Origin of the sequence: Nocardioides sp. Leaf285 (assembly GCF_001422955.1) — a bacterium.
Lineage (GTDB): Bacteria > Actinomycetota > Actinomycetes > Propionibacteriales > Nocardioidaceae > Nocardioides > Nocardioides kribbensis.
Genome location: NZ_LMNH01000001.1, coordinates 454618 through 510972, shown reverse-complemented (window position 1 = coordinate 510972; position 56355 = coordinate 454618). Strand labels below are relative to the sequence as shown.

The 56355-nt window shown below is 74.0% G+C and carries 55 protein-coding genes and 1 pseudogene (2 of these 56 cut by a window edge); 12 read left to right on the top strand and 44 right to left on the bottom strand.

The genetic code is table 11. The features are described 5' to 3' along the window. The 6 genes from ASF47_RS02435 to ASF47_RS02410 form a co-directional block, all read left to right on the top strand. A protein-coding gene (locus tag ASF47_RS02435; protein ID WP_056862396.1) for a hypothetical protein crosses the window boundary here: on the top strand, positions 1–1173 show its 3' portion. The gene continues 843 nt to the left of window position 1, outside the view; only the last 1173 of its 2016 coding nucleotides appear in the window; its start codon lies off the left edge, out of view; it ends in the stop codon at positions 1171–1173. 20 nt (positions 1174–1193) lie between these two features. Beyond that, positions 1194–2477, top strand: coding sequence for a hypothetical protein (locus ASF47_RS02430; protein ID WP_056862395.1), 1284 nt, complete (start codon positions 1194–1196; stop codon positions 2475–2477). Between the two features lie 80 nt (positions 2478–2557). Continuing rightward, entirely contained in the window at positions 2558–3811 is a 1254-nt protein-coding gene (locus ASF47_RS02425; protein WP_056862394.1) for a YeeE/YedE family protein, read from the top strand. Positions 3812–4026: 215 nt separating this feature from the next. After that, positions 4027–4971 (top strand): serine protein kinase RIO, encoded by a 945-nt coding sequence (locus ASF47_RS02420; RefSeq protein WP_082499916.1) that lies wholly within the window; start codon positions 4027–4029, stop codon positions 4969–4971. Positions 4972–5045: 74 nt separating this feature from the next. Then, on the top strand, positions 5046–5726 hold the full coding sequence (gene bluB / locus ASF47_RS02415; RefSeq protein WP_056862393.1) for a 5,6-dimethylbenzimidazole synthase: 681 nt from the start codon (positions 5046–5048) through the stop codon (positions 5724–5726). After that, positions 5723–6817: a hypothetical protein gene (locus tag ASF47_RS02410; protein WP_056862392.1), complete on the top strand. Its 1095-nt coding sequence runs from the start codon at positions 5723–5725 to the stop codon at positions 6815–6817. Before bluB ends, ASF47_RS02410 begins: the two co-directional genes overlap by 4 nt. Here the strand turns inward: ASF47_RS02410 and ASF47_RS02405 are convergent. The 5 genes from ASF47_RS02405 to glpK (ASF47_RS02385) form a co-directional block, all read right to left on the bottom strand. Then, the gene (locus ASF47_RS02405; RefSeq protein ID WP_235558587.1) at positions 6792–7934 is read right to left on the bottom strand and encodes a glycosyltransferase family 4 protein; all 1143 of its coding nucleotides are present in this window, start codon (positions 7932–7934) and stop codon (positions 6792–6794) included. The genes ASF47_RS02410 and ASF47_RS02405 overlap by 26 nt on opposite strands. 250 nt (positions 7935–8184) lie before the next feature. Beyond that, positions 8185–9042: a hypothetical protein gene (locus ASF47_RS02400; RefSeq protein WP_056862391.1), complete on the bottom strand. Its 858-nt coding sequence runs from the start codon at positions 9040–9042 to the stop codon at positions 8185–8187. Between the two features lie 22 nt (positions 9043–9064). Continuing rightward, complete coding sequence (gene rlmN, locus ASF47_RS02395) at positions 9065–10291, bottom strand: 23S rRNA (adenine(2503)-C(2))-methyltransferase RlmN (RefSeq protein WP_235558586.1); 1227 nt, start codon at positions 10289–10291, stop codon at positions 9065–9067. Positions 10292–10359: 68 nt separating this feature from the next. Then, entirely contained in the window at positions 10360–12078 is a 1719-nt protein-coding gene (locus tag ASF47_RS02390; RefSeq protein ID WP_056862390.1) for a glycerol-3-phosphate dehydrogenase/oxidase, read from the bottom strand. A 133-nt stretch (positions 12079–12211) separates the two neighbouring features. Then, positions 12212–13729 (bottom strand): glycerol kinase GlpK, encoded by a 1518-nt coding sequence (gene glpK / locus ASF47_RS02385; protein ID WP_056862905.1) that lies wholly within the window; start codon positions 13727–13729, stop codon positions 12212–12214. Here glpK (ASF47_RS02385) and ASF47_RS20930 point away from each other — a divergent pair. Beyond that, on the top strand, positions 13728–13871 hold the full coding sequence (locus ASF47_RS20930; RefSeq protein WP_156697689.1) for a hypothetical protein: 144 nt from the start codon (positions 13728–13730) through the stop codon (positions 13869–13871). The two genes, glpK (ASF47_RS02385) and ASF47_RS20930, sit on opposite strands and share 2 nt — an antisense overlap. On the opposite strand, the gene ASF47_RS02380 is transcribed toward ASF47_RS20930, so the two are convergent. Then, complete coding sequence (locus tag ASF47_RS02380) at positions 13846–14676, bottom strand: MIP/aquaporin family protein (RefSeq protein WP_227489291.1); 831 nt, start codon at positions 14674–14676, stop codon at positions 13846–13848. The genes ASF47_RS20930 and ASF47_RS02380 overlap by 26 nt on opposite strands. A gap of 148 nt (positions 14677–14824) precedes the next feature. Here ASF47_RS02380 and ASF47_RS02375 point away from each other — a divergent pair, with 148 nt between their 5' ends. Continuing rightward, the gene (locus ASF47_RS02375; RefSeq protein ID WP_056862903.1) at positions 14825–15577 is read left to right on the top strand and encodes an IclR family transcriptional regulator; all 753 of its coding nucleotides are present in this window, start codon (positions 14825–14827) and stop codon (positions 15575–15577) included. Beyond that, positions 15574–17103, top strand: coding sequence for a glycerol kinase GlpK (gene glpK / locus ASF47_RS02370; protein ID WP_056862389.1), 1530 nt, complete (start codon positions 15574–15576; stop codon positions 17101–17103). Before ASF47_RS02375 ends, glpK (ASF47_RS02370) begins: the two co-directional genes overlap by 4 nt. Before the next feature lie 22 nt (positions 17104–17125). On the opposite strand, the gene ASF47_RS21625 is transcribed toward glpK (ASF47_RS02370), so the two are convergent. The 7 genes from ASF47_RS21625 to rpsB form a co-directional block, all read right to left on the bottom strand. Continuing rightward, entirely contained in the window at positions 17126–17596 is a 471-nt protein-coding gene (locus tag ASF47_RS21625; protein WP_200918920.1) for a hypothetical protein, read from the bottom strand. 38 nt (positions 17597–17634) lie between these two features. Further along, positions 17635–18174, bottom strand: coding sequence for a histidine phosphatase family protein (locus ASF47_RS02360; RefSeq protein ID WP_056862388.1), 540 nt, complete (start codon positions 18172–18174; stop codon positions 17635–17637). Positions 18175–18187: 13 nt separating this feature from the next. After that, complete coding sequence (locus ASF47_RS02355) at positions 18188–19075, bottom strand: phosphatidate cytidylyltransferase (RefSeq protein WP_056862387.1); 888 nt, start codon at positions 19073–19075, stop codon at positions 18188–18190. A 20-nt stretch (positions 19076–19095) separates the two neighbouring features. After that, positions 19096–19650, bottom strand: a complete 555-nt coding sequence (gene frr, locus ASF47_RS02350) for a ribosome recycling factor (protein ID WP_200918953.1) — start codon at positions 19648–19650, stop codon at positions 19096–19098. Positions 19651–19702: 52 nt separating this feature from the next. Beyond that, positions 19703–20416, bottom strand: a complete 714-nt coding sequence (pyrH, locus tag ASF47_RS02345) for a UMP kinase (protein ID WP_056862385.1) — start codon at positions 20414–20416, stop codon at positions 19703–19705. 143 nt (positions 20417–20559) lie between these two features. Continuing rightward, a complete protein-coding gene (gene tsf / locus ASF47_RS02340; RefSeq protein ID WP_056862384.1) occupies positions 20560–21372 on the bottom strand; it encodes a translation elongation factor Ts in 813 nt (270 codons plus the stop codon). Between the two features lie 96 nt (positions 21373–21468). Next, positions 21469–22425, bottom strand: coding sequence for a 30S ribosomal protein S2 (rpsB, locus tag ASF47_RS02335; protein WP_056862383.1), 957 nt, complete (start codon positions 22423–22425; stop codon positions 21469–21471). A gap of 599 nt (positions 22426–23024) precedes the next feature. Between rpsB and ASF47_RS20500 the strand changes: the two genes are divergently transcribed. Continuing rightward, complete coding sequence (locus ASF47_RS20500; RefSeq protein ID WP_235558585.1) at positions 23025–23594, top strand: M23 family metallopeptidase; 570 nt, start codon at positions 23025–23027, stop codon at positions 23592–23594. A gap of 107 nt (positions 23595–23701) precedes the next feature. Here the strand turns inward: ASF47_RS20500 and ASF47_RS02325 are convergent, their stop codons facing one another. The 9 genes from ASF47_RS02325 to ASF47_RS02285 form a co-directional block, all read right to left on the bottom strand. Next, the gene (locus tag ASF47_RS02325; RefSeq protein ID WP_056862902.1) at positions 23702–24601 is read right to left on the bottom strand and encodes a tyrosine recombinase XerC; all 900 of its coding nucleotides are present in this window, start codon (positions 24599–24601) and stop codon (positions 23702–23704) included. A 151-nt stretch (positions 24602–24752) separates the two neighbouring features. Continuing rightward, complete coding sequence (gene dprA / locus ASF47_RS02320; protein ID WP_056862382.1) at positions 24753–25916, bottom strand: DNA-processing protein DprA; 1164 nt, start codon at positions 25914–25916, stop codon at positions 24753–24755. Further along, positions 25913–27505, bottom strand: coding sequence for a YifB family Mg chelatase-like AAA ATPase (locus ASF47_RS02315; RefSeq protein WP_056862381.1), 1593 nt, complete (start codon positions 27503–27505; stop codon positions 25913–25915). Before ASF47_RS02315 ends, dprA begins: the two co-directional genes overlap by 4 nt. Then, positions 27505–27873 (bottom strand): YraN family protein, encoded by a 369-nt coding sequence (locus ASF47_RS02310; protein WP_056862380.1) that lies wholly within the window; start codon positions 27871–27873, stop codon positions 27505–27507. The genes ASF47_RS02315 and ASF47_RS02310 overlap by 1 nt, the downstream gene beginning before the upstream one ends. A 134-nt stretch (positions 27874–28007) precedes the next feature. Next, entirely contained in the window at positions 28008–29975 is a 1968-nt protein-coding gene (locus ASF47_RS21620; protein ID WP_056862379.1) for a hypothetical protein, read from the bottom strand. A gap of 74 nt (positions 29976–30049) precedes the next feature. Next, positions 30050–30502, bottom strand: coding sequence for a TadE/TadG family type IV pilus assembly protein (locus tag ASF47_RS02300; RefSeq protein WP_056862378.1), 453 nt, complete (start codon positions 30500–30502; stop codon positions 30050–30052). Positions 30503–30678: 176 nt separating this feature from the next. Next, positions 30679–32403 (bottom strand): pilus assembly protein TadG-related protein, encoded by a 1725-nt coding sequence (locus ASF47_RS02295; protein WP_056862377.1) that lies wholly within the window; start codon positions 32401–32403, stop codon positions 30679–30681. Beyond that, positions 32403–32837: a TadE/TadG family type IV pilus assembly protein gene (locus ASF47_RS02290; protein WP_056862376.1), complete on the bottom strand. Its 435-nt coding sequence runs from the start codon at positions 32835–32837 to the stop codon at positions 32403–32405. Before ASF47_RS02290 ends, ASF47_RS02295 begins: the two co-directional genes overlap by 1 nt. 100 nt (positions 32838–32937) lie before the next feature. Then, positions 32938–33246 (bottom strand): DUF2469 domain-containing protein, encoded by a 309-nt coding sequence (locus ASF47_RS02285; RefSeq protein ID WP_056862375.1) that lies wholly within the window; start codon positions 33244–33246, stop codon positions 32938–32940. Between the two features lie 74 nt (positions 33247–33320). On the opposite strand from ASF47_RS02285, the gene ASF47_RS02280 reads away from it, so the two are divergent. Then, positions 33321–34100, top strand: coding sequence for a YqjF family protein (locus ASF47_RS02280; RefSeq protein ID WP_235557657.1), 780 nt, complete (start codon positions 33321–33323; stop codon positions 34098–34100). Here ASF47_RS02280 and ASF47_RS02275 read toward each other — a convergent pair. The 10 genes and pseudogenes from ASF47_RS02275 to ASF47_RS02235 all read right to left on the bottom strand — a co-directional run bounded on the left by ASF47_RS02275 (position 34032) and on the right by ASF47_RS02235 (position 41043). After that, positions 34032–34766 (bottom strand): ribonuclease HII, encoded by a 735-nt coding sequence (locus ASF47_RS02275; protein WP_056862373.1) that lies wholly within the window; start codon positions 34764–34766, stop codon positions 34032–34034. The two genes, ASF47_RS02280 and ASF47_RS02275, sit on opposite strands and share 69 nt — an antisense overlap. After that, the gene (lepB, locus tag ASF47_RS02270) at positions 34763–35611 is read right to left on the bottom strand and encodes a signal peptidase I (protein WP_082499912.1); all 849 of its coding nucleotides are present in this window, start codon (positions 35609–35611) and stop codon (positions 34763–34765) included. The genes ASF47_RS02275 and lepB overlap by 4 nt, the downstream gene beginning before the upstream one ends. Positions 35612–35657: 46 nt before the next feature. Further along, positions 35658–36008, bottom strand: a complete 351-nt coding sequence (rplS, locus tag ASF47_RS02265) for a 50S ribosomal protein L19 (RefSeq protein ID WP_056862372.1) — start codon at positions 36006–36008, stop codon at positions 35658–35660. A gap of 245 nt (positions 36009–36253) precedes the next feature. Then, positions 36254–36631 carry a GNAT family N-acetyltransferase gene (locus ASF47_RS21800; protein ID WP_235558635.1) on the bottom strand — a complete coding sequence of 126 codons (378 nt, stop codon included), beginning with the start codon at positions 36629–36631 and terminating at the stop codon, positions 36254–36256. An 87-nt stretch (positions 36632–36718) separates the two neighbouring features. Continuing rightward, positions 36719–37426 (bottom strand): annotated as a pseudogene (gene trmD / locus ASF47_RS21795) (tRNA (guanosine(37)-N1)-methyltransferase TrmD); the annotation flags it as partial. Between the two features lie 7 nt (positions 37427–37433). Then, a complete protein-coding gene (rimM, locus tag ASF47_RS02255) occupies positions 37434–38024 on the bottom strand; it encodes a ribosome maturation factor RimM (RefSeq protein ID WP_235558583.1) in 591 nt (196 codons plus the stop codon). Positions 38025–38133: 109 nt separating this feature from the next. Beyond that, positions 38134–38376: an RNA-binding protein gene (locus ASF47_RS02250; protein ID WP_056862370.1), complete on the bottom strand. Its 243-nt coding sequence runs from the start codon at positions 38374–38376 to the stop codon at positions 38134–38136. Positions 38377–38381: 5 nt separating this feature from the next. Next, positions 38382–38900 (bottom strand): 30S ribosomal protein S16, encoded by a 519-nt coding sequence (rpsP, locus tag ASF47_RS02245; protein WP_056862369.1) that lies wholly within the window; start codon positions 38898–38900, stop codon positions 38382–38384. A 195-nt stretch (positions 38901–39095) separates the two neighbouring features. Next, the gene (locus ASF47_RS02240) at positions 39096–40487 is read right to left on the bottom strand and encodes a GntP family permease (RefSeq protein ID WP_056862368.1); all 1392 of its coding nucleotides are present in this window, start codon (positions 40485–40487) and stop codon (positions 39096–39098) included. A gap of 4 nt (positions 40488–40491) precedes the next feature. Continuing rightward, positions 40492–41043 carry a gluconokinase gene (locus ASF47_RS02235; protein ID WP_235558582.1) on the bottom strand — a complete coding sequence of 184 codons (552 nt, stop codon included), beginning with the start codon at positions 41041–41043 and terminating at the stop codon, positions 40492–40494. A 202-nt stretch (positions 41044–41245) separates the two neighbouring features. Between ASF47_RS02235 and ASF47_RS02230 the strand changes: the two genes are divergently transcribed. After that, positions 41246–42010, top strand: coding sequence for a FadR/GntR family transcriptional regulator (locus ASF47_RS02230; RefSeq protein WP_056862367.1), 765 nt, complete (start codon positions 41246–41248; stop codon positions 42008–42010). A 23-nt stretch (positions 42011–42033) separates the two neighbouring features. Here the strand turns inward: ASF47_RS02230 and ASF47_RS02225 are convergent, their stop codons facing one another. The 12 genes from ASF47_RS02225 to ASF47_RS02170 all read right to left on the bottom strand — a co-directional run. Further along, the gene (locus ASF47_RS02225; RefSeq protein WP_056862366.1) at positions 42034–43155 is read right to left on the bottom strand and encodes an amidohydrolase family protein; all 1122 of its coding nucleotides are present in this window, start codon (positions 43153–43155) and stop codon (positions 42034–42036) included. A gap of 255 nt (positions 43156–43410) precedes the next feature. Further along, entirely contained in the window at positions 43411–43785 is a 375-nt protein-coding gene (locus ASF47_RS02220) for a hypothetical protein (RefSeq protein ID WP_056862365.1), read from the bottom strand. Between the two features lie 55 nt (positions 43786–43840). Further along, the gene (gene ffh / locus ASF47_RS02215; RefSeq protein WP_056862364.1) at positions 43841–45406 is read right to left on the bottom strand and encodes a signal recognition particle protein; all 1566 of its coding nucleotides are present in this window, start codon (positions 45404–45406) and stop codon (positions 43841–43843) included. A gap of 45 nt (positions 45407–45451) precedes the next feature. Further along, the gene (locus ASF47_RS02210; protein ID WP_056862363.1) at positions 45452–47671 is read right to left on the bottom strand and encodes a [protein-PII] uridylyltransferase; all 2220 of its coding nucleotides are present in this window, start codon (positions 47669–47671) and stop codon (positions 45452–45454) included. Positions 47672–47744: 73 nt separating this feature from the next. After that, positions 47745–48083: a P-II family nitrogen regulator gene (locus tag ASF47_RS02205; RefSeq protein ID WP_056862362.1), complete on the bottom strand. Its 339-nt coding sequence runs from the start codon at positions 48081–48083 to the stop codon at positions 47745–47747. Positions 48084–48248: 165 nt separating this feature from the next. Beyond that, a complete protein-coding gene (locus ASF47_RS02200) occupies positions 48249–48587 on the bottom strand; it encodes a P-II family nitrogen regulator (RefSeq protein ID WP_056862361.1) in 339 nt (112 codons plus the stop codon). 3 nt (positions 48588–48590) lie between these two features. Continuing rightward, on the bottom strand, positions 48591–49871 hold the full coding sequence (locus tag ASF47_RS02195) for an ammonium transporter (RefSeq protein ID WP_056862899.1): 1281 nt from the start codon (positions 49869–49871) through the stop codon (positions 48591–48593). 258 nt (positions 49872–50129) lie between these two features. Beyond that, positions 50130–51305 carry a signal recognition particle-docking protein FtsY gene (gene ftsY / locus ASF47_RS02190; RefSeq protein WP_056862360.1) on the bottom strand — a complete coding sequence of 392 codons (1176 nt, stop codon included), beginning with the start codon at positions 51303–51305 and terminating at the stop codon, positions 50130–50132. 120 nt (positions 51306–51425) lie between these two features. Then, the gene (locus ASF47_RS02185) at positions 51426–51629 is read right to left on the bottom strand and encodes a hypothetical protein (RefSeq protein WP_056862359.1); all 204 of its coding nucleotides are present in this window, start codon (positions 51627–51629) and stop codon (positions 51426–51428) included. Between the two features lie 71 nt (positions 51630–51700). Continuing rightward, the gene (locus ASF47_RS02180; protein ID WP_228941880.1) at positions 51701–52156 is read right to left on the bottom strand and encodes an acyl-CoA thioesterase; all 456 of its coding nucleotides are present in this window, start codon (positions 52154–52156) and stop codon (positions 51701–51703) included. A 118-nt stretch (positions 52157–52274) separates the two neighbouring features. Next, the gene (gene smc, locus ASF47_RS02175; RefSeq protein WP_056862357.1) at positions 52275–55847 is read right to left on the bottom strand and encodes a chromosome segregation protein SMC; all 3573 of its coding nucleotides are present in this window, start codon (positions 55845–55847) and stop codon (positions 52275–52277) included. Positions 55848–55955: 108 nt separating this feature from the next. Beyond that, positions 55956–56355: the final stretch of an MFS transporter gene (locus ASF47_RS02170; RefSeq protein WP_056862356.1), read on the bottom strand. Its footprint extends 860 nt past the window's final position; the window shows 400 of its 1260 coding nt (coding positions 861–1260); the start codon falls outside the window, past its right edge; it ends in the stop codon at positions 55956–55958.

Here is a 56355-nt window from a genome sequence, read left to right as displayed (position 1 = left end):
TACATGGGTGGCCCGGACGTGCCCGGTCCCTGCACCTACAGCGACGGCACGACACGCATCGGCAACGGCTTCGCCGGCTCGCCCGGCGAGCTGGTCCGGCTGAACGAGAACGGCGAGACCGTCTACGAGGCGCCGGCGACCCCGCTCACCGCGGAGACGAAGGAGCGCTGCGACAACATCCCGCAGCTGCCCGCCGCCACCTGCGCCAACCCGCACGGCATCCAGGTGCGCGAGGACCTCGACACGCTGATCACCAGCGACTACAACGAGCCCCGCAACATCATCCTCAACCCGGTGGCCGCGCCCTCGTCGTACCTGCGCCGGCCCACCGTGCGCACCTGGGACATCTCCGACCCCGACGCGCCGACGCTCAAGGCGGTCTCCTTCCTGCCCGACGGGCCCCGCGTGGGCAAGGTCGCCCACCACGAGGAGAACCGCGCGGTCATGGAGACCACGGTGACCAACCAGCCGGGCAACAAGGGCGCCTTCGCCTCCACCATGCAGGGCGGTGCGATCTTCTACAGCCCCGACATCACGGCGGCCCAGCCCGAGTGGCGCGAGGTCTTCGACCTCTCGACCGCCAACAAGCAGATCGCCCCCGACCAGAACCCCTACGGCGGTGGCGTGAACAGCGCCTGGATCCAGACCAGCCTCGACGACAAGTACCTGTACAACGCCGTCGCGGGACGCTCGGCCAGCGGCACCGACCAGGGCAGCAAGCCCTTCATCCTCAAGCTGGACATCCAGCAGCTGGTGGCCTCCGGGGGCGACCCCGAGTGCAGCATCGACACCATCGAGGAGACCGTCGACGGCGGCGCCGAGAGCGACTGCCCCGCGGTCGTGGACATCCTCGAGGCGCCCGGCGGCCCCCACTGGGGCACCCTGGACAACCTCGAGCTCGGTGAGGACGGCTACTACCACGAGACCACCGACGTGAAGCGGATCGCCTACTCGAACTACTTCGTGGCCCGCACGGGCCTCGACGGCGACCACCGCGTCTGCATGGTCGACATCGCCGAGGACGCCACCATGGCGATCGACGAGGAGTTCGCCGACGAGAACACCGGCGAGTCGTGCCTCGACTTCGACCGCGAGGAGTGGCCGCACGGCGTGTGGGGCCCGGCCAAGCCGCACTCGATGCTCTTCGTCACCGCCGACGACGACATCCGCTGAGACGCGACGAGGACTCGACGATGACGTCGTACGACGACACCACCCCGGGGCGGGACCGGTCCGACCGGTCCCGCCTCCGGGCGGTCCTGACCCTCGGCGCGGCCGGAGCCGTGGCGGCCCTCGTGGTCGCCGGCGCCGTCAGCGCCGGGGCGGGACCCACGGGCTCCGACCCCCGCGAGGGCAGCGCCCTCGTGACGGACTGGACCGCCCGCACCGACGGCCAGCAGGTCCTCGGCGGCGAGCGGGAGCCCGGCGTCCCCACGATCCAGCGGATCCGGCACGACGACGTGCAGTTCACCGTGACCGTCGCACCGGCCCGCCCGGGTCCCAACCTGGTGCGCATCGACGCGCTCCACGTGAAGCGCCCCGCCGCGGGACGCCCCGGCGCCGCCGGTCACGCCACCAAGCCGGCCTGGGTCGGCACCAGCGAGGAGTCCCTGGTCAAGGCGGTGCCGCGACCCGGCACCGACGGCCTGTGGGCCACCGTCGACCTTCCCGAGGGCAGTGGCACCGTGCTGGTGACCCACGGTCGCTGGCACCGCGTGCCCTTCGCCGTCGAGACGGGCACCGACACCCCCGACACCGCCCTGTGGACCGGCGACGACGGCCCCGAGTGCGTCGCGGCCGCGACCGCCGAGGTGCTCACCGGGGCGCTGCCCTCGGCGTGCCCCGCCGCCGGGCTGAAGCAGCCCGACGAGGAGGCGCTGCTCGCGGTGGTCGACACCCTGGCGGCCCGCGGCGTGGAGGAGCTGGCCGTCGAGCACGACCCGTCGGCCCGCAGCCAGCAGGCCCTCGCGGCCGTGACCACCCGCGCCGAGGACCTCGGCGTCGAGGTGGTCGACCCCGCGACCGCCCCCGGCGAGCGCAACGCGCTGCTCGTCGTGAGCGGGTGGGCCGACGCCGCCCGGTCGCTGGCGCAGGTCAGCGCCACCCCCCTGCGCCGCCAGCCGATCCGCTCCGACGGCACCTGGCTGGCGCCCTGGCTGCTCTCCCCGGGGGTCGTCGACTCGACCGCCGGCGCCATGGTGCCGCTGGACTTCGACATCCGCACCCCGGAGGCCCGCGACTTCAGCGCCACGCTGGCGACCTACCTGCCGGGCCAGTCGCCGACGTCCAGCGGCTACGCGGCCTGGCGCAGCCAGCACGCCCAGGACCCGCTCCCCCTGGCGCTCTACGCCGCGTCGCGCGCGGCGTACATGCCCAGCCAGCCCGGTCACGAGGGCCACGAGACGCAGGTCGCGTGGTTCCCCGGCGGCACCGTCACCCCGGTCGGGCTCCCGCTCGAGCCGCCGGTCGCGCGCTGAGCCCTCCACCCTCCCGCACCACCCCGCCCCGACCCGGCCCCGGCACTCCGCCGGGGCCGGGACCTAGATTGGACACCACCATGTCGATCCTCCAACGCCCCCAGGCGGGCCGCTCCGCACCGCCGGGACCTCCCGCCCAGGACGCCCCCGCACCCCAAGCCGGCATCGTGCTCGGCGGCCTCGTGGCCGCCGGGGTGCTCGGCGCCGTCATCTTCGCCCGCTCCGGGCAGACCCCCGCCGTCCTCTTCGGCCTGGGGCTGTCCCTCGGCTTCGTGCTCTTCCACTCCCGCTTCGGCTTCACCTCGGCCTGGCGCCAGCTGGTCGCGGTCAGGCAGGGCAAGGCGCTGCGCGCCCACATGCTGATGCTCGCGGTGGCCTGCACGCTCTTCGCCCCGATCCTCGCCACCGGGGTCTCCTTCGGTGACGCGGTGCCCGCGCCCACGCTGGCCCCCATCGGCTTCGGGCTCTTCGTCGGCTCCTTCCTCTTCGGGGTCGGCATGCAGCTGGGCGGCTCCTGCGCCTCCGGCACCCTCTTCGCGATCGGGTCGGGCCAGAGCGCCATCGTGCTCACCCTGGTCGGCTTCATCGTCGGCTCGGTCCTCGCCGCCCGCACCTTCTCCTTCTGGACCGGCCTGCCCAGCTTCGAGCCGGTCTCCCTGGCCGACACCGGCGCGGGCTACCTGGGCGCCTGGGCCATCTCCCTGGCGGTGATGGCCGCGATCGTCGGGCTCACCTTCGTCCTCGGCCGGGGCCGCGTCGTGCCCCCGGTCGAGCCGCCGCCGGTGGCCCACGGCGCCGCCCGCGCCGTGCGCGGCTCGTGGCCGTTGTGGGTCGGGGCCCTGCTGCTGGCCGGTCTCAACGCGCTCACTCTGCTGGTCTCCGGCGGCGCCTGGGGCATCACCTTCGCCTTCGGCCTGTGGGGCTCCAAGATCCTCGACGCCCTCGGCGTCGACGTGCTCAGCTGGCCCTTCTGGGCCGACCCCGCCAACCTCGCGAAGTACCAGGCCGGCGTGCTGGCCGAGAAGACCTCGGTCATGGACCTCGGCATCATCGTCGGAGCCCTCATCGCCTCGGCCGCGGCCGGGTCGTGGGTGCTGCACCGCCGCATCCCCGGCAAGCTCGCCCTCGGCGCCGTGCTCGGCGGCGTCATCATGGGCTACGGCGCCCGGATCGCCTTCGGCTGCAACATCGGCGCCTACTTCGGCGGGATCGCCTCCTTCAGCCTGCACGGCTGGCTGTGGGGGGTCATGGCCGTGGTCGGCACCGTCGCCGGGCTCGCCCTGCGCCCGCTCTTCGGGCTGACGAACCCCCGGCCCACCGACTCCGTCTGCTGACCCGGCTGCCAGCCCGTCTGCTAGCCCGGCCGCCCGTCCGGCTGCCAGCCCGGGGATAACCCGTTGCCGACGCCCGGGTCCGACCACCACCATGGTCGGACCCGGGCGTCGCGCGTCGAGCGCCGCCCACCGTCGAGAGGAGCGTGACATGTCGATGACTGTCGCCGGCCTGCCCGCAGACCAGATCCCTCCTCACGACGGAGCACCCACCACCCATGCCCCACCAGCCCGACGCCTCCTCCCCCGCCTCCTCTGCCTCCTCTGACGCGCCGCTCGCCGCGTCCCACGACGCGCCTGACCACCGGCCGTCCGATGCCGCCCCCGACCCGGCGTTCACGTTCGCCTTCCGCGCCTACGACGAGCCCGACCCCGACGACCCCGGCCGGCGCTGGTCGACCTGGTCGAGCGTCGAGCCGCTCTCGCGGGGCCCCGAGCCCCGCCCGCCCTGGGTCGTGACCTCCCAGGGCGCGGTCGACACCGACCTGGGCATCGTGAAGACCGGCAAGGAGGCCGACGTCTTCCTGCTCGACCGCACCGACCCCGCCTTCCCCGACGACGGGGTGGTGATGGCCGCGAAGCGCTACCGCGGCAGCGAGCACCGCACCTTCCACCGCGCGGCGACCTACACCGAGGGCCGCAGCACCAGGCGCTCGCGCGACCAGCGGGCGCTCAAGCGCAAGAGCACCTGGGGCCGCCAGGTCGCCGCAGCCGAGTGGGCGGTCTCGGAGTGGAGCGCCCTCGTGCGCTGCTGGCGCCTCGGCCTGCCGGTGCCCTACCCCGTGCAGGTCGACGGCACCGAGCTGCTCATGGAGTGGATCACCGTCGAGGGGCCCGACGGGCCGGAGACCGCGCCCCGGCTGGCCGCCACCCGTCCCGCGCCCGGCCTGCTGGCGGCCTACTTCGAGCAGCTGCGCGAGGCGATGGCCACGATGGTCCAGGACGGCCTGGTGCACGGCGACCTGTCGCCCTACAACGTCCTGGCCGCCGGCGAGCGTCTCGTCGTGATCGACCTGCCGCAGGTCGTCGACCTCGTCGGCAACGCCCAGGGCTTCGACTTCCTGCTGCGCGACTGCACGAACATGTGCACGTGGTTCCGGGCGCGCGGTCTCGACGTCGACGCCCAGGACCTCTTCGGCGACCTCGTGGCCCACGCCTTCTGAGCCGGCAGTAGCGTGGCCGGGCCCCTCCCCCTCCGTCCCACCTCCGCCCCCTCACCGCACCGAGGAGCCCGGCCTTGCTGCTCTACGACGCCGTCCGGCGCCGCCGCGACACCCGACGCGAGTTCACCGGCGAGCCGGTGGATCCCGAGGTGCTGGAGCGGGTGCTCTCGGCGGCGCACTGCGCCCCCAGCGTGGGGATGTCGCAGCCGTGGGACTTCGTGCTCGTGCGGGAGCAGGCGACGCTGGCGACCTTCCGCGACCACGTCCGCGCCGAGCGGGCGCGGTTCGCGGCCACGCTCGAGGGCGAGCGGGCCGAGACGTTCGCCGCGATCACGGTCGAGGGCGTCGTGGAGTCGGGGCTGGGCGTCGTCGTCGGCTACGACCCGCGCCGCGCGGGGCCCTCGGTGCTGGGCCGCCACACCATCGCCGACACCGGGCTCTACTCGGTGTGCCTGGCCATCGAGAACCTCTGGCTGGCCGCCACCGCGGAGGGGCTCGGCGTCGGCTGGGTGAGCTTCTACCGCGAGGAGGTCCTGGGCGAGCTGGTCGGCTTCCCCGCCCACGTCAGGCCGGTGGCCTGGCTCTGCGTGGGTCGGGTCGAGGACCTACCCGACGTGCCCGACCTCGAGCGCCACGGCTGGCGCCACCGCTCCCCCCTCGCCTCGGTGCTCCACGACGAGCGCTGGACCCCACGACCGGACGCCGCGGGTCCGGGCACCCCCGGACCGGGCACCGCAGGGTCGGGCACCGCGTGAGGCGCCACCGCGGGCGGGTCGTCGACCTCGGCAGCCTCGACGAGCTCGACGCGCGCCTGGCCGCCGGCACCACCTCGCTGTCGGGCTGGCGCGTGCGCGGCATCGACCTGAGCGAGCGCGGGGAGGCCGTGCTGGGCTGCCGCGTCGCCGGCGCGCTCTTCCTGGGGTGCACCTTCGCCCCCGGCGACGCCGAGCGCCTCGGCGCGGCGGGCGCGCTGGTGCTGCCCGCGCTGGCCGACGTGCCGCTCGACGTCTACCGCGCCGGGCTCTACACCGCCGCCGACCTCTACGACGCCCCGCGCTACGCCGACAGCCTCGACGCCCGCGCCTACGCGTGGTCGCAGCAGCGCGGCGGGCCCGACGACTCGCTGGCCAAGGCCCTGCACGACCACGCGATCGACGAGGCCCTCACCTCGTGGGTCGCCGGCCGGCGCCTCGTCGGGGTCATGGGCGGCCACGCGCTGCAGCGCGGCCAGGCCGGGTACGCCGACGCCGCGCGGCTGGGTCGGCTGCTCGGCGCGGGAGGCCTGACCGTGGCCACCGGGGGCGGGCCGGGCGCGATGGAGGCGGCCAACCTCGGCGCGCGGCTGTCGGGGCGCCCGGAGGCCGAGCTCGACGCGGCGCTCGCGCGGCTGGCCGGCGTGGCGTCGTACCGGCCCTCGGTGCAGGCGTGGGCCGAGGCCGCCCTCGAGGTCGCGGCCGGCCCCGACCCGGTGGAGACCCTCGGCATCCCGACCTGGCACTACGGCCACGAGCCGCCCAACGTGCTGGCCACCGCAATCGCGAAGTACGTGCGCAACGCCACCCGCGAGGCGGTGCTGCTGGAGGTCTGCGACGGGGGCATCGTCTTCCTGCCCGGCGCCGCGGGCACGGTGCAGGAGGTCTTCCAGGACGCCTGCGAGAACTACTACGCCGACGAGTCGTCGGTGGCCCCCATGGTGCTCGTGGGTCGGCACCACTGGACCGAGGAGCTGCCCGCGTGGCCGCTGCTGGAGTCGCTGGCCCGGGGCCGCACGATGCCGGTGGCGCTGGTCGATAGCGTCGAGGAGGCCGCAGCCGTGGTGCTCAGCCGGCCATCCGGTCGCCGCTGAGCCCGACCTGCCGGGGAGCCGCCGGCGCGGCCCCGGAGCGGTGGGCCACCACCTCGCGGTAGTGGGTCAGCAGCGACTCGTTGACGGCGCGCCACGACCGGCCGGCGACGCTCTCGCGCGCGGCGCGGGCCATCTGCTGGCGCAGGGCGGCGTCGGTGAGGCGCTCGACGTAGGCGGCCAGGTCGTCGGCGTCGCCCGGCACGTAGAGGAACCCCGAGACCACGTCGGTGACCACGTCGACGGGTCCCCCCGAGCGGGGCGCGACCACGGGCACCCCGGCGGCGAGGGCCTCCTGCGCCGACTGGCAGTAGGTCTCGTGACGCCCGGTGTGCACGAAGACGTCGAGCGAGGCGTAGAGACGGCTGAGGTCGTCGCCGTGCAGCACGCCGAGGAAGTGCGCGCCGGGCAGCAGCTCGCGCAGGCGGCCCTCCTCGGGCCCCCCGCCGACGACCACGAGGGCGTAGCGCGGGTCGTCGGCCAGGCGGGCGAGCAGGTGCAGCTCCTTCTCCGGGGCCAGCCGGCCGACGTAGCCGACCACGAGCCGCCCGTCGGGGCTGAGCCCCCGCCGCAGGTCGGCCGAGCGCCACCGCGGGTGGAAGGCGTCGAGGTCGACACCGCGCGGCCACAGGGCGGTGCGGGGCACGGCGAGGGCCTCGAGCTGCGCCAGGCTGGCCCGCGACGGCGCCAGGGTCCGGTCGGCCCGGGTGTGGATGCGGCGGGTCAGGCGGGCCATCGCGCGCGTGCCGCCGGCGATGCCGTAGCGCTCGGCGAAGCCGACCATGTCGGTCTGGTAGATCGCCACCGTCGGCACGCCCAGCTCGTCGGCGGCCCGCACGGCCTGGTGGCCCAGGGTCGCGGGCGAGGCGACGTGGACGACGTCGGGCCGGAAGCGCAGCATCACCGCACGCAGCCGGCGCCGGGTCTCGAGGCCGATCCGGAAGTCGCGGTAGAAAGGCAGGGTCGCGCCCCGTGCCAGCGTCACCGGGAAGCCGGCGTAGGACGACGGGCCGGTCGGGGCGACCAGCTCGGCCTCGTGGCCCTCCGCCGCGAGGTGCTCCAGCACCCGCCGCACGGAGTTGGTGACGCCGTTGACCTGCGGCAGGAACGACTCCGCCACCACGAGCACCCGCAGAGGGCGGTCGGTGGCACCGCCGGGTGGCAGGGACCCGGGTCGCAGGGACCCGGGTCGCAGGGACCCGGGTCGCAGGGGGACGGCCGCGTGGTCGCGACCACCCTGGGCGGTCCGGGAGGTCGGGGCGGGTCGCAGCTGCAGGAGCCTCGTCACGCCTCGGACGCTAGGGAGCGCCGGGCAACGGCCCGGGCCGACGGGGTGACCGGCACGTGAACCGTGCGTGCCCGTCGGTCTCCTACGCGCGCGCTCCCGGCGCACCCGCGTCGCCCGGCGGCCCCGGCGGTGCCGGCGGTGCCGTCAGGGGCACGGCGTAGGAGCGCTCCTGGCCGTGGGGCACGAAGCCGACGCGCCGCAGGATCGGGCCGGAGGTCTCGACGCGTCCCTTGACCAGGGCCATGCGGGCGTCGTGGGCCAGCGCGTAGACGAGCCGCTCGGCGAGGAGGGTGCGGTAGAGCCCACGGCCGCGCTCGGAGGCGACGACCGCGCCGCCCCGGAGGCGGGCCACGCCGTCGACGACGGTGAGGCCGGCGCTGGCGACCGGTCGGTCGCCGAGGTAGGCGACGACGGCGCCGCCGGCACCGGCGGCCAGGTCGTCGCCCGCGCGCGCGACGTAGGCCTCGACCTCGGGGAGCGAGGGGGTGCTGCCGCCGAACACCTCGGCGCCGACGGCGAAGGAGTCCTGGGCGGTGGCGACGTCGACGGTCCAGCGGAGCTCGACCTCCGCCGACGGGGGCTGACCCAGGTCGGGAGGCGGACCGGCGAGGTCGAGGGCCATGACGTCGAGGGTCTCGTCGAGCACGCCGCCGCGTGCGAGCAGCGCGTCGGCCACGGCGTCGGCCGCGCCGAGCCTGGCCCAGCAGACCACCTGCTCGACGACACCGGGCACCGCCTCGGCCCGCGCCGCGACGAGCGCGTCGTCGACGAGCGCCGCGACGTCCCGGTCCTGGTCCAGCGACACCAGCTCCAGGGGGTGCTCGAACCAGTCGGGGAAGCGCACGAGCTGCCATCCCTCGCCCCGGATGCGCCGGGCGTTGTCGGGCACCCACACCCACGCCGCCGCCGCCGCGGCCACGTCCTCGTGCGTCAGCGTCATGCTGCTCCCGGCCCTCGGGGGGTCACTCGGCGGCGGCCAGCTGACCGCAGGCGCCGTCGATCTCGCGGCCGCGGGTGTCGCGCACCGTGGTCGGGATGCCCTTGGCCTCGAGGCGACGCACGAACTCCCGCTCGTCGGCGGGGTCGGACGCGGTCCACTTCGATCCCGGCGTGGGGTTGAGCGGGATGAGGTTGACGTGCACCCAGCCCCAGTCGCCGTAGGAGCCGAGCACGTCGCCGAGCAGGTCGGCGCGCCAGGCCTGGTCGTTGATGCCGCGCATCATGGCGTACTCGATGGAGACGCGGCGCTTGGTCTGGCGGGCGTAGTCCCACGCCGCCTCGACGGTCTCGGCGACCGAGTAGCGGGTGTTGATCGGCACCAGCTCGTTGCGCAGCTCGTCGTCGGGGGCGTGCAGGCTCAGCGCGAGGGTCACCGGGATGCCCTCGGTGGTGAGCTGACGGATGCGGGGCACGAGGCCGACGGTGGAGACCGTCACGCCGCGCGCCGACATGCCGAGGCCGTCGGGCGCGGGGTCGGTGAGGCGCCGCACGGCGCCGATGACGGCCTTGTAGTTGGCCAGCGGCTCGCCCATGCCCATGAAGACCACGTTGGAGACGCGGCCGGGGCCGCCGGGCACCTCGCCGCGGGCCATCGAGCGCGCTCCGGCGACGACCTGCTCGACGATCTCGGCGGTGCTCATGTTGCGCTGCAGGCCGCCCTGCCCGGTGGCGCAGAAGGGGCAGGCCATGCCGCAGCCGGCCTGGCTCGAGACGCACACCGTGGCGCGGTCGGGGTAGCGCATGAGCACCGACTCGACCAGGGCGCCGTCGAAGAGCTTCCACAGCGTCTTGCGCGTGGTGCCCTTGTCGGCCTCCATCGTGCGCAGCGGCGTCATGAGGCTCGGCAGCAGCGTGGAGACGAGCTCGGCGCGCTGGGCGGCCGGCAGGTCGGTCATCTGCTCGGGGTCGTCGGCCAGGCGCGCGAAGTAGTGCGTCGAGAGCTGCTTGGCCCGGAAGCCGGGCAGCCCGTTGTCCTCCAGCAGCGTCTTGCGCTCCGCGGAGGTCAGGTCGGCGAGGTGGCGCGGCGGCTTCTTGCGCCCCCGCGGCTCCTCGAAGACCAGCGGCAGGGTGAGTGCACCCTCGGGGGCGCCGGCCGCGACGGCGTCGGCGGAGGCACCGGGGGCCTCAGGGGTCCCGGTGGTGCCGGCGGACGGTGCGGTGGCGGGGGTCGGGTCAGGGTTCTGGGACATCAGGGCTCCGATTCTCCCACCCCGGCCCCGCCCGCGGCGAGTCCGCGGACGGCGGCCGGGCCGGCAGGTCAGCTCAGCGGCACCACGTCGGGCGCGCCGAGGCGGGCGGCGTCGGCGGTGGCGTCGTCGGGCATCTGCTGGCTCTCGCGCTCGGCCTCGACCCGCTTGCGGTAGTGCTCGATCTCCAGGGAGCGCTGCTCCTCGCTCCACCCGAGCACGCCGCCGACCAGCTCGGCGACCTCCTCGGCCGCCCCGACGCCGCGGTCGAAGGTCTCGATCGAGAGCCGGATGCGACGGGTGAGCACGTCGTCGAGGTGGCGGGCGCCCTCATGGCTGGCGGCGTAGACCGCCTCCACGCGCAGGTAGTCGGGCGCCGCGGCCAGCGGCTCGCCGAGGCCCGGGTCGGCCGCGACCAGGTCGAGCAGCTCGTGGACCAGCGAGCCGTAGCGCTTGAGCAGGTGCTCGATCCAGACCTCGTGCAGGCCCGAGCGCTGGGCCAGCACGTGGCGGGAGTTGAGCAGCGCGTGGTAGCCCTCCGCGCCCAGCAGCGGGATCTTGTCGGTGACCGACGTGCCGACCACGCGGTCGAACTGCGAGGACAGCCCGAAGACGGCCTCGTCGACGGCGTCCTGGGCCATGATCCGGTACGTCGTGTACTTGCCGCCCGCGACCACGACCAGGCCGGGGGCCGGGTGGCCGACGGCGTGCTCGCGGGAGAGCTTGGAGGTGGCCTCCGACTCCCCCTCCAGCAGCGGGCGCAGCCCGGCGTAGACGCCCTCGACGTCGGAGCGGGTCAGCGGGGTCTCGAGCACGGCGTTGACGTGCTCGAGCAGGTAGTCGATGTCGGCCTCGCTGGCCGCGGGGTGGGCCTTGTCGAGGGCCCAGTCGGTGTCGGTGGTGCCGATGATCCAGTGGCGGCCCCACGGGATGACGAAGAGCACCGATTTCTCGGTGCGCAGGATCATCCCGACCTCGGAGCGGATGCGGTCCTTGGGCACGACGAGGTGGATGCCCTTGCTGGCGCGCACGTGGAACTGGCCGCGCTGGCCGCCCAGCGACTGGGTCTCGTCGGTCCACACGCCGGTGGCGTTGACGACCTGCTTGGCGCGGATCGTGACGGTGCGGTCGTTCTCGAGGTCGCGCACCACGGCGCCGGTGACCCGCTCCCCCTCGCGCAGCAGCTCCACGACGCGGGCGCGGGAGGCCACGTGGGCGCCGTAGGCCGCCGCGGTGCGGGCGATGAACATGGTGTGGCGGGCGTCGTCGACCTGGGCGTCGTAGTACTTCAGCGCGCCGACCAGGGCGTCCTTGCGCAGCGACGGCACCAGCTTGCGGGCGCCGCGTCGGGTGAGGTGCTGGTGCAGCGGCACGCCCGCCCGCCCGGAGATGCGGCTCATGGCGTCGTAGAGCGCGACGCCGGAGCCGGCGTAGAGCCGCTCCCAGCCGCGGTGCTGGAGCGGGTAGAGGAAGGCCACGGGGTGCACGAGGTGCGGGGCGAGCTCCTGCAGCAGCAGGCCGCGCTCCTTGAGCGCCTCGGCGACGAGGCGGAAGTCGAGCATCTCCAGGTAGCGCAGGCCACCGTGGACCAGCTTGCTGGAGCGGCTCGAGGTGCCGGAGGCGAAGTCGCGGGCCTCGACCAGCCCCACCTTCAGCCCGCGGGTGGCGGCGTCGAGCGCGCTGCCCGCGCCGACCACCCCACCGCCGATGACCAGGATGTCCAGCTCCTCGGAGGCCATGGCCTCCAGGGACTGCTCGCGCAGCTCGGGTGACAGGGCGACGGACCTCATCAGGGTGTCCTCTCGACGGTGGGGCGGGTGCGGTACGACGGGTGGTGCCGGTGGTTCCTGGGCTGCGTGGTGCCGGGGTGGAGCGGGCTCGGGCCGGCCGGTCAGGCGGCGACCGGCCGGGCCGGGGTCGACGTCACTCCACGTCGACCCAGTCCAGCGTGCGCTCGACCGCCTTCTTCCACTGGGTGTAACCCGCCTGGCGACGCTCCTCATCCCACTGTGGCGACCATCTCCTCGCCTCGTTCCAGTTCTCGCGCAGCTCGTCGGTGTTGTTCCAGAACCCGACGGCCAGACCGGCGGCGTAGGCGGCACCGAGCGCCGTGGTCTCGGCCACGACCGGTCGGCTGACCTCGACGCCGAGCACGTCGGCCTGGATCTGCATGCACAGCTCGTTGGCGGTCACCCCGCCGTCGACCTTGAGCACCTCCAGGGTGACGCCGGAGTCCTTCTCCATGGCCTCCGCGACGTCGCGCGACTGGTAGCAGATCGACTCCAGCGTGGCGCGCGCCAGGTGGGCGTTGGTGTTGAAGCGCGAGAGCCCCACGATGGCGCCGCGCGCGTCGGAGCGCCAGTAGGGCGCGAAGAGGCCCGAGAAGGCCGGCACGAAGTAGACCCCGCCGTTGTCGTCGACCTGGCGGGCCAGCGACTCGCTCTGGGCGGCGCCGGAGATGATCCCGAGCTGGTCGCGCAGCCACTGCACCGCCGAGCCGGTCACCGCGATGGAGCCCTCGAGGGCGTAGACGGTGTCCTGGTCGCCGAACTTGTAGCAGACCGTGGTGAGCAGGCCCGACTTCGACCGCACCAGCTCGGTGCCGGTGTTGAGGAGCATGAAGTTGCCGGTGCCGTAGGTGTTCTTGGCCTCGCCGGGGGCGAAGCAGACCTGGCCCACCGTGGCGGCCTGCTGGTCGCCGAGGATGCCGGTGAGGGGCACCTCGCCGCGCAGCGGGCCGTTGGCCCGGGTGGTGCCGTAGCCGCCGGGCTCGGAGGAGGAGCGGATCTCGGGCAGCATCTGGCGCGGGATGTCGAACAGGGCCAGCAGCTCGTCGTCCCACTGCAGGGTCTCGAGGTCCATCAGCATGGTGCGGCTGGCGTTGGTCGGCTCGGTGACGTGCACGCCGCCGTCGGTGCCGCCGGTGAGGTTCCAGATCAGCCAGGAGTCGGTGTTGCCGAAGATCGCGTCGCCGGCCTCCGCGGCCTCGCGGACCCCGTCGACGTTCTCCAGGATCCACTGGATCTTGCCGCCGGAGAAGTACGTCGCGGGCGGCAGGCCCGCCCGCTCGCGGATCAGGTCGCCGTGGCCGTCGCGCTCGAGCTTGCTGGCGATCCGGTCGGTGCGGGTGTCCTGCCACACGATGGCGTTGTAGTAGGGCCGCCCGGTCGTGCGGTTCCACACCACGGTGGTCTCGCGCTGGTTGGTGATGCCGAGCGCGCAGAGGTCCTCGGCGGTGAGCTTGGCCTTGCCGAGCCCGGTCTCGATGACCGAGCGGGTGCGCTCCCAGATCTCCACCGGGTCGTGCTCCACCCAGCCGGCCTGCGGCAGGATCTGCTCGTGCTCGAGCTGGTGGCGGGCCACCTCGTTGCCGCCGTGGTCGAAGATCATGAAGCGGGTGCTGGTGGTGCCCTGGTCGACGGCTCCGACGTACTCGGCCATGCGTGCCTCCTGGTGTGGGTGGGTGCTGCTGGTGCTGGGGGTGGTGCTGGGGGTGGTGCTGGGGGTGGTGCTGGGGCTGGTGACGGGGCTGGTGACGGGGCTGGTGACGGGCCCGGTCACTGGTTGGGCCGGGGCTCGCTGACCGCCTCGTCCTGGGCGCCGTCGGCGGGGTCCTCGGTGAGGTGGTTCTCGATGAGCAGCTTGAAGAGCGCGCCGCCGATGAGGCCGCCGATGATCGGGGCGATGATCGGCAACCAGAAGTAGAGGTCGCCGTTCTGGTCGTTGAGCGCCCCGCCGTAGCCGGTCATGAGCGAGGCCAGGCGCGGCCCGAGGTCGCGGGCGGGGTTGATGGCGTAGCCGGCGTTGGCGCCGAAGGCCATGCCGATGGCGACCACGAGCAGGCCGACCACGACCGGTCCGAGGTTGGCCAGGGGCGGGTTGTTCCACGCCGTGGTGAGGGCGAAGATCACGAAGACGAGGATCGCGGTGCCGACGACCTGGTCGAGGAAGGCCGTGGGGATGCTGACGCCCGCGCCGCCGTTGCCGGGCAGCGTGGAGAAGATGCCCTGGGTCTTGATGGTGTGGTCGGGGTCGACGGTCGCGATGAGGTCGGCGTAGGTGGCGCGCACGATGAGTGCCGCGACGAAGGCGCCGAGGAGCTGGGCGAGGGAGTAGGGCAGCACCTTGCGCCAGGAGAAGCCCTTGAAGGCCGCGAGCGCGATGGTGACCGCGGGGTTGAGGTGGGCGCCCGACAGGCGGGCGGCGACGTAGACGCCCAGCGTGACGCCGAGGCCCCAGGCCCAGGCGATCGAGTCGTGGTCGCCGAGGCTGCCGTCGGCGCTGGTCGACACCTGGGCGACCACGCCCGTGCCGAACAGGATCAGGATCATCGTGCCGGCGAACTCTGCACAGAGCTCGCCGACCAGGGGGTTCTTCGTGGACCGCAACTGTCTCTCCTCCCGGACGCGCCGTGCTCCTCCGGGACTCGGGGGTGGCGCCGGTCACAGCCAACACGAGACGCGCGTCACAGGCGAGGCCCGTCGTTCGACATCGTCGAACGTGCGTTCGTCGATGTCGAACGCCTACGATCACCCGATGGCCACCATCCAGTCCATCGAGCGGGCCGCGGCCGTGCTCCACGTGCTCGGCGCGGTGCACGAGCCGGTGGCGCTCGGGGAGCTCTCCCGGCTGCTCGACCTGCCCAAGCCCACGGTGCACGGGATCGTGCGCACCCTGTGCGAGGTCGGCTTCGTGACCCAGGAGCCCGACACCGGCCGCTACGCCCTGGGCTCGGGCCTGGCCACCCTGGGCGAGGGGCTCGATCCCCACCTGCTGCGCTCGCGCGCCGTCAACTGGGCCGACGGGCTCGCGGCCCGCACCGGCATGGAGGTCGAGCTGGGCGTGCTGACCGGGCGCACCGTCGAGCTCGTGCACCACGTCTTCCGCCCCGACGGCTCGCCCCAGCGCCTGCGCGTCGGTGAGCTGCAGCCGCTGGCCACCAGCGCCCTCGGACTCGTGCTGCTCGCCTTCTCCCCCGCGGTGAGCGCGTCCGCGGCCCGCGAGGCCGGCGACCCGACCCCCCGGGTCTCGCTCGCCCGCGCGATGCAGCTGGCCCGCCGCCAGGGATGGGCCTGCGTCGACAGCACGCTGCGCCCTGGTGTCGCCACCCTCGCGGCTCCCCTGCGCCGCCACCTGGGGCACAGGCTCGGGGTGGGGGTGGGCGCGCTCGGCGTCAGCGGACCGCGCGACCGCGTCCTCGGGCCGTCCGGCGAGCCCCGCGACGACCTGGTCACGCAGGTCGTCGCCGCCGCCCACGCCGTCTCCTCGACCCTGCAGGAGCGGCTGTGAGCGCGTCGTACGTCGCCTCGATCGACCAGGGCACCACCTCCACGCGGTGCCTGCTCTTCGACCACGCGGGGCGGATGGTCTCGGTCGCGCAGCACGAGCACCACCAGCACTACCCCCGGCCCGGCTGGGCCGAGCACGACGCGGCCGAGATCTGGGCCAACACGCTGCGGGTGCTGCCCGAGGCCCTGGCGCTCGCAGGGCTCCAGCCCTCCGACGTGGCCGCGGTGGGCATCGCCAACCAGCGCGAGACCACGGTGGTCTGGGACCGCGCCACCGGTCGACCGGTCGCACCCGCCATCACCTGGCAGGACACCCGCACCGCCGACCTGGTCGCCGAGCTCGGCCGCAGCGCCGCCGCGCCGCTCTTCGAGGAGGTCTGCGGGCTGACACCGGCCGGCTACTTCGCCGCACCCCGGCTGCGGTGGCTGCTCGACCACGTGCCGGGCCTGCAGCGCCGGGCCCGGCTCGGCGAGGTCGCCTTCGGCACCATGGAGTCCTGGCTGATCTGGAACCTCACCGGCGGCCCCGACGGGGGCGTCCACGTCACCGACGTCACCAACGCCAGCCGCACCATGCTGATGGACATCCACACCCTGCAGTGGGACCAGCGCCTGCTCGACGCCCTCGACGTGCCGGCGGCGATGCTGCCCGAGATCCGCCCCAACGCCCAGGTCTACGGCACCTGCACGGTCGGGCTGCCGGGTGTCGTCATCGGCGGCGCCTTCGGCGACCAGCAGGCCGCGCTCTTCGGGCAGACCTGCTTCGACGAGGGCGAGGCCAAGTGCACCTACGGCACCGGCGCCTTCCTGCTGATGAACACCGGCGCCAGCGTCACGCCCTCCACGCACGGCCTGCTCTCGACGGTCGCCTACGCCCTCGAGGGCGAGAGGCCCGTCTACGCCACCGAGGGGTCGATCGCCGTGGCCGGGGCGCTCGTGCAGTGGTTCCGCGACTCGCTGGAGATGATCTCCTCGGCCCCCGAGATCGAGACCCTCGCACGTCGCGTGGAGGACAACGGCGGGTGCTACATCGTGCCGGCCTTCGCCGGCCTCTTCGCCCCCCGCTGGCAGGCCGACGCGCGCGGCGTCGTCGTGGGCCTCACGTCCTACGTCACCCGCGGGCACCTCGCCCGGGCCGTGCTCGAGGCCACCGCCTGGCAGACCTGCGAGGTGGTGGAGGCCGTCGACCTCGACACCTCGCTGACCCTGTCGCGGCTGCGGGTCGACGGCGGCATGACCGCCAACCACCTGCTGATGCAGACGGTCGCCGACGTGCTCGACGTGCCGGTCGAGCGGCCGTTGGTGGCCGAGTCGGTCTCGCTCGGGGCGGCCTACGCCGCCGGCCTGGCCGTCGGCTTCTGGCCCGACCTCGACGTCCTGCGCGGCACGTGGCGCCGCGCGGCGCTGTGGGAGCCGTCGATGAGCCCCGTCGTGCGCCGCCGGGAGCGGGCCGCCTGGGACCGCGCGGTGCAGCGCACCCTGCACTGGGTGGTCGACGAGGACCCCGACGCCGCACCACCCGGCTGAGCCGGTCGCACGGCCAGCCCGCTCAGCCGCGGGCCACCAGGATCCAGAGCACGAGGCCGCCGACGCCCAGCACGACCACGGCCGTCGAGACCAGGCCGAGCGCCATGTAGCGGCCGAACCGCCGGGTGCGCGGCACGACGAGCAGCACCGCGGGCACGAGCAGCGCCACGAGCACGTAGGGGAAGAGCCGCTCCGCGGTGTCGTAGGCGACCATCGCGTTGAGCACCGCGCCGTAGACGCCCGGCACCAGGATGAGGAAGAGCAGCCCGGTGAAGAAGCCGGACAGCGCGGTGAAGGTCGGGTGGTCACGGTGCCACCAGCTCGGGCCCCCGCCGGCGCCCTCGTCCTCCTGGGCGGCCTCGTCGGCCCTGCTGCTCCCGCCCGGCTCGGGCGGGTCGACCTCCGAGGTCCGGGCGCGGCTGGCCTCCGCGGTCGCGGGCTCGTGCGACGGGTCCGGCGTCGTGGCGACGGGCCGGTCGGGGGTCGTGTCCATGGGAGGCAATATCTCACCTGCCGGCCCGCGCGGGCCGCTCACCGCGCCCGCGGGCCCCGGCGCGGGTCGTCGACACGGATCACGTCGGGCATGCCCAGCCGCTCCCACCGGTCGAGGTCGGGCGCCTCGCCGCGCAGGTGCGCCGCGACCAGGGTCCACGCCGTGCCGTGGCCCACGAGCACGACCTCGTCCCCGTCGTGGTCGGCGAGCACGGCGTCGACGGCCCGCACGACCCGCTCCCGGCAGGCCGCGAGCGGCTCCCAGCCCGGGTGGGCCGACTCGTCGGGGGCGGCGAAGGCACGACGTACGACCGCCTGGAAGTCCTCGAGCCACTGCGTCGACTCCCGCACGTGCTCGCGCAGCCCGTCGAGCACGGCGACCTCGCCGTCGGTCAACAGCTGGGCGGTCCCGACCGCCTTCGGCTCGGGCGAGCTGAGCCATGCCGCCCGCCGCGGCAGCCGACCCGACTCGCGCAGCGCCCAGACCTCGTCGAAGCCCGCCGGGTCCAGCCCCCACGTGTGGGGCGGGCGTCCCGGCTCGACCAGCGGGCGCGCGTGACGCACGAGGTGGACGGCCACGGCAGGGTCCGGCTTAGAAGACGGCGTAGTGCAGCAGCAGCCAGATCGGCGCGGCCGTGGCGAGCAGGGAGTCGAGACGGTCCATGAGGCCGCCGTGACCCGGGATGACCTGGCTCATGTCCTTGATGCCGAGGTCGCGCTTGATGACCGACTCGCACAGGTCACCGAGGGTGGCCATCACGACGGTGATCAGGCCGAGGGCCACGCCGACCCACCAGTCGCCGTCGAGCAGCCACACCACGAGGGCCGTGCCGCCGGCGACGGTGGCGACCGCCGACCCCGCGAAGCCCTCCCAGGACTTCTTCGGGGAGATGACCGGCGCCATCGGGTGTCGCCCGAAGAGCACGCCGCCGACGTAGCCACCGGTGTCGGAGGCGATGGTGACCAGGATGAAGACGATGACCGCCAGCACGCCGTCGTTGTCGAGGCCGGCGCCGCTCGAGCCGCCCTCGGCCAGCAGCAGCGCGACGAACGAGCCGAGGAACGGCACGTAGACGAGGGTGAAGACCGACGCCGTGGCGTTCATGACGTAGCCGTCGATGCCCCGGCGCAGCAGCCACAGCATGATCACCAGCGCGGCGACCGCGGTGGCGGTGACGAGGGCCGAGGCGCCGAAGAAGTAGGCGACGGCCACCATCGTGGCGCCACCCACCATGAGCGGCTGCTCGGGCAGGTCGATGCCCTTGGCGCCGAAGCCACGGTGCAGCTCCCAGATCGCCACCACGACGGCGGCGACCACGATGACCATGAAGGCCGCCTTGTAGAACAGCAGCGACGCGGCGATCGCCGCGAGCAGGACGAAGGCCGAGGCGAACGCGGCAGGCAGGTCACGCCCGGCGCGACCGTGGTCCTTGACCGGTGGGGTCGCGCCGGGGGTGGTGTCCGGGGAGGTGTCTGTCATCGAGTCGGTGGTGGGAGGTCTCAGACCTCCAGCAGCTCCGCTTCCTTGTTCTTGAGCATCTCGTCGATCGCGTCGGTGTGCTTCTTGGTGGTGCCGTCGAGGCGCTTCTCGGCCCCGGTGACGTCGTCCTTGCCGACCTCGCCGTCCTTCTCGAGCTTCTCGAGGTTCTGCTTCGCGGTGCGACGCAGGTTGCGCACCGCGACCCGGCCGTCCTCGGCCTTGCCGCGCGCGACCTTGATGTACTCCTTGCGCCGCTCCTCGGTGAGCTCGGGGAACACGCAGCGCAGCACCTTGCCGTCGTTGGAGGGGTTGACGCCCAGGTCGGAGTCGCGGATCGCGCGCTCGACGTTGTTCATCGCACCCATGTCGTAGGGCTGGATCAGGATGACCCGCGCCTCGGGGGCGGTGAAGCTGGCCAGCTGCTGCAGCGGGGTCGGCGAGCCGTAGTAGTCGACCACGATCTTGTTGAACATGCTGGGGTGGGCCCGGCCGGCGCGGATCGCGGCGAACTCCTCGCGCGTCGACTCCACCGACTTGCTCATCTTGCTGTCGGCCTCGTTGAGGATGTCGTTGATCACCGAAGGGGCTCCTTGTGTCGTCGCGGACTGCTGCGGGCGGGGCGGGCGCTCAGCCCGCGCTCACCCGCGTGCCGATCTTCTCACCCTGCACGACGCGCAGGATGTTGCCCTCGGGCTCCATGCCGAAGACGATCATGGGCAGCTTGTTCTCCCCGCACAGGGCGAACGCCGTCTGGTCCATGATCCGCAGGCCCTGCGAGATGGCCTCGTCGTAGGTCAGCTCGTCGTACTTGGTCGCGGTGGGGTCGAGGTGGGGGTCGGCGGAGTAGACGCCGTCGACCCCGCTCTTGGCCACCAGCACCACGTCGCAGCGGCTCTCCAGCGCGCGCTGCACGGCCACGGTGTCGGTGGAGAAGAAGGGCATGCCCATGCCGGCGCCGAAGATGACGACGCGGCCCTTCTCCATGTGGCGGATCGCGCGGCGCGGCACGTAGGGCTCGGCGACCTGACCCATGGTGATGGCGGTCTGCACCCGGGTCTCGACGCCCATCTTCTCCAGGAAGTCCTGCAGCGCCAGGCAGTTCATGACGATCCCGAGCATGCCCATGTAGTCGGCCCGCACACGGTCCATGCCCCGCTGCTGGAGCTCGGCGCCGCGGAAGAAGTTGCCGCCGCCGGTGACGACGGCGATCTGCACGCCCGCCTCGGCCACGGCGGCGATCTCCTTGGCGATGCCCTGCACCACGTCGGGGTCGATGCCGACGTTGCCGCCGCCGAACACCTCGCCGGAGAGCTTGAGGAGCACACGCTTGTATCCGGTCACGGACGGTCCCTTCGAGAGCGGGTCGGGGGGTGCACAGCGAGGAGGCCGGCGGCGATGATCAGGGTCTGAGTCATCGTCGGCCGGCCTCCTCGTCGAGCGTGTGGCGCCAACCTAGTGGATGACGCCGGAACGGGTCGTGGCGATCAGGCCCCGACCTCGAAGCGGGCGAAGCGCTTCAGCGTGGTGCCGGCCTCGTCCAGGACGGCCTTGACCGACTTCTTGTTCTCGGTGACCGAGGGCTGCTCGAGCAGCACGACGTCCTTGAAGAAGCCGTTGAGGCGACCCTCGGTGATCTTGGCGATGGCCTGCTCCGGCTTGCCCTCCTCGCGCGAGGTCGCCTCGGCGATCTCGCGCTCCTTGGCGACGACGTCGGCGGGGACCTCGTCGCGGGTGAGGTACTGCGGGCGCATGGCGGCGACCTGCATGGCGGCACCCTTGGCGGCGGTCTCGTCGCCGTCGTACTCGACGAGGACGCCCACGGCCGGCGGGAGGTCGGCGGCACGCTTGTGCATGTAGACCACGACGGGGCCCTCGAAGTAGGCCACACGACCCAGCTCGATCTTCTCGCCGATGGAGACGGCCAGGTCGTCCACGACCTCGCCGACGGTCTTGCCGTCGAGCGGGACGGCCTTGAGCGCCTCGGCGTCGACGGCCTTGGCCTGGTCGGCGGCGTCGGCGATGCGCTGGGCGGCGGAGACGAAGGCGTCGCCCTTGGCGACGAAGTCGGTCTCGCAGCGCAGCTCGACGAGGGCACCACCGGAGGTGGCGACCAGGCCGGCGGTGGCCTCGCGCTCGGCGGCGCGCTCGGCCATCTTCTTGCCACCCTTGATGCGCAGGATCTCGACGGCCTTGTCGAAGTCGCCCTCGGCCTCGGTCAGCGCCTTCTTGCAGTCCATCATGCCGGCGCCGCTGGTCTCGCGGAGCTTCTTGACGTCCGCGGCGGAGATGTTCGCCATGTGCTTCGTCCCTCGGTTCTGTGTGAGTGGGAGGTGTCCGGGCGTGCCACCGTCCGCGAGCGTCGCTCGCGGACGGTGGTCACGGCTGGAGCAGGATCAGGCCTTGGCCTCGTCGGCCGCGGGGGCCTCGGCGGTCTCGGTCTCGGCGGGGGCCTCGGCGGCCGGCTCGGCCGACGCGGCGACCTCGGCGGACTCGGCGCCCTCGGAGGACGCACCGGTCGCCTCGGAGGCCGGGGCCTCCGCGGTGGCGTCGGAGGCGGTGGCGGTCTCGGCGGCCTTCTCGGCGTCGCCGGCCAGGAGCTCGCGCTCCCACTCGGCCAGCGGCTCCTCGGCGGTGGCGCTCTCGGACCCGGTCTTGGCGCCGGAGCGGGCGATGAGGCCCTCGGCCACGGCGTCGGCGACCACGCGGGTCAGCAGACCGACGGCGCGGATGGCGTCGTCGTTGCCCGGGATCGGGAAGTCGACCTCGTCGGGGTCGCAGTTGGTGTCCAGGATGCCGATGATCGGGATCCGGAGCTTGCGGGCCTCCTCGACGGCGAGGTGCTCCTTCTTGGTGTCGACGATCCACACGGCCGACGGGGTGCGACCCATCTCGCGGATGCCGCCCAGGGTCTTCTCGAGCTTGTCGCGCTCCCGCTTCATCTGCAGGAGCTCCTTCTTGGTGCGACCGGAGCCCGCGACGTTGTCGAAGTCGAGCTCGTCGAGCTCCTTGAGACGGTTGATCCGCTGGTGCACCGTCTGGAAGTTGGTGAGCATGCCGCCCAGCCACCGCTGGTTGACGTAGGGCATCCCGACGCGGGTCGCCTGCTCGGCGATCGCCTCCTGGGCCTGCTTCTTGGTGCCCACGAACATCACGGTGCCGCCCTTCGAGACGGTCTCCTTGATGAAGGCGTAGGAGCGGTCGATGTAGGCCAGCGACTGCTGCAGGTCGATGATGTAGATGCCGTTGCGCTCGGTCATGATGAAGCGCTTCATCTTGGGGTTCCAGCGACGGGTCTGGTGCCCGAAGTGGACGCCGCTCTCGAGGAGCTGGCGCATGGTGACGACTGCCATGGTGTGGTTTCTCCTGTGTGGCCGCGAGCCCGTGCGTGCGTCCTTGCCCTCCGCCCGGGGGCGGGGAGGACGCACCGGCGCTCGAGGCCGGTCGTGTTCTCGGTTGTTCGCCCCCAGCGGGTGCTGGGAGCCCTGACGCCGGCACGCGACCCGACCTGCGCAGTGGGAGCCACAGGACCGAGGGTCGTCGCCCACGGGAGACCGACCACCCCGGTGAGGGCGGTCGACGCGGTCTGCCGACGTGCGAAGTCGACCACTGCGGACATGCCGCACTGATCGCACTCTCCAGCCTACGCGCTGGCCGCCGCAGCAGCCCAATCCGACGACCCACGAGTCGCCCCCAGGCGGCGCGACGCCGCGCTCCCTCCACACCGTGCGCCCGCTTCTCCCCGGTCCACCCGACGGTCCTCGAGCCTGGGGTCATGCGCCGTCACCCGCCGACCCTCCCCGTCCGTGCCGTGCCGCCCCGGACCACCGGGACCGGCTCGGCCGGCCCGCCGGGTTCCGCTCGGGCACGGAGGCGGCTCCTGGCGGGCGCGGGACTCACGCTGGCGTCGCTGCTCGGCGTCGTCGCGCCGGCCAGCGCCGGGGACGACCCGGTGGGCACCTGGCCCCTGCTCCCGCCTCCGGAAGTGACGGCGCGCTTCGACGCGCCGGCCTCACCCTGGGCGCCGGGCCACCGAGGGGTCGACCTGCTCGGCCGGCCGGGCCAGGCGGTGAGCGCGGCCCTCCCGGGCACGGTCTCCTTCGCCGGCACCATCGCGGGCCGCGGCGTGGTCGTGGTCGACCACGGCGCGACCCGCACCACCTACGAGCCGGTGGCCGGGACCGCCGCGGTGGGCTCCACCGTCTCCGGCGGTGAGGAGATCGGGGCCCTGCAGGTCGGCGGCTCGCACTGCGCGCCCCGCTCCTGCCTGCACTGGGGGTGGATCGCGGATCCCGACACCTACCTCGACCCCCTGCGCCTGGTGGGGGCCGGGCCCGTGCGCCTGCTCCCCCTGGGGTCGGGCGGGGCGGCGGGAACGGTCCGGCCGCGCCCGGCCGGTCCGGCGGCGACGTCGCCGGTGCCGTGGGCGCCCCCGCTCCCCCGGGGCGCATGGGTGGCCTGGGTCCCGTGGGCTCCGTGGCTGGGGCTGGTGGACCGAGGGGCCGAGGGGCCGAGGGGCTGACGCACGACCGGTGCTGTCGCCCCGGACGGCTCGACGACCCGTGCTGCGGCGCGGGCAGCGGTGCTCACGGCCCGGGTGGCTCACGGCGCAGGCGCCACCCGGTGGGCCTAGGCGCGGGGGTGGGCCTGCTGGTAGGCCCGGCGCAGGCGGTCGGTCGTGACGTGCGTGTAGAGCTGCGTCGTGGCCAGGGAGGCGTGGCCCAGCAGCTCCTGCACCGAGCGCAGGTCGGCGCCACCCTCGAGCAGGTGGGTCGCCGCGGTGTGACGCAGGCCGTGGGGTCCGATGTCGGGGGCTCCGGGCACGTCCGCGATGCGTCGGTGCACGAGGGTCCGCACGGCGCGCTGGTCGATGCGACCACCCCTGACGCCGACGAACAGCGCAGGGCCCGACCCGGCGCGCACGAGGGCCGGTCGCCCGTGCCGGACCCAGAAGTCGACCGCGCGGGCGGCGGGCCGGCCGAAGGGGACCGTGCGCTCCTTGCGGCCCTTGCCGAGCACCCGCACGACGTTGCGCTCGCGGTCGACGTCGTCGACGTCGAGGCCGACGAGCTCGCCGACCCGGACGCCCGTGGCGTAGAGCAGCTCGAGCATCGCGACGTCGCGCAGGCCCACGGGGCTGCCGTCGTCGGCCAGCTCGCTCGCGGCCCGGATCAGGTCGGCCGCCTCGTCGGCGCGCAGCACCGGGGGCAGGGTCCGGTGGGCCCGGGGGCTGGCGAGGCTGGCGCCGACGTCCTGGGGGGCCCGCCCGGTGCGGGCGAGCCAGGCGGTGAGCACGCGCGCAGCGGTCGCCCGGCGGGCGAGGGTCGTGCGGGAGAGTCCCATCGTCTGCTGCTTGGCCAGCCAGCTGCGCAGCGTGCGGAGGTCGAGGGTGCCGACGTCGGTGTGGCCGAGGCGACGGGCGTGCTCGAGGAGGCCGGCGACGTCGGCGAGGTAGGCGCGGACGCTGTGGGGGCTCAGGTCGCGCTCGACGGCGAGGTGCCGCTCGTAGTCGGCCAGGACGCGGCTCATCTCCGGCGGCAGCGTGTCGGTGGGCTCGGTGGGCTCGGCCGACCGCCCGTCGTCAGCCGGCCCACCCGTGCCCGGCGACGCGGCGACGGCGGCTGCCCTGTCGTCCGGCGCCGGGGTGCTCATCCGGCGATGCTAGGCCGGGTGGGCCTGCTCAGTCGTGAGCCAGGGCGGCGAGCCGCCAGCCCTCCTCACCGTGCTCCACGAGCCCCGCGCGGTGCAGGCGGCTCAGGGCCGACTGCACCTCGAGCAGCCCGAGCCCCGCGGCCCGGGCCACGGAGTCGGCGGGCGCGGCGCGCGCGACCGGCACACCGTCGAGGACCTGCTGGTCGCGCCGGCTGAGGCGGTCGCGACGGCGCACCGGGCCGCGGGGCTCCTCGACCAGGTGCTCGCCGCTGGCTCCCACGAGCTCGAGGACGTCGGCCCCGCCCGTCACCAGCGCCGCGGCACCGGAGCGCAGGAGCTGGTGGACGCCCTGCGACGGCGCGCTGGTCACGGGTCCCGGCACCCCCATCACGACCCGGTGGAGCCGGCCGGCCCAGTTGGCGGTGTTGAGGGCGCCGCTGCGGGCGGCCGCCTCGACGACGACGGTGCCGCAGGTCAGCGCGGCGATGAGCCGGTTGCGGCTGAGGAAGCGGATGCGGGTGGGCGGCAATCCCGGTGCCGTCTCCGAGACCACCGCGCCGACGGCGGCGATGTGGTCCAGCAGGGTCGAGTGGGCGGCGGGGTAGCTCCGGTCGGCACCGCACGCGAGGACCGCCGCGGTCGGCGCACCCGAGGCGAGCGCCCCGCGGTGGGCCGCCTGGTCGATGCCGAAGGCCGCTCCCGAGACCGCGGTGAGCCCGGTGAGCGACACCCGGGCGGCGATGTCACGCGCGACGCTCTCGCCGTAGGTCGTCGACGAGCGCGAGCCGACCACCGCCACTCCCCCGGCGAGCTCGTCGAGACGCAGGGGCCCGCGCACCCACAGTCCGATCGGCACGCCGCCGCGGTCGTGGAGCGGGTCGGCCGACCGCAGGTCGTCGAGGCCCGCGGGCCACTCGGGGTCGCCTGGCACGACGAAGCGGATCCCCCGCTCCTCGGCCTGCACGAGCTCCCGCTCGGGATCGAGGGCCTCCAGCCGCTGCCCGACGTCGTCGAGCAGGCCGTGCAGGTCGTGCTGGGAGGTGAGATGCTCGTGGACGGCGACGGGTCCGAGATCGGTGACCAGGGTGTTCATCCGCAGGTCGCCCGGCTCGGCGAGCCTGCTCAGCGCGACGCGGGCCAGCCGGTCAGCGAGCCCGACCCGTGGCGCCGACCCGGTGGGTCGCCGGCTCATCCGGCGCGCCGCAGCGTCGAGGACAGCAGCGGCTCGCCCCGACGCAGCCGCAGCGCCACCTCGACCTCGTCGAGCCCCGGTCGGGCCCGCTCGTCGGGCAGGAGGTCGAGGACGGTCCAGGCGAGGCGGTTGACCCTCACCGCACCGCGCCCGGTCAGCTGGCCGGCGTAGACCTGATCGTCGACCACCCGCTGGGCGTCGGCGTCCAACCGCCACCGGTCACGCAGCTGCGGGCCCGGGGTGTGGGCGTTGAGCCGCCAGCTGCACCCGGCGTAGCGGTCGGCCTGGCGGCGACGGGCCAGGGACACCCGGCGCCGCACCACCTCGGAGGGCTCGGCACGGCTGAAGACGTCGCGCTGGTCGTGCGGGGCCAGGGGCTCGACGTAGCGCACGACGTCGATGCGGTCGGCGATGGGACCGGTGATGCGGGCGCGGTAGTCGCGACGCTTGCGCTCGGTGCACCCGCAGCTCATCGAGCCCGACCGCGGGGCGTACTCGCCGCAGGGGCAGGGGTTGCAGGCGAGCACCACCATGGCCCGCGCCGGCAGCGTGACCGACTCCTCGCGGCGCGCCACGGTGACGTCGCCGCTCTCGAGCGGCTGGCGCAGCGCGTCGATGACGTCGCTGTGGAAGAGCGGGAACTCGTCGAGGAACAGGACCCCGAGGTGGGTCCGGCTCAGCTCGCCGGGCCGCACCGCGCCGCTGCCGCCGCCGATGAGGCTGGCCTTGCTGGCGTCGTGGTGGGGGGCGCTGAAGGGAGGCCGGACCACCATGCCCGCGCCCGGCTCCAGCACCCCGGCCAGGGAGTGGATCGCGGTGAGCTCGAGGGACTCCGAGCCGGTGAGGTCGGGGAGGATGGTCGGGATGCGCTCGGCGATGCTGGTCTTGCCGGCCCCCTTGGGCCCCTCCAGCATCAGGTGGTGGCCACCCGCGGCGGCGACCTCGACGGCGAAGCGGGTGTCCTCGAGACCCAGCAGGTCGGCGAAGTCGCCCTCCTCGCGGCGCTCGTCGCCGCGCCAGGCGAGCAGACGGCTCCCGCTCGCCGAGGCCACCGGAGGCGCCCAGGGCACCTCGTCACCGCGGAGCTCGGCGACCACCTGACCCAGCGACCGCACCCCGAGGACCTCCATGTCGGGCACCATCGCGGCCTCGTGCGCCTGCGGCTCGGGCACGAAGACCCGGCGCACCCCCCGCGCCGCGGCCGCCAGCACCATCGGGAGGACCCCGTGCACGCCGCGCAGGTTGCCGTCGAGGGTGAGCTCGCCGATGAGCACGACCCCGTCGAGTGCGGCCTTCGGCACCGTGCCGTCGGCAGCGAGCACCGACACGGCGATGGCCAGGTCGAAGTGCGTCCCGCGCTTGAGCAGGTCGGCCGGGGACAGCAGGATCGTGATGCGCTTGGTGGAGGGCCACTCGAAGCCGCCGTTGATGACGGCCATGCGGCAGCGGTCGCGCGACTCGTTGAGCGAGGCGTCGGGTCGGCCGACGAGCGTGAGCCCCACCTGGCCGGGTGACACGTCGGTCTGGACGTCGATGAGGTGCCCCAGGGCGCCGTGCAGGGACACCGACCGCGCGGTCGCCGTGCTCATCAGACCAGCCCCCGCACGTGGTCGATCGTCGAGGCGCCCTGGCGGGGCCGCAGCACCGCCACCAGGTCGATGCGTAGCTCGACGCGCCCCAACCCCTGCTCCACCCGCCACGCCTCGCCGAGGCGCAGCAACCGGTCGAGCTTGGCGTCGGTGACCGCCTCGTGCGGCGTGCCACGGCCCAGGCTGCTGCGGGTCTTGACCTCGCAGACCACCAGGACGTCGCCGTCGCGCAGGACGAGGTCGATCTCTCCTGCCGGGCAGCGCCAGTTGCGTGCGAGCACCGTCATCCCCTGCGCCACGAGGTGACGCTCGGCGAACGCCTCGCCGTAGGCACCCAGGGCCTGTCGTGATCCTGCCGTCGTCGTCATGGGACCTCCTGGGAAGGAGGCTCCTCCGGATCGCCGGTGCGTGGGGTGCCGCTGCAGGAGGGTGTGGAGGACGTTCCGGTCGCGCGCGTCTGTGGACGACTCGTGGTCCGGCCCGGGCCGGACGTCGCGTCGGCTCAGCCGACGAGGCGCACGATGCTGGGCCCGAGGTCGGCGTCGTAGGCCACCGTGGGCGCCTGCGCGTCGACCGGGAGGGCCGCCTTGTCGAAGACGAAGACCTGGAGCGCCTTGACCGAGTTGCCGTTGATCGCCAGGCCGTTGGAGGCCGAGGCGGCGCTGCTCTGGGTCTCGTCGGTGAGGAAGCCGGGCACGAAGTCCAGGATCGGCTGGAAGCGCTTCTGGGCCCGGTCGGTGGCGTAGACCACCGGGAGCCACACGAGCCGGGGCGAGTCGACGACCTCCGGCGCCAGCATCGTGGCCGACACCCCCGTGCGGGTCAGCGAGTCGAGCGTGGCGCCGTTGCGCAGGAAGCAGGAGAGCACGTCGTTGTTCAGCCGCACGCTGCCGACGACGAGGTCGCCGCGACCCGGGCAGGTGGTGGCGCCGTTGCGCACGTCGAGGCGCCCCGGCCTCGACCCCGTGCCGCTGACGAAGCCGTCGTAGAGGGCCGGGCCGTCGTTGCCGGTGTCGCCGAGGATGCAGTTGCGGCCGTCGAGGGGCTGGTCGTCCGGCACGGCTCCGCTGATCCAGGAGGAGCCGCTGCCGCACTCCTTGGTGACGGTCTGGCCCACGGCGAAGGAGTAGGGCACCAGCTGGTGGTCGAGCCCGCCGGCGATGTTGGCCGCGAGCCGTCGCTGCCCGGTGAGGCCGTCGCGCCGGGGGCTGTCGAGCTGGCCGAAGTTGCCGCGGTCCTGACCCACGCAGCCCACGGGCACCCCGGTCGGCGACGGCGCCGGCTCGGGTGTCGGGGTCGGCGTCGCCGTCGGGGACGGGCTCTGGGTGGGCGAGGGCCCGGCGCTCGGGCTCAGGCTCGGGCTCGCCGTCGGGGTCGGGCTGGCCGTCGGGGTCGGGCTGGGGGTGGGGGTCGGCGAGGGCGACGGGCCGACCACCACGTAGTCGAGGTGGTTGGCGGAGATCTCCAGCCGGGCGTTGCCCTTCGCCTGGATCAGGGCGTAGACCCGCCACGTGCCGGGGGTGGCCGACACCTCGCCGCCCACGGTGAAGGTCGGCACGACCAGCGGGTTGGTCTTGCCGACGTCCTGGGCGGCGTAGTCGACGTAGGTGGAGCCGTCGGGTGAGTAGAACCGGATCGAGGCACGGTCGGTGTTGCTGGGGATGGAGTCGACCTGGAGCTGGGAGACGCTGAGCTGCTGCCCGACCGTGACGCTCAGGGTGCGGGGGCTGGTGATCCGGTGGGACCCCACCGGGATGCCGGGTGAGGCCACCGTGGTCGTGGTCGTGGTCGTGGTCGTGGTCGCGGTCGTCGTCGTGGTCGTCGTCGTGGCGCTCGGGCTCGCCGTCGCGGTCGGGCTGCCCGTGGCGCCTGCCGTGGCTGTGGGCGTCGGGCTGGGCGTCGGGCTGGGGGCGACGGTCGTGGTCGTGGTCGCGGCGAGCGAGTTGCCGCCGGTGGTGTCGGCGGCGGCCGGGCCGAGGGCGCACCCGTCGGGCAGCCAGAAGGGCACCATGTCGGCGGGCGACGGCAGCGGCGAGACCACCCTGACCGTCGCGACCCGCTGCACGTCGACGGCCGTCCGGCCGAGCACGCCGGCGAGGCCGAACTCGACGTGGGCGGCCGGCGCCACGACCTCCATCTGCACGCAGACGTCGGCGCAGGCCGTGCCGTCGGCGTGCTCGAAGGACACCTCGCCGTTGGCGCGCTGGCCGTCGAGCAGGGCCGACCCGGTGGCGACCGGCTGGCCGGGGGCGCGGTTGGCGTTGAGGTAACGGGCCGCGTCGGCCGCGATCGCCGCGGGCGCGGCCGCCGGCACCGACACCCTCATCGGCAGGCGCCACCCGGCGCTGGTCGCCGTGACGTCGGCCTGCTTCTGCACCGCGCGCCCCCGGGACCAGGCGTTGCCGAGGTCGACCGCGAGCGCGGACACCCCGAAGAGCACGACGGCCATCACGGCGATCATCACCGCCATGGCCCCGCCCTCGTCCCGCGTACGCCGGCAGCGCCCCGCCGCCCGGGGAGCGGCCGGGCGGGCGCACCACCCGGTCACGGGCACGCCTCGGGCTGGCGCGGCACGAACTCGACGCGCGCCTCGGCGGTGGCGTTGACCTCCCCGTCGTCGACGAAGGGCAGGATCGGCAGCTGCAGGTCGAAGCTGTCGAACTGCACCGTCACCGTGACCACGTCGCCCACCTGCACCTGGCTCGGCAGCGCGGTGGCGTAGCTGCGCCGCACGGTCGCGGTGGAGCCCGACCCGGTGAGGCCCTGGATGTCGGCGGCGACGGCGGTGCGGTAGGCGGCGCAGGTCGCGGGGTCGCCGACGGCCGCCATCCGGGCGGCGTTGCGGGCGATGTCGCTGCCGCCCTGCATGGCCCAGAAGTACAGGCCGTACTGGATGATCCCGAAGAGCAGCAGGAAGAGCACCGGCATGAGCAGGGCGAACTCGACGACGGTCGCGCCCCGCTCGGAGCGCTGCGGTGCCGCTCGCCTCGTGCCCACAGCCGGTCACCTCTCGGGAGCGCTGCTCAGGTCCCCCGGTGGACGCGCGTCAGCGACAAGGAGCATCGGTCGGGCTGAACCCGTGCTGAGCGCTCGCTCGGTAAAATCAACGCGAGATCCTCAGATCGGTAACAGATCCACCACGGCCCGCGTCCCGCCGGAGGACGGCGACCGGCTCAGCCGCGCAGCGCGGGGAGGCTGCACACCGCCTCGAGGGCGAACACGTCGGCGCCACCCACCCGCACGCCCAGGAGCCTGGCGACCGGGCCGACGAGCTGGCTGTCGAGGTTGCCGGCCAGCGGGGTGAGGGTCTTGTTGACGAAGGCGTTGGGCCCGTTGGTGAGCCCGTCGAGCACCGCCGTGGTGACGGAGGTGATCTGGCTGGCGTTGAGGGTCAGGCCGGCGGCGGTGATGGAGGAGGAGGTGATGGTGGGCACCACCGAGCTGAGCACGTTGACGGTGCCGCCGGTCGACTTCGGCGTGACGTCGTTGGGAGGCAGCGCAAGTGAGACGGTGCTGGTCGCGGCCGGGGCGGGGCTGCTCATGGTCAGCCTGACCCCCACGTCGACCGCCACGTCGACCGAGGTCAGCAGCAGCTCGAGCTTGAGGGTGCCCTTGACCTCGAGGTCGACGGTGAGGCTGTACTCCGCGAGCCCGCTGGCCACGGCCACGGAGAAGGTCGAGGGGTCGGTCGTGGTGCCGTTGCCGCAGTGGACCTGGGGTGGGTCGACGAGCTGGGAGGTGGCGTTGCCGAGCTTGAGGTGCACGCTCCCGGTGGCCTTGGGGGTCTGCAGGGTGCCCTTCACCAGGCCGAGGTTGAGGTTCATGCTCGGGAGGTTGACGAAGGTCAGGCCCAGGTCGCCGGAGATCTGGCTGGTGGCCGCGCGCGCCTCGGCCGAGTTGGGCGCGCCGCAGGCGGTCTGCCTGCCCTGCTGCACGAAGATCCCGCCGGTCACCTGGCTGCCGAGGCCGGGCACCTGGGCCTGGAGGTTGGGGATGGCCACGGCGTGCTGGCCGGTGGCGACGCCGACCGAGCCCGCGATCAGGTCGAGCACGTTGAGCCCGGTCTCCAGGGCGGCGCTGTCGGTCGGGGAGATGTTGAGCAGCGAGCCCAGCCGCACCGCCGGCACGCTGCCGGCGACGGCCAGGAAGGAGCCGAGGGCGCTGACGGCCGCGCTGTAGCCGGCCGGCTTCTCCTTGTTGAGCACGTCGATGGTGCCCTTGACCAGGTCGCCGAAGGCCACCGGCGCGGTGAGCAGCTCGGTCTCGGTGCCGAGCACGGCGGTCGCGGCCAGCTGGGCCAGGCTCACCTCGGTGTTGGCGATGCCCTGGTAGCCGACCAGCGTGAGGTTGACCCCCAGCAGGCTGTTGAGCGGGGCGAGCAGGGCCGAGTCGTTGCTGCGCACCGCCGCGGCGTAGGACCCCAGGGCGTGGCAGGCGGTCGTCGTCGAGGTGGCGTACGCCGTGCGCGTCGCGCTGCCCGAGCCGGCGGCGAAGGCGAAGTCGGTGCTCGCGCTGGCCACGACCTTGACGGCGGTGGGCGGCTCGGCGGTCGTGTTCCAGGTCGTGCCGTTCCACGATCCCCAGTCGGCGGTCACGACGAGGTCGTCGCCGAGGGTGGTGCTGTTCCGGGCGACGCTCTGGCTCAGCAGCGAGGTGGACGAGGTGGTCACCAGCGCGGCCAGCTGGGCCTGGGAGCGGCCGTCGATCTCACGGGCCATGTCGAGCGCGACGACGTCGGCGATGGCCTGCATGTCACGGCGCACGACGCGCTGGGTGCCGAGGTCGACGGCGAGCGCGGCCACGGCGAGCAGCAGGGCGATGGTGACCGCGAGGAAGACCGCGACGGCGCCGCGCTGGCCGCGCTCGTCACGGTGCACGCACCAGGTGCCCCGCAGCATCAGCTCACCCTCGCCGTCGCGGTGTAGCTCAGCGTCTGCGGCAGCGGCACGAGCGGGAGCTTCGGGGTCAGCGGCTGGGCGGCGTAGGGGTAGGACACCAGCACCTGCACGCAGCGGGCGCTGCCGCAGGTGGTAAAGGTGACCGTGCAGGTGGCACCGGAGCTGCAGGAGACGCCGTAGCTCTGGAGCGCCTCGTTCACGCTCGCCAGGGCCGCCGTGCGGCGCGAGGCCTCCTGGGTGGTGTTGAAGGCCTGGGCGCCCACGGCGGCCGCGCGGGCGCCCTCGGCCGCCCCCTGGCTGATCGCCTGGCGGAAGCTCAGCATGTAGCCGTAGGTGATGATGCCGAAGACGAGCAGCAGCAGCAGCGGTGCCACGAGGGCGAACTCGACCGCGGCCGCGCCCCGTTCGCGGTCGCGTCCCTGTCGCAGACCCATGTCTCCCTCACCCCGCACAGCAGCCCCCGAGCTCCACGAGCGAGGCTAGGGAAGGCGCTCAGGGGCGCGCGGCCAGCTGGGGGCAGATGGCCCGAAAGGACTACTTCTCGGGCAGATCCATGTCCGAAGGACTGAGCTCCTCGACGTTGACGTCCTTGAACGTCAGCACCTTCACGTTCTTGGCGAAGCGGGCGGGGCGGTACATGTCCCAGACCCAGGCGTCGCTCATCGACACCTCGAAGAAGACGTCGCCGGCCTCGGTGCGCGCCTTCACGTCGACCTGGTTGCACAGGTAGAAGCGCCGGTCGGTCTCGACGACGTACTTGAAGATGCCCACGACGTCGCGGTACTCGCGGTAGAGGGTCAGCTCCATCTCGGTCTCGTACTTCTCGAGATCCTCGGCGCTCATCGCTCTCCTCGTCGTCGGCGCGGGCGGGCCCGAGGGGTGGGGTCGCGGGCCGTGCGCACTGGCATCGTAGACACGTGAGCGACACCCGAGTGCCCCCAGGCCCGGGGCGGCCCGTCGAGGCCCAGGGGCCCCCGCTGCCGGGCCGCCCGATCATGAACCAGTGGTGGCGCGACATCACCTTCGTCCACTGGCGCGTCGATCCCGACCGGGTGGCACCGCTGCTCCCGCCGGGGGTGCGCCCCGACCTGCACGACGGCAGCGCCTGGGTCGGCCTCATCCCCTTCCGGATGGTCGGGGCGGGCTTCGGGCGGCGCAGCACGGCGCCGTGGTTCGGCACGTTCCTCGAGACCAACGTCAGGCTCTACTCCACCGACGACCGCGGCCGTCACGGCGTGGTCTTCCGCTCCCTCGAGGCCGAGCGGCTCGCGGTGGTCGCCGGCGCCAACCTCACCTTCAACGTGCCCTACCGCTGGGCCGGCATGAGGATGGACCCGGCCGCGCTCCCCCACGACGCCGACGTCACCGGCGCCCGCGTCCGCTACGACTCCGTACGCCGCGCCCGCGGCCGCGCGCGCAGTCGCCTCGAGATCGAGGTGGGCGAGCCGGTCGCCGAGCCCGACCCCCTCGACCTCTTCCTCACCGCCCGCTTCGGGCTGCACACCAGCGTGCTGGGGCGCACGCTGTGGGTGCCCAACACCCACGGCCCGTGGCCCTTGCGCCGCGCCCGGGTGAGCGCCCTCGACGACGAGCTGGTCGCCGCGGCCGGGCTCCCCGGGGTGAGCGGGTCAGCGCCCGACTCGGTGCTGTTCTCGACCGGGGTGCAGACCCGCTTCGGGCTGCCCGAGCGGCTCTGAGCCCGCGGGGGGCTCCAGACCCGCGGCGCGGCGGACGTTGACGAAGCGCATCCGGTGCACCGGCGAGGGGCCGTGCTCGCGCAGCGCCGCGGTGTGGGTCTCGGTGATGTAGCCCTTGTGGGTGGCGAAGTCGTAGGCCGGCCACTGCTCGTGCAGCTCGGTCATGATCCGGTCGCGGGTCACCTTGGCCAGCACCGAGGCCGCGGAGATGCAGGCGGCCACCCGGTCGCCCTTCCAGACCGCCAGCCCCGGCGCGCCGAGGCCGTCGACGGGGAAGCCGTCGGTCAGCACGTAGTCGGGGGCCACGTCGAGCAGGGCCACCGCACGGCGCAGCGCCTCGATGTTGGCGACGTGCATGCCGAGGCGGTCGCACTCCTCCTGCGAGACCACGACGACCGACCAGGCGAGGGCACGCCGCACGACCTGGTCGTAGCACCGCTCGCGGGCCCGCTCGGTCAGCAGCTTGGAGTCGGCCAGTCCCGGCACGATCCCCGCCCGACCGGCGGGCAGGATGCAGGCCCCGGCCACGAGCGGGCCGGCGCAGGCGCCGCGCCCGGCCTCATCGACCCCGGCCACGGTCTCGATGCCGTGGCGCCGCAGGGCGCGCTCGTAGCCGTAGAGCCCGGCGTCGCGCCGGACCGTGGCACCGCGCGGGAGCAGGCTCACGACGGGTCGGGCACGTCCGCGAAGACGTCGGGGCGATCGAGCAGCCCGGCGTGCCCGACGGGCCAGAAGACGGCCATCACCTTGCCGACGATGTCGTCGACCGGCACGAACTCGTCGCCCGGCACGCAGGCGGTGTCGCCCTCGGCGCACATCTGGAAGCTGGAGTCGGCGGAGTGGCCGCGGTTGTCGCCCATCACGAAGACGGTGCCCTCCGGCACGGGTCCCGCCTGCCAGTCGCAGTCGCCGAGCATCGGCCCGCGGCACTTGATGTTCTTCTCGTCGAGGACGTAGGCGTCCTCCTCCATGGGCAGGCCGTTGACGCTGATCCGCCCGGCCTCGTCGCAGCACACGATGGTGTCGCCCGCGACGCCGACGACGCGCTTCACGAGGTGGCCGCCACCGGGGTAGAGGCCGAGCGCGTCGAGGCCCTTGGTGACCGGGTTGCTCGCGGTGCGCGTCTCCTCCTCGCCCAGCCAGTCGCCGGGGTCCTGGAAGACCACGACGTCACCGCGCTCGGGGGTCCCACCGCCCCAGTAGGAGACCTTCTGCACGACGATCCGGTCGTTCTCGACCAGGCCGGGCTCCATCGACTCCGAGGGGATGTAGAAGACCTGCAGGAGGAAGGTCTTCACCAGCACCGCCAGGCCCACCGCGACGGCGAGCAGCACCAGCGTCTCGACCCCGAACGGCAGCGAGCGCTCCCGGCGCGGTCCGCGCGCGCCCGGGAACGACCGCGACCGCGACTCCGTGACGGCCGGGTCGGGCTCCGCGCCCCGACCGGTCTCGGTCGGGTGCGCGGTGCCGTCGCTCTCGACGGGCACGGGGTCGCGGTCGGGTGAGGTCACGCGGGTGAGTCTAGGAAGCCGGTGGTGCTGCGGGGAGCAGAACCGCTCAGGCCTCGCGGCGCTCCTTGATCTTCGCCTTCTTGCCGCGCAGGTTGCGCAGGTAGTAGAGCTTGGCGCGACGCACGTCACCGCGGGTCACGATCTCGATCTCCTCGAAGATCGGGGAGTTCAGGGGGAAGGTGCGCTCGACGCCGACGCCGAAGGACACCTTGCGCACGGTGAAGGTGCGGCCGATGCCGGAGCCCTGGACGCGGATGACGACGCCCTGGAACACCTGGACGCGGGAGCGGTTGCCCTCGACGACCTTGACGTGGACCTTGATGGTGTCGCCGGCGCGGAAGGCCGGGACGTCGTCGCGCTTGAGGGAGTTGCCGAGCTCGGCAATCACGTTGGTCATGGTTCTCCTCGCGGGTGCCACAGGTCAGCCGCGGTGTCGGATGGTCGTACGTGTTCAGGTGTCGGGCGCAGTGCGAGTGGCCGGCGGCGTCGTGCTCCCCCTGTGGCAGGTGCCCGACGCAGACCCCCCTGCCGGCGGCTGCTGGGCAGCGCCTCGGGGTGATCCGGATTTGGCCGACTGGCCGGTGCGCAAGTCTGCCACAGCCGGGCGGGCGGGGGTGAATCAGCCTGAGCGGCCGGGGAGCGTCAGCCGCGGCGGGGCTTGGTCAGCACCGCGGGCCCCGAGGGACCGTCGAGCACCTCGCGCACCGAGTAGCCCGCGCGCTTGTAGCGGCGCAGGTTGGCGGTGCTCGCGGCCCCCGTGAAGAGCCGGTACGCCGTGGCCTCCGGCGCCGCGACGCGCTCGGCGTGCTCGAGCAGGTGGCGTCCCAGCCCGCGCCCGCGCAGGTCGGGGGCCACCATCAGACGCCCGATCTCCCAGGTGCGCCCGTCGAGCCTTCCCCGCACCGACCCGACGAGACGCCCGGCCGAGCGCACGACGTAGGTGTCCCACGACGACAGCGAGGCCGTGACGTCCTCGAGGCTCTCCTGCAGCGGAGGGAGGGTGAGGTCGCCGTTGACCATCGCCTCGCCCACCCAGCACGCCAGCTGGAGGGTGAGGAGCTCGGCCGCGTCGCCGCGCACGGCCGGCACGACGGCCCACTCCCCGCTCACCGCGGCGCTGGCGTGCAGCAGGTCGGGGCGCCGCTCGGCCGTGCGGCGCACGGCCTGGTCGTGGCGCCAGGCCGCGATCGCGCCGTGGTTGCCGCCGAGGAGCACGGGCGGCACGTCGAGGCCTCGCCACGACGCGGGCTTGGTGTAGACGGGGTACTCCAGCAGGCCGTCCTCGTGCGACTCCTCGACCAGCGAGGCGGCGTTGCCCATGAAGCCCGGCAGCAGTCGCACGACCGCCTCGGTGATGGCGAGCGCCGCCACCTCGCCACCGTTGAGCACGTAGTCGCCGAGCGAGACCTCCCGCACCTCGGCGACCGTGCGGGCGTGGTCGAGCACCCGCTGGTCGATGCCCTCGTAGCGTCCACAGGCGAACACCAGGCGCTCGCGACCGGCCAGCTCGCGGGCCAGGGCCTGGGTCATCGGCTCCCCCGACGGCGTCGTGAACACCACCGTGGCCGGCGCCTGCCCGGGCCCGCCGGCACCCAGCACCTCGTCGAGCGCCTCACCCCAGGGCTCGGGCTTCATGACCATGCCGGCGCCCCCGCCGTACGGCGTGTCATCGACGGTGCGGTGGCGGTCGTGGGCCCACGAGCGCAGGTCGTGCACGTGGAGCTCGATCAGACCCTTGGCCACCGCCTTGCCGGGCAGCGAGAGCGACAGCGGCGCGAGGTAGTCGGGGAAGATCGTGAGGTAGTCGAGGCGCACGACGGGCTCAGGCGTCCTCGGGCAGCGGGGTGACGAGCCCCGGTCGGTCGGCCACGACGACGCGTCGCGCGACGAGGTCGACCTCGGGCACGAGCGCCTTGACGAAGGGCACGAGACCCTCGCGACCCGACGGGGTGCGCACGGTCAGCAGGTCCTGGGCGCCACCGTGGACCAGGGCGGTGACCGTGCCGAGTTCGGTGCCGTCGAGGTCGTGCACCGCGAGGCCGACCAGCTGGTGGTCGTAGTACTCGTCGGGGTCGTCGGGTGTCGCGTCGGCCGGCACCGTGGCGTGCAGCAGCAGTCCGCGGGCGGCCTCGGCGGCATTGCGGTCGGGCAGCTCGGCGAAGGTCGCGAGGAGCACGCCCTGGTGCCAGCGGGTCCGGACGACGCTCACGGAGCGCAGCGGCGAGGAGGAGCCGCGGGGCGCCTCGGCGCGCAGCACCGCGCCATCGCCGAAGCGGCGCTCGGGCTCGTCGGTGCGGACGTCGACGGTCACCTCGCCGCGGATGCCGTGGGGCTTGCCGATGCGGCCGACGACCAGCTCGATGGTGGGCTCGCCCGGGGGCGTGCCGGGGGCGCTCGGAAGTGACGGGGGCACGGCGGGTCCTCTCGGTGGTGGCGGGTGGTGCGAAATGCCGAACGGGTGCCGCCCCGGGGGGCGGCACCCGTTCACGCGGTTGCCGGTCGGCGCTGCTGGCCCGGAGGGCTCAGCGGCGGCGGTCGACGTCGACGAAGTCGACGCGTGCACCCTCGCGACCGGCCAGGGCCGACACGACGGTGCGGAAGGCCGACGCCGTGCGCCCGCCGCGACCGATCACCTTGCCGAGGTCGTCGGGGTGGACCCGGACCTCGAGGATCGAGCCGCGTCGCAGCTGCTTGTCGCGGACCGAGACGTCGTCAGGGTTGTCGACGACGCCGCGGACCAGGTGCTCGAGCGCCTCGGCCAGCACGACGCTCAGGCCTCGGTCTTCTCGGCCTCGGCGTCAGCGGCCGGGGTCTCGGCGGCCTCGGCCTGCTCGGCGGCGACCGCGGGGGTCTCGTCGGCGGGGACCTCGGCCGGCTTGTCCTCGGCGGGCTTCTCGTCGGCCTTCTTGCTGGCCTTCTTGGTCACGGCGTCGCCCTTGGGGCTGCTGTGCGCCTCGGCGAGGGCCTCGTTGAAGATGTCGAGCTTGTCGCGCTTGGCGGCCTTCGTCTTCAGCGTGCCCTCGGTGCCGGGGAGACCCTTGTAGGTCTGCCAGTCACCGGTGACCTTGAGGATGGCCTCGACGGCCTCGGTCGGCTGCGCGCCGACGCCCAGCCAGTACTGCGCCCGGTCGGAGACGACGTCGATGTACGACGGGTCCTCCTTGGGGTGGTACTTGCCGATCTCCTCGATCACTCGACCGTCACGCTTCTTGCGCGAGTCGACGACGACGATGCGGTACTGCGGCACCCGGACCTTGCCCAGGCGCTTCAAGCGGATCTTGACGGCCACGTTTGTGGTGTCTCCTCGTTTATCGTGGTGGGTGAGGGAGCGTGCACCAGGTGGGGAAACACCGGGCCCGATCGCCTCGAGGGCACCGCGCGACCGGGTGAGAGGGACCGGGCACGCAGGACTCGACGAGCAATGATGCCAGAGACCCCCGGGTGGGCTAAATCGCCCCGCAGGCCTCCCCGTCGGACCTCCCCGTCAGATCACGAGGCCGAGCAGCAGCACGAAGACGAGCCCGCTCACCGACAGCACGGTCTCCATCAGCGACCACGACTTGATGGTCTGCCCGACGCTCAGGCCGAAGTACTCCTTGACCAGCCAGAAGCCGGCGTCGTTGACGTGGGAGAAGAACACCGAGCCCGCGCCGATGGCCAGCACGACCAGCGAGACCTCGCCCTGGCTGAGCCCCTCGACCAGGCCGAGCATGAGCGCCGAGGCGGTGATGGTGGCGACCGTGGCCGAGCCGGTCGCGAGGCGGATGAGCACGGCCAGGACCCAGGCGAGGAGCAGCACCGACACGTTGGCGTCGCCGGCCCAGTCGGCCAGCAGCGTGCCGATGCCGGTGTCGACGAGCACCTGCTTGAACCCACCGCCGGCGGCCACGATGAGCAGGATGCCGGCGATGGCCGGCAGCGAGCTCTCGACCGAGGAGGTGATGGCGGCGCGGTCCATGCCCGAGCCCCGCCCGAGGGTGAACATCGCCACGACCACGGCGATCAGCAGGGCGGCGAAGGGGTTGCCGACGACGTCGAAGACCTGCCGCACCGTGTCGGTCTCGTCCTCGATGCCGATGTCGACCAGGGCCTTGGCCATCATCAGCACCACCGGGAGCAGCACGGTCGCGACCGTCAGGCCGAAGGCCGGCCGGGCGGCGGCGTCGGTGCGCTCCTCGGCCTCGAAGAGGTCCGGGGCCGGTACGTCGACCCAGCGCCCGGCGAGCCTGCCGAAGAGGGGGCCCGCGACGACCACGGTCGGCACGGCCACGAGCACGCCGAGCGCCAGCGTCGTGCCGAGGTCGGCGCCGAGGGAGTCGATGGCCACCAGCGGGCCGGGGTGCGGCGGCACCAGGCCGTGCATGGCCGAGAGCCCGGCCAGGGTGGGGATGCCGATCGTGATCACCGACAGCTGCGCGCGGCGGGCCACCAGGTAGATCACCGGCATCAGCAGCACGAGCCCGATCTCGAAGAACATCGGCAGCCCGATGAGCGCACCGACACCGGCCATGGCCCAGGGCAGCGCCCGGGGCGAGGCCTTGCCGACGATCGTGTCGACGATCTGGTCGGCGCCGCCGGAGTCGGCGAGGAGCTTGGCGAACATCGCGCCCAGGGCGATGAGCGCCCCCACGCCGGCCGCGGTGGACCCGAAGCCCGTGGAGAAGCTCGTGATGACGCCGTTGACGTTCTGCCCGGCCAGGATGCCGACGGCCAGCGCACCGACGATCAGGGCGAGGAACGGGTGGAGCTTGAGCCAGGTGATCGAGACGACGATGAGGGCGATGGCCGCCAGGGCCGCCAGCACGAGCTGACCGCCGCCCGCGACGGGCTCGGCCAGCTCGGCCGCGGCGAGCGGCAGGATCTGCGGGAGGGTCATGGGGTCAGCTCCTGTCGGCCCGGGCGGGCCAGGGGGTGGTGGGGTCGGACGGGGTGGCGACGGGCCCGGCGAGCAGGGCGAGTGCCTGCTCGACCAGCACGTCGACCGGTCGGTCCACGTCGAGCACGGCGCCCGGCTCACCGGGGGCCAGCGGCTCGAGGGTGGCGAACTGGGAGGCCAGCAGCGACGCGGGCATGAAGTGCCCCGGGCGGGCGGCCTGGCGGCGCGCGATGACGGCCGGGCTGCCCGCGAGGTGGACGACGAGCAGACGCCCGGCCCCGTCGCGCAGCCGGTCGCGGTAGGACCGCTTGAGGGCGGAGCAGCTCAGCACTCCCCCGCCGACCTCGTGATCGCGCAGCCACGAGGCCAGCAGGTCCAGCCACGGGGCGCGGTCGGCGTCGTCCAGCGCGATCCCCGCGGCCATCTTGGCGATGTTGGCCGCCGGGTGGAAGTCGTCGGCGTCGGCGAAGGGCACCCCCGCGCGCCGGGCCAGGGCGGCCCCGACCGTCGACTTGCCGGAGCCGGACACCCCCATCACCAGGGCCAGGGGTCTCACGGGTCCCGGAGGTCCCGGGGGGCGGGTCGTGTCCGGCATCGTGCTCCCGTCGTCGCGACGGCCGTGACCGTCGACACATCGTGTGACTGCACGCACACTATGACCAATGATCGGATCATTGGCAATTGGAAGGTTCAAAGATGCGTTCTTTTCTCCGACACTCCGGGCCGACCCTCCCGGCCCGCCTGGGAGGATGGGCGCCATGAGCCCCCTCGACCCGCCCGCCGAGGCCCCCGCGCCCGGCGCGCGCCCGCACGGGGCGCTCCACGTCGACACCCTCGACGCCCTGGGGTCGCGGCTGGCGTCGGGCGAGGTGGCACCGGGCGAGGTCCTCACGCTCGACGCGATCCGGCGCGAGCACGGCGTCTCGCTCCCGGTGGCCCGCGAGGCCGTCCGGGTCCTGGAGTCGATGGGCATGGTCGTCTCGCGCCGCCGCGTGGGCGTGACCGTGCAGGACCCCTCGGACTGGAACGTCTTCGACCCCCGGCTGGTGCGCTGGCGCCTCGAGGGCTCCGGGCGCACCGAGCAGCTGCTGGCCATCAGCGAGCTGCGCCAGGGCTTCGAGCCCGTCGCGGCGCGCCTGGCCGCCGACCGCGCCACCCCGGAGCAGTGCCGCGCCATGGCGGAGGCGACGACCGACATGGCGGTGCACGGCCGCACCGGCGACCTCGAGGCCTACCTGCTGGCCGACGTGGCCTTCCACCGCACCCTGCTCGACGCGAGCGGCAACGACATGGTGCGTGCACTCGCGGGCCTGGTCGAGGAGGTGCTCGCCGGGCGCACCCACCACGACCTCATGCCGGCGCGGCCCAACCCGACCGCGGTCGCGCTGCACGACGAGGTCGCGCGCTGCGTGCGCACGGGCGACGGCGCCGGCGCCGAGCACGCGATGCGCGCCATCATCGACGAGGCGGCCGGCGCGATGACGGAGCAGGCGGCCACCGACCGGGCCCGCGCGCGGGAGTAGGCCGGACCGGCGCGACCCCGGGATCAGGCGACGACGCGACCGCGCAGCACCACCCGGCTCGGCTCCCAGAGCACCGACGGGTCGCGGCGGGGGTCGCGCTCGACCACGACGAGGTCGGCGGGCGCGCCCTCCTCGAGCCCCGAGGGGTGCCCGAGCCAGGCACGGGCCGACCAGGAGGCCGCCGCGACGACGTCCGCGGCGGGCAGCCCCATCTCGACCATGGCCATCACCTCGCCCGCGAGGTGACCGTGGCGCTGCGCCCCGCCCCCGTCGCTGCCGACGAAGAGGGCCACGCCCGCCTCGTGCGCACTCAGCAGCGTCTCGCGTCGGCGGGCGTGGAGGTCCTCCATCGTGGCGGCGTACGCCGGGAACCTCTCCCGCCCCGCGTCGGCGAACTCCGGGAACTTCTCGGTCTGCATCACCGTCGGCACCAGCGCGGTGCCCGCGGCGACCATGCGCTCGAGGTGGGCGGTCGACAGCCCGGTGCCGTGCTCGATGCAGTCGATGCCGGCGTCGAGGAGCCCGTCGAGCACGTCGCGACCGAAGCAGTGGGCGGTGACCCGTGCGCCCTCGGCGTGGGCGGCGGCGATCGCCGCCGCGAAGTCGGAGGCGGGGAAGGACGGCGCGAGGTCGCCCTGCTCGCGCGAGATCCAGTCGCCGACGAGCTTGACCCAGCCGTCGCCGGAGCGGGCCTGCTCCACGACGGTCGGCACGAGGTCGACGGGCTCCACCTCGTCGGCGTAGTGGCGGATGTAGCGGCGGGTGCGTGCCACGTGGCGACCGGCGCGCAGCAGCCGCGGGAGGTCCTCGCGCTCGTGCACCCAGCGGGTGTCGGCGGGCGAGCCGCAGTCGCGCAGCAGGAGCGCCCCGGCGTCGCGGTCCTGCAGGGCCTGGCGCTCCACCTCGTCCGCGTCGACGGCCCCGTGGTCCTCCATGCCCAGGTGGTTGTGGGCGTCGACCAGGCCGGGGAGCACCCAGCCGGTGGCGACGGTGTCCGCGCCCGGCTGCGGCTCGTAGGTCACGTGCCCGTCGACGACGTAGAGGTCGCGGGAGACGTCGTCGCCGGGCAGCACCGGCCCGCGCACGCGCAGGACGGGCGGTCGGGCGGAGCCGGAGGAGCGGGGGCGAGCGCTGGGGGCGGCCATGCCCGGGACGCTACCGCGCCCACCGGGCCCCGACGAGGACCTGCGCGCCCGGTCGCGGGCGCGCAGGTCCTCCCGGCGTCGCCGCTCAGCGACGGGTCGTGAGGCCGTGGCCGAAGGCGTAGAGCGGGTCGTGGTCGGCGTCGCCGACGTTGATCGGCGGTGCTGCGCACGGCGGCCGCGGGACCGGCCGGCTGAGGGGCTCGGCCGCGCCCGCCCGGGGCCGCCGGGCCGCTGGGCCGCTGGGCCCGCCCGGTCTCAGCGCTCGATCTGGTCCAGGAGCCACGACGGGCTCATCGCCCGGGCGCCCAGGCCCTCGCAGCGCCCGCGCAGCACGTGGTCGGCGCTGATGAGGACCACCTGGTCGCCTCGCTCGCAGGCCACCCGGGTCTGCTCGATGATGGTCGTGTCGCCGTCGCGCGGGGCGTGCACGGTGGTGACGTGCTGGTCGCGACCGGCCCGCACCCCGCCCTTGGCCGCCCCCTCGAGCACCAGCACGATCCGGTCGTAGGGGGTGTCGGCCACCAGCAGCCGCTCGTGGAGCCGGCGCGCGGCGCCCGCGCGGTCCCTCCACCAGCCGTCGGGTCGTGAGCCGACGACGTTGGCGGCGTCGACGACGAGCACGGAGGTCACGGCCGCCGACCGTCCCCGGGGCCGGTCGGAGCGGGCCCGACCACGTCGCGACCGGTCACTTCAGGAACTTCGAGAAGTCCTTCGGCAGGTCGAGGGCCGCGGCCGCCTGCTCGTAGTCGACGTCCTCGCCCGGGGTGGCGAACGGGTTGACCGCACCCGCCTTGTCCTTGGCGGCCGCGGCCTCCTGGGCGGCCTTCGCGGGGTTGCCGGAGCGCTTGGCGCCCTTGCCCTTCTTGGGCTGGGCCTTGGCCTTGCCGCGCTTGGGCCCGCCCATCCCCGGCATCCCCGGCATGCCGGGCATCCCGGGCATGCCGCCACCGCGCGCCATCTGCTCCATCATCTTGCGCGCCTCGAAGAAGCGGTCGACGAGCTGGTTGACGTCGGAGACCTGGCGCCCCGATCCCTTGGCGATGCGGGCGCGACGCGAGCCGTCGATGAGCTTGGGGTTCTCCCGCTCGCCGGGCGTCATGGAGCGGATGATCGCCTCGATGCGGTCGATCTCGCGCTCGTCGAAGTTCTCCAGCTGCTCGCGGAACTGGCCCATCCCGGGCAGCATCCCCATGATCTTCGACATCGAGCCCAGCTTGCGCACCTGCTGCATCTGCTGGAGGAAGTCGTCGAGGGTGAACTGCCCGCCCCGGCCCGAGAGCTTCTCGGCCGCCTTCATCGCCTGCTCGGCGTCGAAGGTCTTCTCGGCCTGCTCGATCAGGGTCATCATGTCGCCCATGTCGAGGATGCGCGACGCCATGCGGTCGGGGTGGAAGAGGTCGAAGTCGGTGAGCTTCTCGCCGTTGGAGGCGAACATGACCGGCTTGCCGGTGATCGAGGCGATCGACAGGGCCGCGCCACCGCGGGCGTCGCCGTCGAGCTTGGTGAGCACGACGCCGTCGTAGCCGACGCCCTGGAGGAAGGCCTGGGCCGTGACCACGGCGTCCTGGCCGATCATCGCGTCGACGACGAAGAGCACCTCGTCGGGCTGCACGGCGTCGCGGATGTCGGAGGCCTGCTGCATCAGCTCGGCGTCGATGCCGAGGCGGCCGGCGGTGTCGACGATGACCACGTCGTGCAGGGTGCGCCGGGCCTCGGCGATCGAGGCCCGGGCCACCGACACGGGGTCGCCGACGCCGTTGCCGGGCTCGGGGGCGAAGACCGGCACGCCGACGCGCTCGCCGTTGACCTGCAGCTGCTTGACGGCGTTGGGCCGCTGGAGGTCGCAGGCCGCGAGCATCGGGGTCTTGCCCTGGTCCTTGAGCCACAGCGCGAGCTTGGCGGCCAGGGTCGTCTTGCCGGCGCCCTGGAGGCCCGCGAGCATGATGACGGTCGGGCCCGACTTGGCGTAGCGCAGCCGGCGGGTCTCGCCGCCCAGGATCGCGACGAGCTCCTCGTTGACGATCTTGATGATCTGCTGGGCGGGGTTCAGCGCACCGCTGACCTCCTCGCTGCGGGCACGGTCCTTGACCGCCCCCACGAACTCCTTGACCACGGGCAGCGCGACGTCGGCCTCCAGCAGCGCGATGCGGATCTCGCGCGCGGTGGCGTCGATGTCGGCCTCGGAGAGCCGACCCTTGCCCCGCAGGTTCTTGAAGGTGTCGGCGAGACGGTCGGAGAGTGTGGCGAACAAGGGTGTCCTCGGGGGCGTCGAACGGGCGAGCAGTCGGCGTCGAGCCTAACGCGACTCCCCCGACAAGGTCGCCCTGACCGCGTGCGCCGCCGCCGCGGCACGGGTCTCGGCCAGCTGACCGGCGCCCGCCTCCTGGAGGTAGAAGACGTCGACCGCCTGCGGCCCGAGGGTGTCGACGTGGGCCGAGCGCACCGCGACGTCGAGGCGGGCCAGGGCGGAGCACACGAGGTAGACGACCCCCGGGCGGTCCGCGGTGCGCACCTCGAGCACCGTGGCCGAGGCCGACGCGTCGGCCCGCACCTCCACCGTGGGCGCCAGCGTGGTGGCGTCGGGCGGGGTCAGCCGCGCCGCGGGGTCGACCCGGCCCTCGACGATCGCGTCGTACTTCTCCAGCAGGAAGGCCCCGGTCAGGTCGCTCTGCGCGACCTCCCAGACCGAGACGCCGTAGACGTCCTGGGCCCAGACCCGTGCCGCGCGCACGGCGATGCGCTGCAGGGCGAACATCGCGGCGAAGTCGGCCAGCAGGCCGACCCGGTCGGGGGCGATGACGGTCACGCGCGAGCCGTCGGGGGTGGCCTCGACGCTCACCGACACCGCCCCGCGGCGCACAGCCTCCGGGATGTCGACCTCGTCGGTCTCCACGACCGGCAGGCTCTGGCCGGTGTCGATCGCGGTGCGCACCCGGCGCGACAGGTCGAGCACCAGGCCCGCGCGCCAGCTCGACCACGCCGGGGCCGAGGCGGCCTTGGCGTCGGCCTCGGTGAGCGAGGTCAGCAGGGCCAGCGCCTCGGTGGTGCGGATGCGGCTGGCGACCCGGTCGACGGTGGCCGGGTCGTCGGGGTCGCGGGTGGTCGCGGTCTCCGAGAGCAGCAGGTGCCAGCGCACCAGCGAGGCGATGAGGTCGACGGCGTCGGGGGCGAAGCCCATGCGGGTCGCGATCGTCCGGGCGAGGGGCTCGCCGGCGACGCTGTGCTCGGTCAGCGAGCCCTTGCCGATGTCGTGCAGCAGGGCGGCCACCATCAGCACGTCGGGTCGTCCGACGTGACGGATGAGCGCCGAGGCCTCGATGCAGGTCTCGACCACGTGGCGGTCGACGGTGAAGCGGTGGATGGCCGAGGCGTGCGGCAGCAGCCGGATGCGCTCCCACTCGGGCAGCAGCCGGGTGAGCGCCCCGGTCTCCTCGAGGGTCTCCCACACCGGCAGCAGACCCCGGCCCGAGGCCAGCAGCCGCACCAGCTGCTGGCGGGCCTCGGCCGGCCACGGGTCGGGCAGCGGCGGGCACTCGCGCGCCAGCCGCGCCGCGGTGGGCGGGGCCAGCACGACGTCCATCTCGGCGGCGGCCGCGGCGGCGCGCAGCAGGAGCACGGGGTCCTGGGCGGGCTTGGCGCGGGCGTCGAGCACGATCTCGCGACCGGCCAGCGCCACCCCGGGCGCGACCGGCGTCAGCGACGGGCGTCGTACGCCGACCTGGGCCGGGCGTGCCAGCACGTCGTCGACGCGCCGCCAGGTCAGGCGCGAGAGGTGCGTGATGCGCCGCCCGAGCTCGCGCACGTGCACCTGCGCGCTGCGCGCGTCGGGCAGGTCGAGTCCGGTGGCCAGCTCGCTCCACGTCTCGGGGTTGACCCGGTCGGTGGCGCGTCCGGCGGCGTCCTGCACGAGGTCGCGCACGTCGAGCAGCTGCTGGCGGCTGCGCTCGAGCTCGACGTGGGGCACGTCGACCAGCCAGGTCGCGACCAGGGCCTTGAGCACGGTGGCGTCGCGCAGCCCGCCCTCCGCCTCCTTGAGGTCGGGCACCGACAGGTGGGCCAGCTCCCCCACCCGCTCGTGGCGCGAGCGCACCATCTCGTGCAGGGCCGGCAGCCGCTCGCGCGAGCGGCGGCGCCAGTGGGCCAGCATGGTCGTGCGCAGCCTCAGGGTCAGGCTCGGGTCGCCGGCCAGGTGGCGGATGTCGACGAGCCCGAGCGCGACCCGCAGGTCGGCCTCGGCCGCGGCCAGCATCTGCGGCATCGAGCGCACGGAGTGGTCGATGGTGGTGCCGGAGTCCCACAGCGGGTACCACAGCTGGTGGGCCAGCTCACCGGGGTCGACGCCGTCCTCGGTGACCAGCACGACGTCGAGGTCGGAGTGCGGGGCGAGCTCGCCGCGGCCGTAGCCGCCCACGGCGACCAGGGCCGTGCCGGTGTCCTGGCCTCCCGCGGCCTCGTAGGCCTTCGTGCACAGCGCGTCGGCCCCGGCGGTGCGGCGGGCGCGGTCGGCGGCGCTCATGCGGGGGCCTGCTGCCGGCTCGTGCGGAGGTGCTGGGCGTGCTGGGGGTGCGCGTGGGGGTGGGGAGGCACGGTCAGAGGGCTGCGTCGTCCTTGTCACCGGTGCGCACGCGCACCACCGACTCGACCGGTGAGACCCAGACCTTGCCGTCGCCGATGCGGCCCGAGGCGGCGCTGGCCACGATGGTGTCGACCACGGTCGTGGCGTCGGTGTCGTTGACGACGATCTCCAGGCGGATCTTGGGCACCAGCGCGATGTCGTACTCCGCGCCGCGGTAGACCTCGGTGTGGCCCTTCTGCCGGCCGTAGCCGCTGACCTCGCTCACGGTCATGCCGGTGACGCCGACGCTCTCGAGGGCGACGCGGACGTCCTCCCACTTGTGCGGCTTGATGACCGCGGTGACGAGCTTCATGGGTCTCTCCTGGGTCGGGCGGGCCGGCGGGAGCCGGGAAGGTGGGGCCGATCATGCCGGACGGCCCCGGCGGCGGGGAGGGCCCCGCGCCGCGGGTCGGCCGGTCGGTCCGGGACGCGACGGGCCCGGCACCCCTGCGTGAGGGGGCCGGGCCCGTCCGGTGGATCACAGTGCGGCTGCGTCCCGGTCGCCGGTGCGCACGCGCACCACGCTCTCGACGGGGCTCAGCCAGACCTTGCCGTCGCCGATGCGCCCGGTCTGGGCGGTCTTGACGACGATGCCCACGACGTCCTCGGCGTCGTCGTCCTCGACGACGATCTCGATGCGGATCTTGGGCACCAGCGCGATGTCGTACTCCGCGCCGCGGTATACCTCGGTGTGGCCCTTCTGCCGGCCGTAGCCGCTGACCTCGCTGACGGTCATGCCGGTGACGCCGAAGGTCTCGAGGGCCTCGCGGACGTCCTCCCACTTGTGCGGCTTGATCACCGCGGTCACGAGCTTCATGGCTCAGACACCTTCCTTCTGGGTCTTCGGCGCGAGCACGCTGGTGGCGTTGCCCGAGCCGCCGACGCCGGTGTGCAGGTCGTACGCCGACTCGCCGTGGGCGGCCAGGTCGATCCCGCCGACCTCGTCCTCCTCGGCCAGGCGCAGCCCGATGGTGTACTTGATGGCCAGCGCGATCACCGCGGTCAGCACGCCGGAGTAGGCGACCGCGACCAGCACGCCGAGCACCTGGTCGACCAGGGAGTCGACGCCGCCGCCGTAGAGCAGGCCGTCGACGCCGCCGGCGCCGTCGCTGGTGGAGAAGACGCCGATCAGCACCGTGCCGACGATGCCGCCGACGAGGTGGACGCCCACGACGTCGAGGGAGTCGTCGAAGCCGGCCTTGAACTTCAGGCCGACGGCCCAGGCGCAGACCGCGCCGGCGATGGCGCCGATGGCCACCGCACCCTCGATGTCGACCGCGCCGGCGGCCGGGGTGATCGCGACCAGGCCCGCGACGATGCCGGAGGCCGCGCCGAGCGAGGTGGCCTTCTTGTGCAGGACGCGCTCCACGACCAGCCAGCCGAGGATGGCGGCCATGGTGGCCAGGGTGGTGTTGGCGAAGGTGCGGCCGGTCTCGGAGAGGAACTGGGCCATGTCGGCCTCCTCGCTCTCACCGCCGAAGACGATCGAGCCGACGTTGAAGCCGTACCAGCCGAACCAGAGCAGGCCGGCGCCGAGCATGGTCAGCGTCAGGTTGTGCGGGCGCATCTTGTCGCGGGGCCAGCCGACTCGCTTGCCGAGCAGCAGCACGAGCACGAGGGCCGCGACGCCGGCGTTGATGTGGACGGCCGTGCCGCCGGCGTAGTCCTGCGCGCCGATGCGGCCGCAGATGAGGGAGTCGTCGGTGCAGCTGAAGACCATGTGGGCCAGCGGGAAGTAGACGACCAGGGCCCAGATCGGCACGAAGGTCACCCAGGCGGCGAACTTCATGCGGCCCTCGACCGCGCCGCTGATGAGGGCGCAGGTGATGATCGCGAAGGTCATCTGGAACATCACGAAGATGTAGCCGTCGGTCGTGACGCCGTCGAGCCAGAACAGCTCGAAGGGGTTGGCGAAGAAGGTGCCCTCGCCGCCGAAGCCCATCGACCAGCCGACCGCGACGTAGAGGATGCCCACGATCGCGGCGGCGATGTAGGACATCATCATCATGTTCAGCACGGACTTCGAGCGGGACATGCCGCCGTAGAACAGGGCGAGCGCGGGCACCGTCATCATCAGCACGAGCGCTGTCGCGATGAGCATGAAGGCGTAATAGCCGTCCACAGGACCTCCAGGGGAATTGCGCGGTGACGCTGGGGCGTCGGCGACTCCGGTGTCGGCGGCCCAGCGGCTGTTGCAGGAGACCTTGGTGGGGCCAGGTTTCCTCTCCCCGTGAGGTGTGTTTCAGCCACGTAAACGACCCGGTGGCTGTGTAACTTCACGATGACGTGACGACGGGCGCGGCCCCGCACCGAGGTGCGGGGCCGCGCCCGTGCGGCCCGGTCGGCGTGCGCCGGGCGCTCAGCCCAGCAGCGCGTCGACGAAGGCGCCGGAGTCGAAGGGCGCCAGGTCGTCGGGGCCCTCGCCCAGGCCCACGAGCTTGACCGGCACGCCGAGCTCGCGCTGCACGGCCACGACGATGCCGCCCTTGGCGGAGCCGTCGAGCTTGGTGAGCACGATGCCGGTGACGTCGACGACCTCGCTGAAGACGCGGGCCTGGATCATGCCGTTCTGACCCGTGGTGGCGTCGAGCACCAGCAGCACCTCGGTGACGGGGGCCTGCTTCTCGATGACCCGCTTGACCTTGCCCAGCTCGTCCATGAGGCCGGCCTTGTTCTGCAGCCGGCCCGCGGTGTCGACGATGACGGTGTCGGCGCACTCGCTCGCGCCCTGCTTGACCGCCTCGAAGGCGACGCTGGCGGGGTCGGTGCCCTCGGGGCCGCGCACGACGTCGACCCCGACGCGCTCGCCCCAGGTGGCCAGCTGCTCGACGGCGGCGGCGCGGAAGGTGTCGGCGGCGCCGAGCACCACCGAGCGGTCCTCGGCCACGAGGATGCGGGCGATCTTGCCCACCGTGGTGGTCTTGCCGGCACCGTTGACTCCGACCACCAGCACGACGCCGGGCCGGCCGTCCTCGCCGCTGACCTGGAGCCGGCGGTCCATGCTCGGGTCGACCAGCGCCAGGAGCTCCTCGCGCAGCACCTCGCGGGCCTGGGAGGCGTCGGCGCCGTCGACGCGCATGCGGGTGCGCAGCCGGTCGACCAGCTCCTGGGTGGGGCCGACGCCGATGTCGGCGGTGAGCAGGGTGTCCTCGATGGACTCCCAGGTGTCCTCGTCGAGCCGGTCGCGCGAGAGCAGCGCGAGCAGGCCGCGGCCCAGGGCTCCCTGGGAGCCGGCCAGCCGCTGACGCAGCCGCTGCAGGCGCGAGGCCGTGCTCTCCGGCCGCTCCAGGGTCGGCGCGGGGGCGGTCTCGGGCTCGACCGGCGCCTCGGGCGCCTCGGGCTCGAGGGTGGCCGGCGGCGAGCTGAGCTCGACCGGCTCGGCGCCGTCCTCGACGGGCGTGCCGAGGACGTCGGTGTGGGTGTCGGGCAGGGGCGCCGGCTTGCGGCGGCGGGTCACCACCAGGCCGGTCACGGTGGCCACGAGGGCCACGCCGACCAGCGCGATGACGAGGATCAGGATGGCGATGGCTTCCATGGCCTCATCCAACCAGAGCGGGCCGCCGTGCCTGTCGGGCAGGAGCGTGACTCGGGGGCTCGCCCCACGGCACCTGCCGCCGGGCTGCTCGCGAGCCGGCCCACAGCCGCGGGCGGATGCTCAGGCGGAGCGGTCCTGCTGCGCGCCCACCCGGGCGCGGGCGTCGTGCTCGAGGGTCGGGACGGCGTCGGCGGCGCGCGACATCACGCCGCCGAGCCACTCGCCCTGCGGCGGCGTCTGCCCGCGGTGCGGGAAGGCGACGTAGAAGATGACCAGGCCCGCGAGGACGAGGATGACGAGCATGGCGACGGCGATGACGAGCACGCGGACCTTCCGAGACGTGTGAGGCGCGGCGCCCGGTCGGGGGCCGCACCGTCACGGTCGCACAGGCAGGGTCAGCCCGCCTCACCCCCGCGCAGGAGTGGCTCGACTGCGACACGGATCACGTCGGGCATCGGGGTCACCGGCCGGGCCGGGTCGGTGTCGTCGACGTAGACGTGGACGAAGCGGCCCTCGGCCGCCGCCTCCTCCGCGTCGCCCTGGAAGAGACCGATGCGGTAGACGATCGAGGAGGTGCCGACCTTGTCGACGACCAGGCCCGACTCCACCGGGGCCGGGAAGCCGATCTCGCGGAAGTAGCGGCACGAGGTCTCGGCCACGACGCCGATGGCGGGCAGGCGGCGCACGTCGACGCCCGTGTGCTCGTAGAGGTGCGCGTTGACCGCGGTGTCGAACATCTCGTAGTAGGTCGCGTTGTTGAGGTGCCCGTAGGCGTCGTCGTCTCGCCAGCGCGTGGTGATGGTGCGCCAGGCGACGTAGTCGGCTCGGGTGGGTCGGGTGCGGTCGCTCACGGCGGCCATCCTGCCAACGCCCGGCGTGCCGGCGCACGACGGGTCGCAGCCGGCCGACCGCGCCGCACCGGGGCCTGCGGCGCACGTCCGGGTCGGACCGGCCGGTCCCCCGTCGGGGTCAGGCCGTCTCCGCCTCGCGCAGCCGCTGGCTGATGACCGTGGAGACCCCGTCGCCGCGCATCGTCACGCCGTAGAGGGCGTCGCCGACCTCCATCGTCCGCTTCTGGTGGGTGATGACGAGCAGCTGCGAGCTCTCGCGCAGCTCCTCGTAGATCTGCAGCAGCCGGCCCAGGTTGGTGTCGTCGAGCGCGGCCTCGACCTCGTCGAGGATGTAGAACGGCGAGGGCCGGGCCTTGAAGAGGGCGACCAGGAAGGCCACCGCCACCAGCGAGCGCTCGCCGCCGGAGAGCAGCGAGAGCCGCTTGACCTTCTTGCCCGGCGGGCGCGCCTCGACCTCGATGCCGGTGGTGAGCATGTCGGAGGGGTCGGTGAGCACGAGGCGGCCCTCGCCGCCGGGGAAGAGCCGGGCGAAGGTGGCGTCGAAGGCCCGCTCGACGTCGGCGTAGGCCTCGGTGAAGACCTGCTCCACGCGCACGTCGACGTCCTTGACGATGTCGAGGAGGTCCTTGCGCGTGCGCCGCAGGTCGTCGAGCTGCTCGGAGAGGAACTGGTGGCGCTCCTCCATCGCGGTGAACTCCTCCAGCGCCAGCGGGTTGACCCGGCCCAGCTGGGCCAGCGCGCGCTCGGCGCTGCGCAGCCGCTTCTGCTGCTCCTCGCGCACGTAGGCCACCGGCTCCGGGGCGGGGTCGTCCTCGGCCGCGTCCGGGGCGGGCGCGACCGGCACCGGCTGGTCGGGGCCGTATTCGGCGACGAGGGCGTCGGGCTCGACGCCGAGCTCGTCGAGGGCGCGCTGCTCGAGCTGCTCGATGCGCATCCGCTGCTGGGAGCGGGCCAGCTCGTCGCGGTGCACCGTGCTGACCAGCTCGTCGTGCTCGCGGCCCAGGTCGCGCAGCCGTGCCCGGGCGGCGAGCAGCTCGCCCTCCCGGCCCCGCCGCTGCTCCTCGATCGCGGTGCGGGCCTCGGCGGCCAGGCCCACCGACACCTCGAGCCGCTCCAGCACCGCGGCCACACCGGCGCCCACGGCGCGGGCGGCGCGGGCCTCGCGCTCGAGCCGGCGGCGCCGCTCGGCGGCGCGGGCACGGGCCTGGCGCTCCTGCGCCGCGGCGCGCAGCAGCGAGTCGGCTCGCCCGTGCAGCGCGCGCGCCCGCTCCTCGGCGGTGCGCAACGCCAGCCGGGTCTCCATCTCGCCCTGTCGCGCCTCGCGGGCCGCCGCGGCGAGGCGCTCGCGCTCGGCGGTGTCGGGCTCCTCGTCGGGGCTCTCCTCCGCCCCGGCCAGGCGGGCCTCGAGATCGGCCAGGCCCGCGACGTCGCGGTCGCGCGCGGCCTCGGCCTGCGCGATGGCCTGCTCCAGGCGCTCGGCCTCCCCCCGCGCCGCGCGCGCCTGCGAGCCGTGCTGGCCCAGCTCCTCCGCGACGGCGGCCAGCGTCGCGTCGGACTCGTGCAGGCTCGCCAGCGCGGCGTCGACGCGCTGCTGGGCCTCCAGGCGCTCCCGCTCCAGGCGGGAGAGCGCGAAGCCGAGCCGCTCCCCCGTCGCGACCGCCTCGGCCAGCTGGGTCGTCGCGTCGTCGACGGCGGCCTGGACCTCGATCAGGCTCGGCTGGTCGCCCGACCCGCCGGCTGCGACGTGGGCGCCGAGCACGTCGCCGTCACGGGTGACCGCGACGAGGTCGGGGGCCTCGGCGACCAGGGCGCGCGCGGCGGTGAGGTCGTCCACCACGGCGACCTTGCGCAGCAGGCGGGCCAGGGCGGCCTGCAGCCCTGCGGGGCACTCCACCGAGTCCACGGCGTACGACGCCGTCGCCGGCAGGGCCGGCCAGTCACGGTCGGCCGCCGCCCCGCCGGCCTCGGCCGGGTCGGCCGCCAGCAGCAGCCCGGCCCGGCCGAGCTCGCGGTCCTTGAGGTGGCCGATGGCCGCGAGCGCGGCGTCGGGGCCGGTGACCGCGACGGCGTCGGCGGCGGCGCCGAGCGCCGCGGCGACGGCGGTCTCGTGGCCCGGGCGCACCGACACCAGCGCCGCGACCGAGCCCAGCAGGCCGGAGACGCCGTCGGAGGCGGCGAGCAGGGCGCCCGCGCCGTCCTTGCGCTGCAGCCCCATCTCGAGCGCCTCCTTGCGCGCGCTCAGCGCCGAGCGCTCGCGGTCGGCCCGGGCGGCCTCCTCGCGGGTGGCGGCCAGCTGCTCCTCGAGGTCGTCGAGGGCGGCCACGGCGGCCTCGTGCTCGGCGTCGAGGCCCTCCTCGCCCGCGTCGAGGCCGGCGACACGGGTCTCCAGGGCGGTGAAGTCGCGCTGGGCCCGCTCGGCGCGGGCCACCGCGGCCTCGCGGGCGGCACCGAGGCGGCCCACCTCGTCGGCGGCCGCCGCGGCGCGCGAGCGCAGCGCGTTGACCTGGCCGTGCAGCCGCGCGAGGCCTTCGCGGCGGTCGGCCGCAGCCCGTTGCAGACCCGCCACGCGCCGGTCCTCCGCGGCGGCGGCCTCCTCGGCCGCCGTGCGGTCGGCGACGGCCCGGTCCATCGCGGCGCGTCGCTCCTCGACCTCGGCCGCGCTCTCCTGCTCGCGCGCACGGGCCCGCTCGGCCTGCTCCTCGAGCTCCTCGGGGTCGCGGCCCGAGGGCTGCTCGGGCGCCGCACCGGCGGCGTTGCGCACGCGCTCGGCGGCCAGCGACTGGGTGCCCCGCAGCCGCTCGCGCAGGCCCGAGAGGGCGAACCACGTCTCCTGGGCCGCCGACAGCGCCGGGAGGTCCTCGCGCAGCGCCGCCTCGAGAGCCGCCTCGGCCTCGCGGGTCTCGGCGAGGGCCGCCTCGAGCCGGGTCCGGCGCTCCAGGAGCACCGACTCGTCGGCCAGCTCCTGCTCCAGCGACGTGCGGGCGCCCACCAGGTCGTCGGCCAGCAGCCGCGCCCGGGCGTCGCGCACGTCGGCCTGCACGGTCGCCCCACGGCGGGCCACCTCGGCCTGGCGGCCCAGCGGCTTGAGTTGGCGACGGATCTCGCTGAGCAGGTCGGTCAGCCGCGTGAGGTTGCCGTCGGTGGAGTCGAGCTTGCGCAGCGCCTTCTCCTTGCGCTTGCGGTGCTTGAGCACCCCGGCGGCCTCCTCGATGAAGCCGCGCCGGTCCTCCGGCGTCGCGTGCAGGATGGTGTCGAGCTGGCCCTGCCCGACGATGACGTGCATCTCGCGGCCGATGCCGGAGTCGCTGAGGAGCTCCTGCACGTCGAGCAGGCGGCAGGTGCTGCCGTTGATGGCGTACTCCGAGCCGCCGCTGCGGAACATGGTGCGGCTGATCGTCACCTCGGCGTACTCGATCGGCAGCGCGCCGTCGGAGTTGTCGATGGTGAGGAGCACCTCGGCGCGCCCCAGCGGTGGGCGGCCCGAGGTGCCGGCGAAGATGACGTCGTCCATCTTGCCGCCGCGCAGCGACTTCGCGCTGGCCTCGCCCATCACCCAGGCGAGGGCGTCCACGACGTTGGACTTGCCCGAGCCGTTGGGCCCGACGATGCAGGTGATGCCCGGCTCGAGCTGGAGCGTGGTGGCGGACGCGAAGGACTTGAAGCCCTTCAGGGTCAGGCTCTTGAGGTACACCACGGGCTCCTCGGTCGTCGCGTCCGGACGGGCACGGGGCCGTCTCGACGGCCACGTGGGGGAAGCCCGGCGCCCGTCACCCTACCGGCGCCGGCTCCGGCCGGCGGGTCAGACGTCGTCGAGCGGCGCGGTGCGCGCGTCGGCGTGGGCGATGTGGCTGAGCTGGCGCCACAGCGCGACCACGAGCACCGCCGAGCCGACGAAGGCGAACCAGAAGGGGGCGGTGACCCCGAACCCCTGGGCCAGCGCCCCACCGAGGGCCGACCCGATCACCAGGCCGCCGTAGACCCCGACCAGGTTGACGCTGCCCACGCGGCCCTGGAGGCGGGCGGGCACGGCCCGCTGGCGCACGGTGATGGAGGTGGTGCCCCAGATGAAGGCGTGGGCGCCGAAGACGAAGAAGATCGGCAGGGCCACCCGAGGGTCGGTGGTCAGGGCGAGCCCCAGGTGGGTGAGGGTCTCGACCACCAGCCCCACGCGCATGAGGTCGCCCAGGCTGACCCGGCGC

What these genes read in the sequence shown, in the direction of transcription:
- ASF47_RS02390 (WP_056862390.1), bottom strand. Translation starts at nt 12,078, where the DNA reads ATGAGGTCCGTCGCCCTGTCACCCGAGCTGCGCGAGCAGTCCCTGGAG.
- tsf (WP_056862384.1), bottom strand. Translation starts at nt 21,372, where the DNA reads ATGGCGAACATCTCCGCCGCGGACGTCAAGAAGCTCCGCGAGACCAGC.
- ASF47_RS02210 (WP_056862363.1), bottom strand. Translation starts at nt 47,671, where the DNA reads ATGAGCGCCGCCGACCGCGCCCGCCGCACCGCCGGGGCCGACGCGCTG.
- ASF47_RS02315 (WP_056862381.1), bottom strand. Translation starts at nt 27,505, where the DNA reads ATGAGCACGGCGACCGCGCGGTCGGTGTCCCTGCACGGCGCCCTGGGG.
- ASF47_RS02285 (WP_056862375.1), bottom strand. Translation starts at nt 33,246, where the DNA reads ATGAGCGCCGAGGATCTCGAGAAGTACGAGACCGAGATGGAGCTGACC.
- ASF47_RS02295 (WP_056862377.1), bottom strand. Translation starts at nt 32,403, where the DNA reads ATGCTGCGGGGCACCTGGTGCGTGCACCGTGACGAGCGCGGCCAGCGC.
- glpK (WP_056862905.1), bottom strand. Translation starts at nt 13,729, where the DNA reads ATGGCCGAGTACGTCGGAGCCGTCGACCAGGGCACCACCAGCACCCGC.
- ASF47_RS02225 (WP_056862366.1), bottom strand. Translation starts at nt 43,155, where the DNA reads ATGGCCGCCCCCAGCGCTCGCCCCCGCTCCTCCGGCTCCGCCCGACCG.
- ASF47_RS21800 (WP_235558635.1), bottom strand. Translation starts at nt 36,631, where the DNA reads ATGGTCAACGGCGACCTCACCCTCCCTCCGCTGCAGGAGAGCCTCGAG.
- ASF47_RS02200 (WP_056862361.1), bottom strand. Translation starts at nt 48,587, where the DNA reads ATGAAGCTCGTGACCGCGGTGATCAAGCCGCACAAGTGGGAGGACGTC.
- ASF47_RS02325 (WP_056862902.1), bottom strand. Translation starts at nt 24,601, where the DNA reads ATGAGCCGCGTCCTGGCCGACTACGAGCGGCACCTCGCCGTCGAGCGC.
- ASF47_RS21620 (WP_056862379.1), bottom strand. Translation starts at nt 29,975, where the DNA reads ATGGCGGTGATGATCGCCGTGATGGCCGTCGTGCTCTTCGGGGTGTCC.
- ASF47_RS02425 (WP_056862394.1), top strand. Translation starts at nt 2,558, where the DNA reads ATGTCGATCCTCCAACGCCCCCAGGCGGGCCGCTCCGCACCGCCGGGA.
- ASF47_RS20930 (WP_156697689.1), top strand. Translation starts at nt 13,728, where the DNA reads ATGCGTGCCTCCTGGTGTGGGTGGGTGCTGCTGGTGCTGGGGGTGGTG.
- ASF47_RS02310 (WP_056862380.1), bottom strand. Translation starts at nt 27,873, where the DNA reads ATGACGACGACGGCAGGATCACGACAGGCCCTGGGTGCCTACGGCGAG.
- ASF47_RS02195 (WP_056862899.1), bottom strand. Translation starts at nt 49,871, where the DNA reads ATGCTCATCGCGACAGCGCTCGTGCTGATGATGACGGTGCCCGCGCTC.
- ASF47_RS02420 (WP_082499916.1), top strand. Translation starts at nt 4,027, where the DNA reads ATGCCCCACCAGCCCGACGCCTCCTCCCCCGCCTCCTCTGCCTCCTCT.
- dprA (WP_056862382.1), bottom strand. Translation starts at nt 25,916, where the DNA reads ATGAGCCGGCGACCCACCGGGTCGGCGCCACGGGTCGGGCTCGCTGAC.
- ASF47_RS21625 (WP_200918920.1), bottom strand. Translation starts at nt 17,596, where the DNA reads ATGGACACGACCCCCGACCGGCCCGTCGCCACGACGCCGGACCCGTCG.
- rpsB (WP_056862383.1), bottom strand. Translation starts at nt 22,425, where the DNA reads ATGGCAGTCGTCACCATGCGCCAGCTCCTCGAGAGCGGCGTCCACTTC.
- ASF47_RS02205 (WP_056862362.1), bottom strand. Translation starts at nt 48,083, where the DNA reads ATGAAGCTCGTCACCGCGGTCATCAAGCCGCACAAGTGGGAGGACGTC.
- ftsY (WP_056862360.1), bottom strand. Translation starts at nt 51,305, where the DNA reads ATGGAAGCCATCGCCATCCTGATCCTCGTCATCGCGCTGGTCGGCGTG.
- ASF47_RS02290 (WP_056862376.1), bottom strand. Translation starts at nt 32,837, where the DNA reads ATGGGTCTGCGACAGGGACGCGACCGCGAACGGGGCGCGGCCGCGGTC.
- rlmN (WP_235558586.1), bottom strand. Translation starts at nt 10,291, where the DNA reads ATGTCCCAGAACCCTGACCCGACCCCCGCCACCGCACCGTCCGCCGGC.
- ASF47_RS02375 (WP_056862903.1), top strand. Translation starts at nt 14,825, where the DNA reads ATGGCCACCATCCAGTCCATCGAGCGGGCCGCGGCCGTGCTCCACGTG.
- ASF47_RS02230 (WP_056862367.1), top strand. Translation starts at nt 41,246, where the DNA reads ATGAGCCCCCTCGACCCGCCCGCCGAGGCCCCCGCGCCCGGCGCGCGC.
- ASF47_RS02400 (WP_056862391.1), bottom strand. Translation starts at nt 9,042, where the DNA reads ATGACGCTGACGCACGAGGACGTGGCCGCGGCGGCGGCGGCGTGGGTG.
- rplS (WP_056862372.1), bottom strand. Translation starts at nt 36,008, where the DNA reads ATGACCAACGTGATTGCCGAGCTCGGCAACTCCCTCAAGCGCGACGAC.
- ASF47_RS02430 (WP_056862395.1), top strand. Translation starts at nt 1,194, where the DNA reads ATGACGTCGTACGACGACACCACCCCGGGGCGGGACCGGTCCGACCGG.
- ASF47_RS02355 (WP_056862387.1), bottom strand. Translation starts at nt 19,075, where the DNA reads ATGACAGACACCTCCCCGGACACCACCCCCGGCGCGACCCCACCGGTC.
- ASF47_RS02240 (WP_056862368.1), bottom strand. Translation starts at nt 40,487, where the DNA reads ATGACCCTCCCGCAGATCCTGCCGCTCGCCGCGGCCGAGCTGGCCGAG.